Here is a 53869-nt window from a genome sequence, read left to right as displayed (position 1 = left end):
ACGGCACAACCAGCGCATAACCCATGCCGACGCCATCATCGGCGAGCGCGTCAGGAAGCTGCACAGCGGGGCCGAGCCGCCGCGCGTGCACCGCATGATCGAACGGCCAACGGACTGGTCCGTGACGATTGCTCCGCCCAAGGAGATGCTCGACCTTCACTGACGGTCGAGGCGAAACGCCGGGGTCAGCCGGCCCGCTCCGCATTTACCGGACAGCAAGGTCCGCGCGCTATGACTGCACCATGACTATGCGGTGAAGCGGGGGGCTTCGCGTGGCGGTTCAGAATTCCGATCGAGCTTCCGGCCTGCAAGCGAGCTGGCTGCGTACCGGCTACGCCCAATATCCGGTGGTCTGCACCTGGATCGTGCTGGCGCTGCTGTGCACGTTTCTGTGGTGGATGGGCGCCAACCTCAATGGCGATGTCGACGATCTCCTTAAGCTGCATGAAATCCGGTTCCTCGTCGAAACGGGAAATATCTACGACAGAACGCTTCCGAACATTCTCCAGCCCGAGCCGTTCGTCACCCACTGGCCGTGGATCGTCGACCTGCCCTATGCGCTGGTCACCTGGCTGCTGAGGCCTTTCATCGGCCTGGAGCAGGCGCTGTCGGTCGCGAGCTTCGCCGTTCCTCTCGCGATGCTCCTGCCGGCGCTGTACTTCTTCTACCACATACTGGCAGCCATCGGTTTCCAGACCCCCGCCGCCGCGCTGCCCCTGGCCGTCCTCTTTGCGGTTCGCAGCTTTTTCGAGTTCGAACCGGGCCGCATCGACTACCATAATCTCGAGATGCTGCTGCTTCTGGCGGCGGTCGCGCTGCTGATGTCGGAGCGCCGCAGTGCTGCCGCAGCCAATGGCGCGATAGCGGCGCTCGCTCTGGCGATAAGCACGGAATTTGCAGCCTTCTTTGCCCTCGTAATGGCTGTCTATGCATATGATTTCATCTTTTCGGCACGTGACGGCGCGATGCGTCTGGCGTCGTTCGGCGCGACGCTGAGCGCAGGCGCGGTCGTCCTCTTCTTCGCAATCGTGCCGTTCGGAACCTATGCCGTCGCCCGCTGCGACAGCTACTCCGCGCCCCATCTGCTTGCTCTGGCCTGCGCCGGCGGTTCATTCATCGTGTTGCCGCTGCTATTACGAGAGCGCGGCGGGTGGATGCTGCGCGCGGGCCTGCTGGCGGGTCTCGGGGCGGCGAGCCTCGTCGTCACGATCGGGCTGTTTCCGCAATGCCTCAATGGACCCTATGCGGTGCTCAGCGACTATGCCCGCGACAACTGGCTCAACTGGATCGGACAGGAGAAATCGCTGCTGACGCGGCGCAATTTCGTCCTTTCCAGCGGCATTGCCAGCATACTCATTTTCTTCATCGGCGCGCTGGCCCCAGTCATGATCGTCGGGGTGGGGAAGGTACGCGACCGTTCGCTGATCATTCTCGCGCTCTTTTCCATCCTGGCCGTCATCCAGTCTGTCGTGTGGTTCCGATACTTCCGCTACGTCCCGCTATTTGCCGGCCTGGGCCTGCCGCTGGTCTTTGCCGCCTTCTTCCCGATGCGCCTGAAAATAGAGACCTATATGACGGTGCGGAACTACGCCGCGCCATCTCAGAAATATCTCCTGCTGGCGCCGGGGCTGGTTTTGTCCCTGGCCCTGCTGCTGTTCCATCTGACGGTAAAACCAGCCGAACCGGATGCGCCGGCTGCACAACTGGCCGATAGCTGCGATCTCATTGCTACCCCGAAATTCGACTGGCCGGCACAGTCGCACGTCCTCTCCTCCCCGCTCGTGGGGATACATCTGCTTTCGCCGAGCCCGAATCTTTCGATCGTCGCCATACCCTTCCACAATTCCGGTCCCGGCATCGAGCGCGCCTACCGCTTTCTCGATCCGCAAACAGAGAATCCCCGGGCAATTGTCGATGAGGCAAAGGCAACGCACGTCGCAATCTGCGCCTGGCGCGGAAAGCCCCTTGCATGGCTGGAGAACGGCTATTCCTTCGCCTCGGCGCTGATCGAAGGCCGTCCACCGGAGTGGCTGAGCGAATGCGCGACGGACCCATCCTCGCCGCTGCGCATCTATCGTTACGTCGGCGCCGATGGCAGCGAGCCCGCCTGCCCGACCATCTCGGTTGAACGGTAGCGGATCAGGCCACTGTGATCTCGATCAGATAGGGCTTTTTCGTTGCCCGCGCCCGCTTCATCGCGACAGCAAGACCGGACAGATCACCAAGCCTTTCGGCAGCGATGCCGTAGGCTTCGGCAAGGCGGCAGAAATCCGGTGGGGCCGGCGACACGCCGACGGGCTCGACGCCGACATCGCGCATCGAGGTTTCGATTTCGCGGTAGCCGCGATTGTTCCAGATGACGAAGATCACTACCGCGTTGGCATCCAATGCCGCCCCCAGTTCCGACAGCGTGAACTGGAAGCCGCCGTCGCCTGACAGGCAGACGACGGGCACGTCCGGCAGGGCAAGTGCAGCGCCGATCGCTGCCGGCGGGCCATAGCCGAGCGCGCCGAAGCCGGTTGCCGCATTGAACCAGCCGGCGGGGCGGTCGTGGTCATAGTAGAGATTGGCGGCGTAGACCGGCTGGGTGGAATCGCCGACGATGATCGAGCCGGGCAGCGCATCGCGAATGGTTTCCACCACCTCGACCTGCCCGCGCATATCCGCGCCGATCTCCTGCCACGCGGCGTCCCGCGCCTCAGTGGCGCGGGCGGCGCCCGATGCCCTGTCGCGGTCGTTGCGTCTGTCGGCCTTGATGAGGCCGACTAGCGCTTCGAGCGCCAAGGCGCTGTCGGCCCTGATATCGATCGTTGCGGGCCGGCGGCCAAGCTGCGCTTCGTCGATATCGATGCGCACCAGATTGGCGGGGAGCAAGAAGCCGCCGTCGCCATACATGTCGTAGTCGGTCGGGCCGAATTCGGTGCCGACGGCGACGACGAGATCGGCATCCGCCATCAACGCGCGGATGGCTTTCAGGCTCGGGCTGGCCGGCACGCCGAGCGGATGCTTGTGCAGCAGCCCGCGCGCATTGGCCGTGGTGACGACCGGCGCGTCGAGCAGTTCGGCCAGTTTCAGGAGTTGCGTTCCGGCAGTCTTTGCGCCGCCGCCGGCGAGGATCAGCGGGCGCTTCGCCGTGGTGGCCAATCTGGCCGCTTCCACCATGGCGCTCGTCTCGGTGCGCGGCGCGGTGATACCGATGGGCCGGGCCGAAAGGCTCCCGGCGGGCAGCACCATCACATTGGTTGGAATCTCGATGTGAACCGGACCAGGTCGACCGGTCGCAAACAGTTCGAAGGCGCGCGCCAGAACATCCGGCAACTCGCTTGCATCTGTGATCCGGTGTGAAAACAGCGCCAGTTTTTCCATCATGCCGCGCTGGTCCGGCATTTCGTGGAGATAACCGAGGCCCTTGCCGAGTGTCGGCGTCGCGTTGACCCCGGAGATGACCAGCATGGGGATGGAATCTGCCCGCGCCTGCCCCATGGCGGTGATGGTGTTGGTCAGCCCCGGCCCGGTGATGACGAAGGCGACGCCCGGCTTGCCGGTGACGCGGGCATAGCCATCGGCCATGAAGCCCGCGCCCTGCTCGTGGCGCGGCGTGATGTGGCGGATGCTGGAGCCGGCAAGCCCGCGATAAAGCTCGACCGTGTGGACGCCCGGAATGCCGAAGACCGTGTCGACACCATGTGCCTCGAGCAGCGAAATCAGCGCCTCGCCTACGGTGGTCATACCGCTTCTCCTCCGCGTAGATCCAGGCCGAGCAGCGCCTCGACCGTCGTGATGCCGATTTCGGCCAGTTCGCGGTTCTCGAACATATCGGCCGCCAGGCAGCCCTCGATCCACAAGCCGTCGATGATGCCGTTGATGGCGATGGCGTGACGCCGCAACGCGCCGGCGTCGGCATTCCGCCCCGCAGCCTTGAGGACCTCGGCCACCAGCGCTTCCACCTCGTCGCGAAAGCCAAGATAGCCTTCGCGATGGGCTATCGAAAGCGCCGGATCGGAGACGGCCCGGCCAATGAATCCGGCCCAGAGCGAGAAGACCCGCGCATCGACTACCGGCGGGGCGAGATTGGCCTCGACAAAGGCGGCAAGCCGGCGCCGTGGCCCTGCGCCTTCAAGGCTCAGCGCTGCCTTCGCCTGCTCGGTCATGCGCCCGACAATGGTCGCATAGGCAGCCTGCAGCAGCTCTTCCTTGCCGGGGAAATAGTGACGGATCAGCCCGCCGGTCACGCCGGCGCGCAGGGCGATGGCGCGTACCGTAGCGCCTTGCAGCCCGCGTTCGGCAACGCAATCCAGCGTCGCCTCGATCAGATCCTGGCGCCGCCGCTCTTCGCCCTCGCGGCGAAACTTGCGACGCCCGGGCGTATTCATTGGCGCAGGATCGGGCGCGTCAGGCAGGTCGGCCCGCCCTCGCAGGCGATGCACAGCGCATCGGCCTCGAAGGTTTTGACCACGCAGCCGGCGGCTTCCATCGCAGCCTTGGTCTTCGGGAAGCCAGCAACCGCGATCACCTCGCGCGGGCTGGTCGGCAGCACATTGAGGCTCAGCCCGTTCGAGGCATGAAACTCGTCGGCATCGCCATGGACGAGCGTGATGCCGCGCGCCTTCAGTAATTGATAGAACGCCGCCGGCAGAAGCGGCGCGTAGACCAGCGCCAGATCGTCGGCCAGCGGGCTGATCACCGACATCAGATGCAGGCAGGCTTCCTCGCCGTGCCAGAGCGGCAGGTCATAGCCATAGACCTCGATGCCGTGCGGCGACAGCATATTGGCCAGCTGCTGGATGCCGGACTGGTTGGTGCGAACGCCGCGGCCGACGGCAAGCGTCCTGGCGTCGACCCAGACGCAATCGCCACCCTCGACCTGACCCGGCGCCTCGATGCGCCCGAGAATCGGAATGCCGAGACGGGTGTATGTCTGCTCATGAAGCGCCGGCTCGGCGTTGCGCAGTGCCTTGCCCATGGAAAGGATGATCGCGCCATGGTCACTCATCAGCGACGGGTCGTGGGTGAAGACCGAGTCCGACAGGCCGTCGTCGCGGTCCTCGATCCATTCGACGGCAGCACCCGAGGCAGCCACCAGATCAGCAAGGGCGGCATGCTGGACCGCTGCCTTTGCGGGATCAAAACCCGGGCCGTAATGCCAGGCAGCGCGCTCTGCACCACGCATGGCATTGGCAGCCGAGCGCATCAACACGCGCCGGAGCGGCGCCGCCATGGACTGAGAGCCGAAAGCGTTCACGAAGGCCTCTTTGCGCTGAAAAATGACAATTGGACTGGCGTTCGAGTATTTATACACTTGCATAACAAGGCCGCAAGTGCCGTAATGGGCGGGATTGACGGGCCTGCTCGATCGGGTCCATGCTGACGTGGAACATGGTTGCGTGACGCGATGACGGGTAGCGGGGCAAGCGTACGAGCGAAGGTGAAACGTCCCTCAAAGGGTCGTGGATGAGCGCCGCCGGCGCATCACTCACGACACGGAAGACGGCATCGGACGGTGCCGCCGAAGCCATCCACATCGAAAACCTGCACAAGAAATTCGGCCAGCTTCACGTCCTGAAGGGCGTGTCGATGTCGGCGCGCGACGGAGATGTCGTGGCCATCATCGGCGGCAGCGGCTCGGGCAAGTCGACGCTTCTGCGCTGCATCAACTGCCTGGAAAACCCGACCAGCGGCATCATCCGCGTCAATGGCGAGGAAATCCGTCTCAAGGCCGACAGCCACGGCAATACCGTGCCGGCTGACCGCCGCCAGATCGAGCGCATCCGCTCCAAGCTCGGCATGGTGTTCCAGAGCTTCAATTTGTGGAGCCATATGACGCTGATCGAAAACGTCATCGAGGTTCCGGTGCATGTGCTCGGCGTCAAGCGCGAGGAAGCGATCGCCACTGCAGAAAAGCTGCTGGCGCGCGTCGGGCTTGCCGAGAAGCGCGACGTCTATCCGGCCTTCCTGTCGGGCGGCCAGCAGCAGCGCGGCGCGATTGCCCGCGCGCTCGCCATCCAGCCGCGCGTGATGCTGTTCGACGAGCCGACTTCGGCGCTCGACCCCGAACTGGTGGGCGAAGTGCTGCGCGTGATCGGCGATCTGGCGCATGAGGGACGCACCATGATCCTCGTCACTCACGAGATGAAGTTCGCCCGCGAAGTCGCGAGCCACGTCATCTACCTCTACAACGGACTGGTCGAGGAGGAAGGCCCGCCGGAACAAATCTTCGGCGCGCCCAAATCCGAACGGCTCAAACAATTCATCCGCAACATTGGCTGAAGGCGGAATGGAACAAGGGAACACTCAGCTCAACGAAAATGGGAGTCTCAGATGATCAAAAGTCTCAAACTGGCTGTCGCCGCCCTGGCGCTCGGCCTGTCCGGCGCGGTGGGCGCAAGCGCTGAACCGCTGAAGGTGGGCATCGCCGCCGAGCCCTATCCGCCCTTCGCCTCGCCTGATGCTTCCGGCAAATGGGATGGCTGGGAAGTGCAGGTCGCCGAGGCGCTGTGCGCCGAAGCCAAGCTCGAATGCGTGATCACGCCGATCTCCTGGGACGGCATCATTCCGGCGCTGACGACGAAGAAGATCGACATGATCGCAGCCTCCATGTCGATCACCGCCGAGCGCGAAAAGACGATCGCCTTCTCCGACAAATACTACAATACGCCCACCGGCATCATCGGTCCGAAGAGCGAGACATTCGATGCTTCGCCCGAGGGGCTGAAAGGCAAGATCATCGGCGTGCAGGTGTCGACCGTGCATGAGGTCTACGCCAAGAAGCATTTCGGCCCGACGGCAGCCGAGATCAAGATCTACCAGACGCAGGACGAGGCCAATGCCGATCTGGCAGCCGGCCGCATCGATGCGGTTCAGGCCGATTCCATCGCGCTGAACGACTTCCTGAAAACCGATCAGGGCAAGGAATGCTGCGACATGAAGGGCACGGTGGCAGACGACCTCGAAGTGCTCGGACCGGGCGTCGGTGTCGGCCTGCGCAAGGAAGACACCGAGTTGAAGGAGAAGATCAACGCCGCGATCAAGGGCATCCGCGCCAACGGCAAGTATGACGAGATTGCAAAGAAATACTTCGATTTCAACATCTACGGCGAGTAAGCGATCGATCGGGCCGTGAGCCTCGACCACCTCTTCTCCCCGCTTCTCCAGCTTGGAGCAATCGAACTCCTGTCTCCAGCCCCACCGGGCTGGGGCGGGAACCTGCTGCGCGGTCTGGCCAACTCCGTCCAGATCGCGCTCGGTGCTTTCGGGCTCGGCCTGCTGATCGGCACGGCAGGCGCCTATGGCAAGCTGTATGGCGGGCCGATCATCCGCGACCTGATGGAAGTCTACACGACCGTCGTGCGCGCCGTGCCGGAGCTGGTGCTGATCCTGCTGCTCTATTACGCCGGCGCCGATCTCATAAATCGCGCGCTGGAAGGGCTCGGCTATGCCCGCATCGACATCAACGGGCTTGTCGCCGGCATCGCCGTGCTCGGCTTCGTGCAGGGCGCCTATGCGACCGAAGTGCTGCGCGGGGCGATCCTCTCCGTTCCACAAGGCCAGATCGAGGCGGCGCGCGCCTATGGCATGTCGCCCGCACTGCTGATGCGGCGCATCACCCTGCCAGCGATGCTGCCCTTCGCCATTCCGGGCCTTGCCAATCTATGGCTGATCGCGACCAAGGACACCGCCCTTCTGGCCGTCGTCGGCTTCAACGAATTGACGCTGGAGACGCGGCAGGCGGCGGGCACGACCAAGGCCTATTTCACCTTCTTCCTCGCGGCTGGCGTGCTTTACCTGCTGCTGACGCTGTTTTCCAACGTCATCATTGCGCGCATAGAGCGATGGTCGCGGCGCGGCATGCCCTCGATCGCGGAGGGGCGCTGATGTCGATCGATCTCGTCAACACGACGCGAACGCAGCGCGCGCTGGGCTGGCTGCAGCCACACCGCATCGGCCTGATCGCGGTTGGGGCGGCGCTGTTCGGCTCAGCCGTCTATTTCATGCGCTGGGACTGGATTCCCAACTATTACGACCTGGCCCTGCAAGGCATCTGGCGAACGATCTGGATCATGCTTGTCACCGCCGTGCTCGGTTTCCTGCTGGCGGTTCCGCTCGGCGTTGCGCAGGCGGTCGGCCCGTGGTGGCTGGCCTGGCCGGCCAATGCCTTCTGCACCGTCATCCGGGGCACGCCGTTGCTGCTGCAGCTCTGGCTGCTCTATTACGGGCTGGGGTCGCTGTTTCCGCAGTTTCCGGCAATTCGCCAATCCTGGCTGTGGCCCTATCTGCGGCAGGCATGGCCCTATGCCGTTTTGGCTCTGACGCTCTCGACTGGCGGCTATGTCGGTGAGGTAATGCGCGGCGCGTTTGCCGGCGTGCCGCACGGCCAACTCGAGGCGGCGCGCGCCTATGGCATGCGGCGCTGGAAAATTTTCTGGCGCATCTGGTTTCCGCAGGCGGTGCAGCGCGCACTGCCGACGCTCGGCGGGGAAAGCGTGCTGCTCTTGAAGGCCACGCCGCTGGTGGCAACGATCACCGTTGTGGACATCTATGCGGTTGCCTCGCGGGTGCGGCAGGACACCTATATCGTCTATGAACCGCTGTTGCTTCTGGCGCTGATCTATCTTTGCATTACCGGGATAATCGTGTTCATTTTCCGCCGGCTGGAAGCACGAATACCGACGCGGGTAGGATAGACATGGCGAAAACGATCACACTCAGCCTCGAACAGGGGCTGCGGCTTTGCGAGGATGCAGCGCGTCGCGCCGGTGCTCGCTCGGAGACAGCCGCCGCGCTGGCCCGATCCGTGGTCGATGCCGAGGCCGAGGGACAGCCGTCGGTCGGTCTTGCTCACTTCGTCGATTATCTCGAGGCGCTGGAGGCCGGGCGGATCGATGGCAAGGCGCTGCCAGAAGTCACGCGGCCTACCGGCGCGGTCATCGCTTCGGACGCCAAGGGCGGTTCGGCGCATCTGGGCTTCGATGTCGCCTTCGACGATCTCGTGAAGACTGCGCGCGATTTCGGCGTGGCGATCTTCTCGCAGAAGAATGCCTTCACCGCCGGCGCGCTCGGCTATTTCGTCAGGCGGCTGGCGGAGAAAGGGCTGGTCGGCCTTGCCGCGACCAACGGCCCGGCGCTGCTCGCCGGCTCGGGTTCGACCAAACCGGTCTATTGCACCAACCCGCTGGCCTTCGCGGCTCCCATCGAAGACGGCCCGCCGCTGATCATCGACCAGGCCTCCAGCGCCACCGCCTTCGTCAACATCCGCAAGGCAGCGCATGAGGGCAAAAGCATTCCCGAAGGCTGGGCGATCGACGCTGAGGGCCGGCCGACGACGGACGCGAAGGCTGCGGTGAAGGGCGCGCTGCTGGCCTATGGCGGCGGGCGCGGCGCAAACATCGCGCTCATGGTCGAGGTGCTGGCCGCCGGCCTTTCCGGCGCGAACTGGTCGCTCGACGCCCCGCATTTCACCTCGGGCTCGCAGACGCCGGGCGCAGGTCTGTTCGTGCTGGCAATCGAGCCCAAGCTTATCGATCCCACGTTTTCGACGCGCATGGCCAGCCAGACGGAACGGCTTTCCGGCGAGTATGGCGTGCATATTCCGGGACCGGCCAAGAGCATCGCCCGCAAGAAGGCCGAGCGCGAGGGCATCTCTATACCCAAACCGCTCTACGATCGCATCGCCGGCTGATTTGCCGAACGATGGCTTCAGGCATATCGTTCTTCTCCCCAGCGGGAGCGCGCCATGAGGACTCTGTCTCCAGCAATTGTCCTGCCTATCATGATGGTGCTGGCGATGCCTGTCTCGGCAGACCCGCTTTCCGATCTGCTCGCCAAGGGCAAGGGCAGCGCCTGCTACGAGCGGGTCTACGACAAGGCGCATCTGGCACAGCATCCGATGCAGGCAACGCAGGCGGTACTTCTGTCGCTGCGCGAATTCAGCGACGGCAATGGCGCGATCATACGCATCCGCATCAGCAGCAAAAGCGGGACGCACTATATCGTCGGCGGCTGCGACTGGCAGGAACGCGCCAATCTCGACATCCAGGACAAGCCGCTGATCGAGGCTTTCAGGGGCCCGAGCGGCCTTGACTGCCACGCCATGACGAGTGCCGATGGCTCGTCGGCGGAAGAAGGCGGCGACTTTCCGGTCGATCTGAGGGATGGCAAGGCGATAATGCTCTACTTTCCCGACAGCCTCGCGGGGTGGCGATCCTACGACAGGAGCCAACCAGCCGAATTTCGCGATTTCTCAAGCGAAGACAGGGTTTTCCGGCTGGACAAGGTCAAGGCCGGCCTGTGCAGCGAAATGGATGCGAGATTGCCCGGCTGGAATTGAGCAGAAGCCGTTGCTGACATGAAAAACCCCGCACGAAGCGGGGTTTTTCGGGATACTTACCCAAGCTCAGTGGCGGGCAAGCCAGTCATCGATATCCTTCTCGGCAGCATCGGAAGCCGTGCCGTAGCGCTCCTGAAGGCGGCCGGCGAGTTCCTTGCGCTTGCCTTCGATGACGTCGAGATCGTCATTCGTCAGCTTGCCCCACTGCTGCTGGACCTTGCCCTTGAACTGTTCCCAATTTCCTTCGACCTGATTCCAATTCATCAGAATCTCCTTGTTTTTGTTTGATTTTGTGGCGGCGAAAACGCCATCCACCCAGTCAACGGAGAAAGCGGCAGCCGGTTCCCGAAAATAAACTTGACTCCTTTATTCAACTATTTCTCAATCCTTGTTGATTTGACCGTGATCGACGGTCTGACATGTTTGTGCACCGCAACACAGGAGACGACCTTGACCGACACGACGACGAACAACGCCGCCGGCACCCGACTGATCATTCCGGCCCTGCGCGGCCTCTATGCCAGCCTGCATGATGGTGCCGAGACGCTGCTGCGCGTCGTTGCCGGGCTTGCGCTGGTCACCCACGGCGCCGGCAAGATCGTCAACCCGTTTGGTGCCATCGAAATGGTCGAGGGATTGGGCTTCTATCCCGGCGCCTTCTGGTCACCGCTTCTGTCGGCCACCGAATTCTTCGGCGGCATCCTGCTGGCGCTCGGCCTGTTGACCCGCCCGGCAGCCGCAGCGACGACCTTCGTTCTGCTGGTCACGGTCTGGTTCCACTGGATCACCATGGGCCAGGGCTATTCGGGCGCGGAAAAGTCGATCCTCTGGGCCGCGATCCTGTTCTTCTTCCTCATCCGCGGCGGCAACCGCCATTCGGTGGACGCCAAGCTCGGCCGCCAGTTCTAAGATTTTTTCATAATGCTGATACAGTCCCCGTCGGAGCGATCCGGCGGGGTTTTTGCTATTCGGGATCAGGGCTTGGGATGCGGCAGAAAAGTCGCGCGCTTCGCTCTTTGCCTTTGCGCCAAAACGGACTAAGAAACGACCGTAACGACGCGGAGCCAGTCATGACAGAAATCCTGCAAACCCCGAAACTCGTGACCGTTTTCGGCGGGTCCGGTTTTGTCGGCCGCCATGTGGTTCGGGCGCTGGCCAAGCGCGGCTACCGCGTGCGCGTCGCCTGCCGCCGGCCGGAGCTTGCCGGACATCTCCAGCCGCTCGGCAATGTTGGCCAGATCCAGGTGGTTCAGGCCAATCTGCGCGTGCGCTGGTCGATCGACCGGGCCGTGCAGGGATCGGACCATGTCATCAATCTCGTCGGCATCCTCGCCGAATCCGGCCGACAGAAATTCGCCACCGTCCAGGAATTCGGTGCGCGCGCCGTCGCCGAAGCCGCGCGCTCGATCGGCGCCGGCCTGACCCATATGTCGGCGCTCGGTGCCGACGCGGCCTCTCCTTCCAGCTATGCCCGCACCAAGGCGCTCGGCGAAAAGGCCGTCATGGAGACGATTGGCAATGCCGTCATCTTCCGCCCGTCGATCATGTTCGGTCCGGAGGATGGGTTCTTCAACCGCTTCGCAGCCATGGCGCGGATTTCGCCGGTGCTGCCGCTGATCGGAGCGGAGACGCGTTTCCAGCCCGCCTATGTCGGCGATGTCGCGGAAGCGATCGCACGGTCGGTGGACGGCAAGGTCGAGGGCGGCAAGGTCTACGAACTCGGCGGGCCGAATGTGCTGACCTTCAAGGAGTGCATGGAGGAAATGCTGGACGTGGTCGACCGCGAGCGCATCCTCGTGCCGATGCCGTGGTGGCTGGCTAAGCTGCAGGGCGCAATCCTCGGCGCGCTGCCGGGCAAGTTCAAGCTGCTGACAACCGACCAGGTGATATTGCTTCAGCACGACAACGTCGTCTCGACCGCGGCGGAAAACGAGGCGCGTACCTTTGCCGGCCTCGGCATCGCGCCGCAATCGACGGCCTCGATACTGCCGACCTATCTCTGGAGCTATCGCGCGGCCGGGCAGTTCTCCCGCAAGACCGAAGTTCAGTCGTAACGATCCAGGCCGAACAGCGCCTCGCTGCTTCGGCCCGACTGGCTAGAGATAGCCTGCCACCACTGGCGGGCGCTCCCAATGGTCCGCTCGACCGTCCTGATACTCGACGGGTGCGGCGGCCAGTTCCTCATCGGTGGCATCATCCAGGCAGGCGACATTGACGGCGTGAAATTCGCCGCCAAGCGCTTCCATATGACCGCGTCCGAATGTCTTCACCCCGCATGTGCTGCAGAAGAAATGATGGATGGGCTGTCCTGACGGATTTTTCGATCCATCGCTGAAAGTATAGTCGGACAGCGCATCGACGCCCTGAACGAGCCGGAAATTGCCGCCGGTGGCGATGGCCTTCCAGAAGCGGGCTTTACGGCAGACAGAGCAGTTGCATTTGCTGGTGCCGTCGGCCAGGTCGATATCGCATTCGAAGCGGACAGCGCCGCAATGGCAGCTGCCGTGATAGGTCTTTTTCATTGAACTATCTCCGAATTCAGGCGCAGCAGGCATGCGCGGCGGGACGATCCTCGTATTCGTCGTGTAGCCGCACCCAATCCATGGTGCCCTTTTCGTTGCGGCCCTTCGGCGTCAGGTCGAGATAGTTGTGGGCGCCCAGAAGCACGTCCACGCCGCGGGCATAGGTCGAGTAGGTGTGAAACACCTCGTCGCCGTTGCGATAGAAGACGCTCAGGCCGTGCAGATCGTCATGCGCGAGCGAGGTGGTGCCGTAGTTGTAGCCGACATTGCCGCTGGCAACCTGCTCCTTGGTGAAGGAGACGCCATAGTCGAAGTTGAAGCTGCTGCCGGCGGATGAAGCCCAGCGGAATTTCCAGCCCATGCGCTTGCGCACCGCTTCGATGCGCGACAGCGGAACGCGCGACACGGCGACGAACGATAGATCGTTGTGCTCGAAATGCGTTCGGGCGGCATCGACATGGTCCGAGACGAAGGCGCAGCCTTCGCAGATATGGTCCGAGCCCGGCGTCAGCATGAAATGATAGACGACGAGCTGGTTGCGCCCTTCGAACAGATCGGCGAGCGAGACCTGCCCCGACGGCGTGTCGAAGCGATAGTCCTTCTCCACCTTGACCCACGGCAGTGCGCGGCGCTCCGCTGCCACTTCGTCGTGCAGCCGGGTCAGTTCCTTTTCGCGGGCGAGATGCGCCTTGCGGGCCGCGAGCCATTCCTCGCGGGAGACGGTCTTGTGCACTTGCATGGTCATGCTCCTCTACAGCAACCCGGCGTGATCGCCGACCGACAGGTAGGCCGCCAGACGATCCAGGCACTGACCCCAACCCTCGTTGTGGGAATCGCGGTTTTCGACCGTATCGAAAGGTGCCTGATGGAAGGTCAGCTTCGTCTTGCCGCCCTGGTCGGCGAAGGTGACGGTGATTATCGTTTCCAGCCCGCGCTCGCCATCCGTCTCCCAGGCGAAGGTGAAGACGATGCGCTCCGCCTCGACGATTTCCTGGTAGACGCCGGCCATGATGTGGTCGTTGCCTTCCGGCGAGCGGATGGTTGCGCGATAGGCACCACCAGGGCGGAAATCCATGGCGATGGAGGGTGCGGTAAAATCCTTCGGACCCCACCAGCGAAAGAGATGTTCCGGCGTCGTCCACACGCGGTAGACCAGGCTGCGGGGCGCATCGAAAACACGGGTGATGAGAAGCTCGTGGCCGGGCTTTTCCTTCAAGCTAGTTGCTTGTGTCATTTCCCTCTCCCTTCTGGATTGTCTGCAGATAAGCATCAAGCCGGTCGAAACTGCCCTCCCAGAACCGGCGGTATTCTTCGACCCAGCCGGCAATGTCCTGCAACGGCCCGGCCTCGAGCCGGCAGGGGCGCCACTGCGCCTCACGGCCGCGCGCAATGAGCCCTGCCCGCTCCAGCACCTTCAGATGCTTGGAGACGGCAGGCAGGCTCATCTGAAACGGCTCGGCAAGCTCCGTCACCGAGGTTTCGCCGAGCGCCAGGCGGGCAAGGATGGCGCGCCGTGTCGGATCGGCGAGGGCTGCGAAAGTGGTGCTGAGGCGGTCGGTGGTCATTTCTAGAATAAACCAATCATTTAATTAACCCAAAGGTTAATTAAATCGCGCAGCACATACTGTCAAGCAGTGGCCGTCAAATCCTCGGCCGCATCGCGGTCAGTCGATATCCTGAAACGGGTTTGTTCAGCCGGGCTTCACTGCTACCGGCACCGGGCGATAGATGATCATCGGCGGTCCCCACATGTCGAAATCCGTGCTGCGCCGGAGGGCTGCGCGGCGATCGAGATCGAGCCTTTGCAGGCACTCTGCAAAGGCGTCATTGCGCTTGGTGAAGCCGTAGGAACGGCATTTTTCCTCGTCCGCCGCCCGCCGCTGTTCGGGCGTCATCGTCGTGCAGCCGCCAACGAGCGCTGCCAGAGTCACCGCCAATACCATTCTGTGCCACATGACGAATCCTCCTCGGTATAAACTGGAGGAGAATTGTAGACTTAATTGCGGCGGAATATAGCGCTAGCCGCGCCCTCTCATTGGGCCTGTACGGGCGTCTTGTGGCGCCTGTTTACCGATGCCGGACGGCCCGCAAGCGAAAGCGCAGTCTCGCGCTTTTCGCGTGTCGCTACCACCTTGCCCTTGGCGATGACGCAGAGCCGCTCGGCGCGCAGGCGCAGCGCCTCGACCGGGTTGCCGGCATCGAGCACGACGAGGCTCGCCGTCTTGCCGACTTCGATGCCGTAATCGTCCAGCCCCATGATCTCGGCATTGGTCTTTGTCACCATGTCGAAGCATTGGCGCATATCGGCGGGGCTGGTCATCTGCGCCACATGCAGGCCCATGAAGGCGACATCGAGCATATCGGCGGTGCCGAGCGGATACCACGGGTCGAGCACGCAATCCTGGCCGAAGCCAACCTTGATGCCGGCCTTCAGCATTTCGGGCACGCGCGTCATGCCGCGGCGCTTGGGATAGGTGTCGTGGCGACCCTGGATGACGATGTTGATGAGCGGGTTCGGGCAGGCCGACACGCCGGCCTCGGCGATCAGCGGAAGCAGCTTTGAGACGTAATAATTGTCCATCGAATGCATTGAGGTGAGATGCGAGCCATTGACCCTGCCCTGCAATCCGAGGCGCTGCGCTTCATAGGCGAGCTGCTCGATGTGACGCGACATCGGATCGTCGGTCTCGTCGCAATGCATGTCGACCATCAGGCCGCGTTTGGCCGCGATCTCGCAAAGCTCCGTCACGGAGCGGGTACCGTCGGCCATGGTGCGCTCGAAATGCGGGATGCCGCCGACAACCTCCACGCCCATGTCGAGCGCGCGGATTGTATTTTCACGCGCCGTGGGCGAGCGGTAGAAGCCGTCCTGCGGGAAGGCGACGAGTTGCAGATCGATATAGGGCGCGACCTCCTTCTTGACCTCCAGCAGGGCTTCCACGGCCAGCAGCCGGTCGTCGCAGGTATCGACATGGGTGCGGATGGCGAGCAGACCCATGGAGACGGCCCAGTCGCAATAATCGAGCGCGCGCTGCTTGACCGCCTCATGCGTCAGCAGCGGCTTGAGCTCGCCCCACAGCGCGATGCCCTCCAGCAGCGTGCCGGAAGCATTGATTCGCGGAAGCCCATAGGACAGCGTCGCATCCATATGGAAATGCGGATCAACGAAGGGCGGTGAGATCAGATTGCCACGGGCATCGATCGCGGTGCCAGCGGTGACGTTCAGCTCATGCTCAATGGCAGCGATCTTGCCGTCCTTGATGCCAAGATCAGCGACCACGCCGCTTGGAAGAATGCCGCCTTTGACAAGAATGTCGAAACTCATCTTTCGCCTTTCTGGTAGGGAATCATCAGCGCCTTGGGATAGGTGGCGCGGCGCGCCACCAGTATCAGCGCCAGGATGGACAGCGCATAGGGCATCATCAGGAAAACCTGATAGGGCACGACGCCGCCGGAAAGCTGCTGCAGCCGGACCTGGTATGCGTCGAAGGCGGCAAACAGGATGGCGCCGAGCAGCGCCTTGCCCGGCCGCCACGAGCCGAACACCACAAGCGCGATGCAGATCCAGCCGCGGCCGTTGATCATTTCGAAGAAGAATGAGTTGAAGGCCGACATGGTGAGGAACGCCCCGCCGACCGCCATCAGCGCGCTGCCGACCATGACCGCGCCCATGCGGATGCCGGTGACGCTGATGCCCTGCGCCTCCACAGCCGACGGGTTTTCGCCGGCCGCCCGCACCGCCAGGCCTATCGGCGTGCGGTAGAGCACCCAGGCGACGATGGCGACAGTTGCGAAGGCCAGATAGGTCAGCGGCGTCTGCGAAAACAGCGCCTCGCCGAGGATCGGTATTTTCGACAGGCCGGGGATCGGTAGCGGCTGGAACGGTTCGATCTTGGGCGGCGTCGTCACCTGCGGCAGGGCCAGGCGGTAGGTGAAATAGGTGAGGCTCGTCGCGAGCAGCGTGATGCCGATGCCGACCACATGCTGCGACAGGCCGAGCGGCACGGTGAGCGTGGCATGAAGCAGGCCGAAGGCAGCGCCAGCAAGGGCGGCGATAAGCACGCCGGTCCACAGATCGCCGCCCGAATAGACGGTGAACCATCCGGCGAAGGCGCCGACGGTCATGATGCCTTCGATGCCGAGATTGAGCACGCCCGCGCGCTCGCAGATCAGCTCGCCCATGGTGGCGAAGATCAGCGGCGAGGCGATGCGGATGGCGGCGACCCAGAATGAGGCGGTGAAGAGGATTTCGAGGGCGTCGGTCATGGAGCGATGTCTCCCCACCTGCCCTCTGGCCCGAGCGGGGTTATACCCCCACCCCTAACCCCTCCCCACAAGGGGGAGGGGGACGATTTCGTCGCCTTGCCCACCAAGAACGTTGAAGACTGGGGCCGGATGTTCGTGCAGCAAAGTTCCCCTCCCCCTTGTGGGGAGGGGTTAGGGGTGGGGGTCTCTAAAGCGTGCATTCTATTCACCGCCACCTCACCCGGAACCGCGTCAGCAGGATCGCCGTGACCATGGTCAGCAGCGCGGTCGCGACCATCACCTGGGCGATGTAGCTCGGCACGCCGGCGGTGCGGCTCATGGCGTCGGCGCCGACGAAGATGCCGGCAACGAAGATGGCCGAGGCGATGACGCCGAGTGGGTTTAGCATCGCGAGCATGGCAACGACGATGCCCGAATAGCCATAGCCGGGCGAGAGATCGAGGGTGAGATTGCCCTTCAAGCCGGACACTTCCGAGAAGCCGGCAAGGGCGGCCAGCCCCCCGGACAGAAGTGCCGTCTTCATCAGCACGCGGTTGACGGGGATGCCGGCGAAGGAGGCCGCTTCCGGATTGTGGCCGACGGCGCGCATCTCGTAGCCCAGCACCGTCTTCTTCATGATGATCCAGGCGATGATCGCCGCCACCACGGCGATGACGAAGCCATAATGCAGGCGCTTGCCCTGGATGATGCGCGGTAGCTGCGCCTCGGCGATGACCTTGGAAGATTGCGGCCAGCCAAGGCCCATCGGGTCCTTCAGCACGCCTTCGAGCAGCATGGAGACGAACAATAATACGATGAAATTGAGCAGCAGCGTCGTCACCACCTCGTCGACGCCGAAGCGGGTTTTCAGCACGGCCGGGCCAAGCAGCAGAAGCGCGCCGGCAGCCATGCTGGCGATCATGATGATGGGGATGAGCAGATAGGACGGCAGCGGCAGCGCGCCGGTACCCAACACCACGGTTACGACGCCGCCGATATAGAGCTGCGCTTCGGCACCGATGTTCCAGAGCTTGGCACGGAAGGCGACGGCGACGGCCAGACCGGTGAAGATCAGCGGCGTGGCCCGCGTCAGCGTTTCCAGCAGGGCGAATTGCGAGCCGGCCGCGCCCTTGGCCACGAGATAGAACACCGAAAAAGGCGACGCACCGGCGGCAAGCACAAGCAGCGAGGTTATGATCAACGTCACGATGACCGCGCCGACGGGAAACAGCAGCGTGACGCCCAGCGACGGTGCGGGTTTGGGTTCAAGCCGCATGTCGAGCTCCGGCTTTCCCTCCCCCTTGAGGGGAGGGTGGCCGCGAAGCGGTCGGGTGGGGTCGTCCGCGCAGTGCTCGACGTTCCTTTGCGTCGAGCACTGCCTTGACCGCCCTCCTCTGGCTGCTTTGCAGCCATCTCTCCCTCGAGGGGGGAGAAAGCGTCGCGCTGTGGATGCCCGCTATCACGCTGCCTGCCCCTCTTCGCCATGTCCCGCCATCAGCTCCCCCAACTCGCGGATCGTCCGCTCGCCGCGTTTCGATGGCGAGGACAGCCGGCCCTTGGACATCACCAGAATGCGGTCCGACAGCGCCAGCACCTCCTCCAGATCCTCGGAGATCAACAGGATCGCAGCCCCCCTCTCCCGCGCCTCAAGCAACCGACGATGGACGAAGGCGACCGCGCCGACATCGAGCCCGCGTGTCGGCTGGTTAGCGAGGATGACCGCCGGATCGGGATCGAGCGCGCGGCCGAGAATGAGTTTTTGCATGTTGCCGCCGGAGAGCAGCCGGATGCGCGCATCGGGCGAAGGGCATTTGACGTCGTAGTCGCGGATGATCTCTTCGGCGAAATTTTTGGCCGCCTTCCAGTCCAGAAAGCCGCGCCGGCTGAAGCGCGCAGTGGCGTAGCGCTCGGCGATGACATTTTCGGTGACGCTCATGTCGCCGATCGTGCCGACAGCGTGGCGATCCTCGGGGATGCGGGCGACGCCTCCGCCAAGGGCCGCGCGCGGCGACCAGTCGCGCATCGACGCGCCCTGAACGACCACCTCGCCCGAGGCTGGTTTCAGTACACCGGCAATGAGGGCGGCGAGCGTCGCCTGCCCGTTGCCGGAAACGCCGGCAAGACCGGTGATCTCGCCGGCACGAAGCTCAAGCGACAGGCCGTCGAGCCGATGCGAAGAACCCTGCCCGGCCACTGAGACATTTTTCAACTCGAGCGCGACGGGGCCGATCTTCGGCTCAGCCACTTTCGGGCTGGCGACCTCCTGCCCGACCATAAGCGATGCAAGTTCGCTACGGCTGGTCTCGGTCGTCACGCGCTCGCCGGCGAGTTTGCCCGACCGCAGCACCAGCACGCGGTCGCTGACGGCCATCACCTCATGCAGCTTGTGCGAGATGAAGATGATCGAAAGCCCCTGCGCGACGAGAAGCTTGAGCGTGCGGAACAGCGCGTCGGTCTCGGCCGGTGTCAGCACCGCCGTCGGCTCGTCGAGGATGAGGATGCGCGCGTCGCGGTAAAGCGCCTTCAGGATTTCGACGCGCTGCCGCTCGCCGACCGAAAGCGTGGAGACCGTCGCATCGGCGTTCACCGCGAGGCCGAAATCGTTTGCGAGTTTCGCGATGCGCTTTCGCGCCGCCGCGCGGTCGAGGCGCAGCTTCCAGGCGCTTTGCGTGCCGAGCGCGATGTTTTCCAGAACGGTCATGTTTTCGGCCAGCGTAAAATGCTGATGCACCATGCCGACGCCGGCATCGAGCGCGGCGCGCGGATCGCCGGGCGGAAGCTGCCTGCCAAAGACCTCGACCGCGCCTTCGTCGGCGACATAGTGGCCGAACAGGATGTTCATCAGCGTCGTCTTGCCGGCGCCGTTCTCGCCAAGTAGCGCGATGACCTCACCGCGATTCAGGTCAAAGGAGATGCCATTGTTGGCGACCAGCGGGCCGAAACGCTTGCTGATGCCGGCCAGGCGCAGGACGGGGGCGGCCTTCCCTCCCCCTTGAGGGGAGGGTGGCGGCGAAGCCGCCGGGTGGGGTTGGTGCGGCAGGGCTCGGCGTCCTCTTCTGCATGACTTGTTCAAGTGAAGGTCGAGCATTTTTGCTACGACCCCACCCGACCCGCTCCGCGGGCCACCCTCCCCTCAAGGGGGAGGGATAGTTGCGCTAGCTCGACTTCGGTTCGTTGTCGTTGACCTCGACGGTAACCGACCCGTCCTTGATCGCCTTTTCCTTTTCGGCGACCTTTGCCATCACCTCGGCCGGCACCTTGCCTTCGAAAGTGCCGAGCGGGGCAAGCGAGCAGCCGCCGGCCTTCATGAAGGAGTAGACGCCGTAGTCATCGGCCTTGAAGGACCCCGCCTTCACCTCGGCGATCGCCTTGTCGAGCGTCGGCTCGAAATGCCAGAGTGCGGAGGCAACCACGGTCTCGGGATAATCGGCCTGCGTGTCGATGACATTGCCGACCGCCAGAACCTTCTTCTCCTTGGCCGCGTCCGACACGCCGAAACGCTCGGCGTAAAGCAGGTCCGCGCCGCCATCGATCTGAGCGAAGGCGGTTTCCTTGGCCTTGGGCGGATCGAACCACGAGCCGATGAAGGCGACCTGGAACTTGGTGTCGGGCGCGCTTTCCTTCACGCCGGCCATGAAGGCGTTCATCAGCCGGTTGACTTCGGGAATGGGATAGCCGCCGACCATGCCGATGTTCTTCGACTTGGTCATGGCGCCGGCGATGATGCCGGAGAGATAGGACGCATCCTGGATGTAGTTGTCGAACACCGAAAAATTCGGCAGGGCGGCGTCGGGCTTGAAGCTCGACCCCATCAGGAAGGCAACGTCGGGATAATCCTTGGCAACGCTGCGGGCGGCTTCCTCGACGCCGAAGACCTCGCCGAGGATAAGCTTGTGGCCGGCCTCGGCATATTCGCGCATGACGCGCTCATAGTCGTTGTTGGAGGTGTTTTCCGAATAGACATATTCGATGTCGCCACGTTCCTTGGCAGCGTTGGCCGCCTTGTGGATGCGGCTGACCCATTGCTGCTCGACAGGCACGGTGTAGACCGCCGCGACCTTGATCGGGTCAGCCGCGAGCAGCCGCGTCGGCAGGCCGGCGACAGTGGCAAGGGCTGCAGTTGCGCCTGCGGCCTTCAGCACCGAACGGCGCGAGAGAGACGAAAAATCGATTCCATTTTTGGGCATTTTTGACCACCTCTGGCTGTTACGGGCTCAAGCCAAGTCCCGGCCCGTTTTTTATCATTTGGTCAACGGTATTCGAATTTCCGAAACCCGGCAATCGCTCGAAAAAGCCTTTCGCCAATGGTCAACAAGATCCGATGTATCGGCATATTGCGGTCAGTATTTTTGGATTTTCCGCGGTCGGCGCCTATATCAGTAATAATATTCGCCGCGCCGGCATAAAAAGTCTCGGCAGTACGTCATGTACAGCCCTCTCCTTTTGCGCCGGATCGGTATTGCAGAGGTACTTATGTTCGCCGGCGTGATATCCATCAGTTTCTGCGAATGCCGATGCAACGGCGCAGACCCTGAAACGACACCCGGAAAGGACCAAGAAGAACATGGCAAAAAAGCCGAACTACGACCAGGAGCGCAGGGATCGCGATCGGATAAAGGCGGCCAAGAAGGCTGAGAAGGCCGAAAAGGCCAAGGCAGCGAAGACGGAACGCAAACCGGACGATGCGAACGAGGCGGAGGCCAAGTAGACGCGCTGCCGGAAATACAATCACTTAGCGAGGTAAGCGCTTCGCATCGACCGAGTCAGGAGTACGATCATGAAGCTTCACGCAGCTGAACAGAAAATCGCCAAGACCGACACCGCCGCACGCCAGATCATGAGTGCGGAACTGGTCGCTCGGGAAAAGAAAACCGCGCGCCTGAAAGTGCTTCGACTCCAAAAGGAAGAAGCCGCACGCGTCGAGGAGGCAAACAACCCAGCCCCGGTGAAGCGCGCGCCTCGCAAGAAGGCTCTGCCGAAAACCGCTTAAAGCAATGCCGCGCAAAAGCGTGCAGCGGTTTTGCGATAACGACATGCGTAAAAACAAAGACTTAAAGCGCAAACGAACTTGAAAGATCGCGATGCGCTTTAAGCCACCGGTGCCTTGTCGCTCACCAGCACGTCCGCCTCGCGGGCGGCGGCGATGAAGGCCCGCCTGGCTGCCATGACCGGCTTGTCGCCGGCCTGGGCATCATGACAAGCCTGAAGCGCCGCACGGTGCTTCGGGCTTTTCTTTCCGGGCCAGCTGTTGAGAAGAAAATCAGACGCTTCGCGCGTGGTTTTCAGTATCAGTTGGTTGCCGGCGGCACCTTGTCTTACGGTAACCGGAACTTCAAATCGATCGCTTTGCATCCCTGCTCTTACGCCTTTGGTCTTGCGAAAGCGAGCACTTAGATGGCCGGGCTCTCGTACGGCGTCCTTTGCGGGGCAAATTCGATGCGCGGCGCCGAAGAAAACCGTTGAACGTTTCTTAACCCTTCCCGCAAACGCCCTGTAATCATAGCAAGACGGCATAAAGGAATGCCTGATATTGGCATGATTCTGGCAAGGATTTTAGCCAGTGTCCCGTTTCGCAACGAGGACGCGGCCGAACGCAACAACCCCTTGCCCGGAACATGGTCATGATCGCTATCGCTACCGCGAAACTCTCCCGCCGCTCGCTGATCCAGGCACTTCTCGCCTTGCCGGCCTTCGCCCTCATCCGCAAACTTCCCGTTCCAGCCCCCGATCCCGACGAAATCGTCGAGGTGAATGGCTGGATCGTTCGGCGGAGCGACCTTGCATGATCTTCGACAGTTACGAGGCGTTTCGCGCGGCAACCTTCACGCCCAAGGTCTGCATCATGGGCTCGGGCCCGGCAGGCATAACGATTGCCCGCAAACTCGGCGCTGCCGGCATTCCGGTGGTGATCTTCGAGGCCGGCTCGAACGAGTGGACGGAGGAGTCGCAGGACTTCTATCGCGGCACGACCGTCGGCGACCCCTATTTCGATCTCGACGTGACGCGGCTGCGTTATCTCGGCGGCTGCTCCAACCATTGGGCCGGCTGGTGCCGGGTGCTCGACGCCCATGATTTCACGCCCAAGGCCTGGGCGCCCGATACGGGCTGGCCGATCAGGCGCACCGATATCGAGCCCTATCTGAAGGAAGTGCACGACATTCTCGACCTCGTCGAGTTCCGTCCGGATGCGCCGATTTCGGACGACATCAGCTGGGTGCAGCTCATCAAGAGCCCGGCGGTACGCTTCGCCGAGAAGTTTTACGGCGACCTCGACAAGAGCCAGAACATTGCCGTGGTGCTGAATACCTATGTTCGCGAACTGGTCGGCGACGGCAAGCGCGTGACCGGCGCACATATCTGGTCCAACGGCGCGGACGCCGGACAATTCTCGGCCGACTATTACGTCCCTTGCACGGGCGGGCTGGAAAACTCCCGGCTGCTGCTGTGGTCCAACGAGCGCTCGAATGGCGGCGTCGTGCCGAATGCCACCGCACTCGGCCGCTACTGGATGGAGCATCCGCAGTTCGAAGGCGGCAATGCCATCCTTGCCGACTACGACGAATTCGAAGTCGACGGCGCCAACGAAGCCTTCTTCTCGCCAACGCCGGCGGCGATGGAACGCAAACAGATCATGAATTTCGGCATCAGGCTGATCGAGATGCCCTATCCCGGCGTCAAACGCCTGATCGCCGACCTTGCCTGCGTCGCACCCGACACCGCCGAATGGGCGGCCTATCAGCTCAGTCTCAATCTCCGCTGTGCCGCCCAGCTTTATGTCGGCTGGGAGCAGGCGCCAGATTTTTCCAACCACGTCGCCCTGTCGAAGACCGCTACCGACCATACCGGCGTGCCGCGCATTGAGCTCAACTGGAAGAAGCGCGAGATAGAGCGCCGCACGATTCTGGAAGGGTTGAAGCTGTTCGGCGAAACGATGGTCGCAAAGAATCTCGGCCGCGTGCGGCTGGCCGATTGGCTGGTCAAGGGCGAGGACTACCCCACTGACCAGGAGCTTGCCGGCCACCATCATATGGGCGGCACCCGCATGAGCGACGACCCGGCCAAGGGTATCGTCGACGGCGACTGCAAGGTCCACGGCATGGACAATCTCTATGTCGGCGGCTCGTCGGTGTTCGCGACGTCGGGGCAATGCAATCCCACGACGACGATCGTCTGCCTGGCCGCCCGGCTGGGCGACCATCTCAGTCACAAGATCGTCTGAACGGCGACCGTCGATCAGACCGTCGCGGGATCGAGCGGCGGCTCATCCTTGCGGCGCGCGATGATCGCGGCCAGATCCTCGTTCTGGAACGCGTCGCGCAGCGCCTCGAAGGACGGCAGCACGAAATAAGCGCGCTGGAACTTGTCGATCTCGTAAGCGGTGCGCATCACCGTTTCGAGGTCGAACGGCACATGATGCGCATCCGGGCTTTCCACCGCGAACTGCAATTCGCTGAACGATGACATCAGGCCGGCGCCGAACGCCTTCAGCGGTTGGCCGGGCTCCTGCATCAGGCTGTACTCGGCGGTGTACCAGTAGAGCCGCGAGATCATGTCGTTGCCGCCCAGCGCAATGAGTTCGCTGGCCTTCGCGCCGTAAAGCTGCATGAAGTCGGCAAAGGCCGGCTGGGACAGCGCGGGCACATGGCCGAAGAAATCATGGAACATGTCGGGCTCGACGATGTAATCGAGTTCGTCCTTGGTGCGCAGCCAGTTGGTGACCGGGAAACGCCGGTTGGTCAGGTGAACGAAGAAAGGTTCGGCGGGAATGAGTCCCGGCACCGCGACGAGCTCCCAGCCGGTGAGCTTGCGCAGTTTCTTGCTGACCTCATCGAAATCCGGAATCTTGTCGACCAGACCGAGCGCCTCGACGCCATCAAGATAGGAGCGGTGCGCCAGCTTTTGCGTCAGCCTGGTCTGGCGGTCGCAGAGTGTACGCCAGACTTCCTGCTCGCTGTCTGTGTAATCGTAGTCCTGGCTGACGGTAAAATCGGAGCGGCAGACCGAATAGTCGCCACGCAACCCTTGAGCCGCGCATTCACGGGCATAGGTTTCGACGCTGATGTTCATGAGCAAATCCTCCACATGGACGAAGGATAACGCGGGAGGTCGAGCGATTTTTGCTTCAATGTTCACGCGATCGAGGAATTTGAGGTATATTGCACCATAAACTCGGAAATTGGAGTGGATATGCCTCAATTCGACGATTACGAGATCAAGATGCTCGATATCCTCCAGCGCGACGGGCGCAAGCCGGTATCGGAACTGGCGCAGGAAATCGGCCTCTCGACCACGCCCTGTGCGCGGCGCTTCGATGCGCTTCAGGAAGCTGGCGTTATCAAGGGTTTCGGTGCAGTCATCAGCCGGCGCGCGGTGGGGCTGACGGTGGAGGTTTTCATCCAGGTTCGGCTGACCAGCCACAGCGACGAATCGCCCGAACGCTTCATCGCCGCCGTGCAGCGCATGGACGAGGTGTCGGCCTGCTGGACGATGACCGGCGACCACGATTTCCTGCTGCATGTCATGGTGCCGACGGTCGACGAACTCAACCATTTCGTCATGCACCGCTTGATGCGGCTTTCAGGCGTGCGCGACGTTCACACGCAACTGGTGCTGCAGAACATCAAAGGCCCGGGGCACGTGCCGCTCGGGCATCTGCGGGGGTGATGCTGATCAAGCCGCTTCGACTTTTGGACCGGGGCGCGTCTGATCGCCTTTGCCCGCGAGCAATCCCTCGACGGAAATGTCTTCGTCGAGTTCTTCCCAATGCAGGCCACGGCTGCTGATGGTGACCTCTTCGCGTTGCGACGGAGAGGCGCGAAGAAGCCTTGGGAACCATGCGAGCGGAACACTCAAAGTGCGGCCATCAGACAGGTCGACCCACATGCTGTCCTGATCAAAGCGAACGCTGGTTGCCTTCACCAAAGAAATCATCCCACACTCTCGTTATCTCTTCGCGCCGCTGCTCAATGATCTCGGTCAGTTCCCGCAAAGTGCGCGCGTTGAAACCATCATTGTATTCTACCAGAACATCGGGCCAGAGCCAAAACTTGGCATCTACGCTGTCCTTCAACACGTGGATGTGCACGGGTTCTCGTGGATCGCCTTCATTGGAATAGAAGAGAAAACGGAAGCCCTTGTAACGAAATACGACCGGCATCCAGTGGTTTCCTTGTCAAGGAACGATCAGCGTTCCGGCACCATGCTCCGTGAACAGCTCCAGCAGCACCGAATGCGGCGTCTTGCCGTTGAGGATGACGACGCCTTCGACGCCGCGCTCGATGGCCTCGATGCAGGTCTCGACCTTGGGGATCATGCCGCCGGAAATCGTGCCGTCCTTGATCAGCGCCTTGGCCTGGGCGACGGTCAATTCGTCGATGAGGTTCTTGTCCTTGTCGAGAACGCCGGGCACGTCCGTCAGGAACAGCAGGCGCGAGGCGCCGAGCGCGCCGGCGATGGCGCCGGCAAATGTGTCGGCGTTGATGTTGTAGGTGTGGCCGTCACGGCCCGGAGCCACCGGCGCCAGCACAGGGATCATCTCCGAGCGGGCCAGCAGGTCGAGCAGCGTGCGGTCGACCTCGACCGGTTCGCCGACGAAGCCGAGATCAAGCACGCGCTCGATATTGCTGTCGGGGTCCTTGACCGTCTTGTGGGCTTTTTCGGCAAAGACCATGTTGCCGTCCTTGCCGCACAGGCCGATGGCCCATTCGCCCTCGGCATTGATGAGCGCGACGATCTCCTTGTTGATGGAGCCGGCCAGCACCATCTCGACGATCTCGACGGTCTTTTCGTCGGTGACGCGCAGACCGCCCTCGAATTTGGATTCGATGCCCATCCTGGCCAGCATCGCCGCAATCTGCGGGCCGCCGCCGTGGACGACGATGGGGTTGACGCCGGACTGCTTCAGAAGCGCGATGTCGCGGGCGAAAGCCTGGCCAAGCTTGGCATCGCCCATGGCGTGGCCGCCATATTTCACCACGACGGTCTTGTTCTCGTAACGCTGCATATAGGGCAGAGCAGCCGATAGGAGATGCGCCTGCTCGGCAGCCGTGGCAGCTTTTTCCGTCGATGTCATGAGATGTCCCCGTCGGATGGAAATCGGCGGTTACTTAGCGGCAAAGGAGATTCGGAGCAATCGGTGGAAGCGAGAAAGCTGCGCTGGGGCTTCGCCGATCGCTGATGTTTCCAATGTTCACGACGCTGTGCACGGCACCTCGTCCTTCCCGCCTTAAATAAAGCCTAAACCGAAGCCTGTTTCATTCGGTAATGCGACATGCAAATGACAACGGCCCTCTTTCGAACCCTTCCAGCCTGGATGACCCGGCGCCAGTGAAGGACTCGATCCACTCAGCTTCGACTGCAGAACCCGCGCCGGATATCGACATGGCGTTGCTGGACCGGCTCCAGCGCTCCGCCTTCGATTACTTCATCGAATATTCGAACCCCGCAAACGGGCTCGTTGCCGATGCCACCAGCCCCGGATCGCCGTGCAGCATTGCGGCCGTCGGTTTCGGGCTCTCGTGCTATCCCGTCGCCGTCAACCGCAACTGGATATCGCGAGACGAGGCAATCACGAGAATCCTGGCCACGCTACGGTTCTTCGAGCAATCGGAGCAGAGCCGGCACGTTCACGCGACCGGCTACAAGGGTTTCTACTATCATTTCCTCGATATGCAGACAGGACAGCGGGTCTGGAACTGCGAGCTTTCCGTCATCGACACGGCAATACTCGTTGCCGGCATGCTGACGGCCGCGAGCTTCTTCGACGGCTCCGATCCTCGCGAAGAGGAAATACGCGCAAGTACCGCGCGCCTCTACAACCGCGTCGACTGGCGATGGTCGCAGGGAAAGGACGGGTTCGTCCGCCTGGGCTGGAAGCCGAAGGGCGGGTTCCTGCGCTTCAGCTGGAAGGGCTACAGCGAAGCCTTGCTGTTCCTTGTCCTCGGGCTAGGCTCCCCAACATTTCCCCTGCGCGAGGACGCGTATCGGCAATGGCTGGAGAGCTGCGACTGGCTCGATACGAAAGACGGCGGATATCTCTATGCCGGGCCGCTTTTCATCCACCTCTTCCCGCAGGCCTGGATCGATCTTCGCGGTCTCGCAGACACTTTCTCGGCCCAGCGCGGCATCGACTATTTCGAGAACACGCGACGGGCGATCGCTGAGCACCGGCGCTACGCGATACGCAACCCCAGGAGGTTCACGGGCTATGGCGAACACCTCTGGGGACTGACCGCCTGCGAGGGACCGAGACGACGGCTGGTGCTCAGGAACGGCGAGCGGCAGGGCTTGATGGGCTATATAGCGCGCGGTGCGCCGTCGGGCCCGGACGATGGAACCGTTGCCCCCTGGTCCGGCCTCGCATGCCTGCCCTTTTCACCCCATGCGGGCTTCGACAACCTGACCCACATTCTCTCGCATTACCCCCGGCTGCTAAAGCATGGCCGCCTGCCGGACAGTTTCAACCCGAGCGTTCGCACCACCCATCCCGAGGGTTGGATATCGCCGCGCAGCGTCGGGCTGGATCAGGGGCTTATCGTGATGATGGTGGAGAATTTCAGAACCGGGCTGGTCTGGGACCTCATGCGCAAAAGCGAACCCGTGAGACGCGGGCTCGCCGCTAGCGGTTTCAGCGGCGGGTGGCTGGATCGAGTGTGACTACGCCGTTGCCGGCTTGAAGTTCAGGGCGACGCCATTGAGGCAATGGCGCTTGCCGGTCGGCTGCGGACCATCGTCGAAGATGTGGCCGAAATGACCGCCGCAGCGGCGGCAATGAACCTCGGTGCGGGTCATGAAAAGCGTGTTGTCTGTCTTGGTGCCTATCGCATCAGGCAGTGACTGCCAGAAGCTCGGCCAGCCGGTGCCGGAATCATACTTGTTCTCGGATGAATAGGCGGCCAGATCGCAGCCCGCGCAGTGGAAGATGCCCTTGCGCTTCTCATGGTCCAGAGGGCTCGAGCCGGGCCGTTCGGTGTCTTCCTGGCGCAGCACGGCGAATTGCTCCGCCGACAGGAGCTTGCGCCATTCATCGTCGGTCTTGGTAACCTCAAAGGTCTCGGCGATGGCATCCGTGGGCCTGCCCATGCGCCACAACGCCGTCGTGCCGGCCAGCAATGCGGCGGCTCCGGCACCTGCCAACAGAAAATCGCGGCGATTCATTTGGACTTCTCCTCTTGCACGCAAACTATGTCACGCCCGGCATCACGCGCCAATCAACTCCGATTGAGACTGATACGAAAACGCCCCGCATCATGGGCGCGCTTGAAGCGGCGATGCGGGGCGTATCCGATTGCGCCGGGTCGCAGGAGCCCTATAGCTTCCCGGCGCAATCTAGGCCTGAGACGGCCTTCGAAACAGCGAGCCGCCCATTACATCTTGGGCAGCAGCACCTTGTCTATGACGTGGATCACACCATTCGACTGCTTGACGTCGGCGATGGTGACATTGGCGGTGTTGCCATTCTCGTCCGTGACGGTGACCTTGCCGCCTTCGTCCTTCAGCGTCAGTTCGCAGCCGCCGGCGGTCTTGGCCTTGTGAGAGCCGCCGTCATCCTTGACCATTTTCATGACCACGTCGGACGTCGCATTGGCGGCGATGACGTGGCAGGTCAGGATCTTGGTCAGCTTCTCCTTGTTCTCCGGCTTGATGAGCTCTTCGACCGTGCCCTTGGGCAGCGCGTCGAAAGCTTCGTTGGTCGGAGCAAAAACCGTGAACGGACCCTTGCCCTGCAAGGTCTCGACCAGGCCGGCAGCCTTGACGGCGGCAACGAGCGTGGTGTGATCCTTCGAGTTTACCGCGTTCTCGACAATGTTCTTGTCTTCGAACATGGCCGCACCGCCGACCTTCGGGTTTTCGGCATAGGCGACCGTGGCGAGAGCGGAGAGCGCGACTGCGCCGGCGAGAATGGTGGAGGTGAATCTACGCATTTTGTAACTCCCTGGGTTATTCCACATTCGGTGGATGCAAGGAGTTACGGGGATGAAAAGAGTAAGTTTCGGCACTTGCGAAAAAAGATTTATTTCTTTCCGGAATTCATAAAATATCTCGCACCAATTCACGCCCTATATTTCCACCTATAATTAGAGTTACCTAATTATAGATTCGCTTATACTTCACGATAGAGTGATATCGCCAAGAAGAGCTTTGCTTAAATATTCTTCAGATCGCCCGCCGCGACCACCGGCCCGGTCGGCTGGCCCGTCGGCGAACCGCCAGACGGCTCAAGACTGACGGCCAGAACCGCGCCTGTGGCGAGCTTCTTTTGAAGCTCGGGCGAGATCTTCAGATGAATGGTCGATCCGACCGGGATGACGCCCATGGAGACCGGCGCATTTGTTCCCTCGATCATCCAAAGCTCGAAATCGCGGCCCGCTGCGCGTTCGCCCGATACGTGCGACAGACCCACGTCGCCTTGAGCGGCATCATAGACGGCGAGGTAACGCACATCGCTGCCATCCGCAGCCAGCGAGGCGACGAGGCGCGTCTCAGGCACAGGAGCCGGCGGATTGATGTAGGGCACGGCGATATAGATCGCGAGCGCCGCGATGGCGGCGGCAGCCAAGCCACGCCAGAAGGCGAGGCTTGACCACATGCCGGCTTGCCGCGCGGCCTGGGATTGCGCGGCCCCGGAGAACAGCCGCCGATCGACGGCGGGCTTCACGGACGCCGGCGCCTCGATTTCTGGATAGGCTTCGGCAAGCGGGGACAGGTGAACCTCCCAGCGATCGACGAGACGCGCGAACTCAGGCTCGCCGTCGATGCGGCGGGCTGCTCCCTGCCTTTCATCGTTCGGCAGAACGCCAAGAACGTATTCGGCAGCGATCATGTCGTCGCCGCCACGTTCCGGTTCGTTGTTGTCCGCCAGCGTCATCGCTCGAGGCATTCCCTCAGTTTAAGCAGGCTGCGGCGCAGCCAGGTTCGCATCGTGTTCAGCGGTACGCTGTAGCGCGCCGCCAGTTCGGCATAGCTTTCGCCCTTGAGATAGGCGCCCCGGACGGCCGCCGCCCGGTCCTTTTCCAGTTCTTCGAGACAGTGGTGGATGCGCTCGTTTTCGCCGCCAGCCACCGCCGCCGCCTCTGGCCCGGGCGCCGGATCGGCCACGTCGAGCGCGGCGTCGATATCGACGGCAGGCTGGCGTCGCGCCCGGATGCGATCGATCGCGTGATTACGCGCAACCGCCACCAGCCACGATATCGGGCTCAAATCCGAGACCGCAAAGCGATCGGCCTTCGTCCATATCTTGACGAAAACCTCCTGCAACGCTTCCTCGGCTTCTGCGCGATCGTTCAAGACACGCAGGCAGACGCCGAAAAGTTTCGCGCTCGTCTGCCGATACAGCAGGTCGAACGCCGCCCGGTCTTTCATCGAAGTCCGGACGATCAGCTTTGTGATGTCTTGTGGCGTCATCGAAGCCAAACTAGGGCTTTGCAGTTGATTTGCAACGGCACAGACGCTGTTTCCGCGCCGGCGCGCAGGACAGCAATTTCAGCGCTGCTTCATCAGTTGCGGCAGCTCTTTCAGGAACATGTCCCGCACCTTCGGGCCTTTCGGAGAGTCTGCGCTGTCCGCGCCCACCTGCATGCGCGCGAAGACGACCTTACGGCCGTCCTTTTGCGCCCAGCCAACAAACCAGCCCAGAGGCTTGTTCCTGTTCGCCTTGCCTGCATCATCGCCGAGCCTGCCGCTGCCGGTCTTGCCGTGGACGGTCCAGCCGTCCTGCGAAGCGAAACTCGGTATGACAGCCTGTGTCATGTCATTGGCCTTGCCTGAGACCGGCAGTTTGCCGGCAAGAAAGCTGCGCACGAACTGCGCCTGTTCGTCCGGCGAAATTTTCAGCGACGACTTCAGCCAGGAATGCGTCAGGCCATTGTTCTTGCCGGCATCGCCGGAGACATCCATGTTGCCGTAGCCGAGCTTTTTGACGTAGGCGGCGAATTTCTCCTTGCCCAGCCGTCGCGTGATTTCACGCGAAAACCAGAGAACGGAATCCTTCTCCCATATCGTCGGGTCGACGGTCTTCCGGTCGCGCTTCACCGCATCGAATTCGGGCTTGTAGTCCCAGGCAGGCGTGTGTTCGCCCTCAAGTATTCCGGCGTCGTAGCCGATCAGCGCCAAGGGAAATTTGAAGGTCGAGAACGGGTTGAGACGCTTGTCGCAAACACCTTCGCGATAAACGACATCCCCCGAGGCGGCATCCAGTATCACCGTGCATTCGGGGGCTTTTTTCTGCGAGGCAGCCGCGGCTGGAAAGGTGAGGCCGGCCGCAAAGGCAAGCAAAAGCGCGGGCATCCTGAGTTTGTCGATCATCATTCGAAATCCGTTCGGCTGGGTGCAGTGCAGGGCCGCACGGAACCGCTAACTGGTTACCGATGTGTTGACGCCGCGTCGCTTTGAACATCTATTTTCGCTTGACCTCAACTGCACTTGAGGTCCTACAAACCCATTCGACCTATCGGGAAAATCCCGAACCAGGGAGAACAATGATGCAAGAAACAGTTCAGAACGACGCTCTCGGCCCCGTCGTCTTCATCAACATCTTCACCGTGAAACCGGGCAGGCTCGACGATTTCATCGCGATCCAGAAGGCCAATCTCGACGGATCGGCAGGCGTCGTCAAAGGCTGGCGCGGCAGCCGTCTGCATCGCGCCACGGACGGCCGGACCGCGATCATGATGAGCGCCTTCGACACGATCGGCGACCACAAGCGCGTGCACGAAACCAGCCGGTTTGCCGAACACGTCCAGAAGGTCAGACCGCTGATCGAAAGCGCGGGACCGGGTTATTACCAGGTCGTCCACGAAGTCGGGCAGATATAGGCGGCGTGACGCGCGGCAAGCCGCCAACATCGCCCGGTCTTCCCTTTCCTCCGCGAGCGGCCGCGGGCGCGTAATTTGCAAGGACTGTCCTGTTCGTTGTAGCCATTCTGATCGCTTGATCCTGGAGGAGACGCAGCATGGACCGATTCACCGGCGGTTGCCTGTGCGGCAGCGTCCGACTTGTGGCGTTGGGTAAGCCTTACCGGGTCGGCATTTGTCACTGCCTCGACTGCCGCAAGCATCATGGTGCGCTTTTTTATGCTGCCGCGATATTCCCTCAGGAGGCGGTGACGATCGATGGCGAAACACGCGACTACGCCGGGCGGTTTTTCTGTCCCCGCTGCGGCTCATCCGTTTTCGCACGCAGCGGGGACGAAATCGAAGTGCACCTGGGCGCCCTGGATGCCCCCGACCAACTGATGCCAACCTACGAAAGCTGGACCGCCCGTCGCGAGTCCTGGCTGCCGCCGTTTCCGCGCATGAGACGATATGAGCGTGATCGTGAGGCGAAGGGTCGCTTTGAGGAGTAGGCGGCAAGAATGGTGCGACGGCGGTCGTTCGCGGTTTTCGCCGCAGCCGCCTTCCATCGCAACCCGGCCACGGGCGACCCAGAAGGTTCCTCCGGTTTTAGCTTGTAGCGCCCGATATCGACACGATGGGATCGGCAGCTTTCGACCCATTTGCCGTACACCTCAGCTGGAAGAAACGACACAAGCTGCCATTCGGCCAGCAAAAGCTATTTGGCAAGCAGCCAGCGCGAAGCGGTTGATGCAGCCTCGCATGCAGATGGCTGGCGAGGCTAGCGAAGGTCGAGAATGCGTATGGCGTTGGGGCTGGGGAGACCAGAGCTGAAGCCTATCCGCTTGAGTTGCGTCTTTGACCGCAAATATAGAGATTTGGTATTATCGACTTGATCCTCTACCGACCATCCCCGCCAACGTGACCCGTCCGGGGCCGCCGTGGTCTGAATGTCAGTGATTGACCACATAGGCGGCTTGTAACTGGGTCTTCCTGGTGCGGTAACGTACGGCATGGAACACGATGAATAATCGTCTTCTAGGACAACCACGCTAGCCGGATGCCAAACCCCGTCTCGAGGGCGCATTTCATAGACCCACGCATCACCATCGCGGTGAACTTTGAATTCGTACGGCTCAACAGCAGGTGTGCGTTGCGTAGAGGCGCCACCGAGGCTATCGCCTATACGGGTCGGCCAATCTCGGTCCTTCAGGGTAACGTAGAGGCGAGTGGCCAAGGCGCTTGGAATGATTGAACGGTCCATTGGAGCGGGAAAGATGCCAATCAACGGGAAGTTGCTACCTCGTGTTCGCAATGCCCGATCTAGGGCATAGGCAATCTCTTCCAGACACGGCTCGCTTCGCAGACTATTTTCAGTGACGAGAATTGCCCATCCATCTAAGTGCGGATTTTCGATCCCACCAGCGATTTGATCCCACAAACGTTTCCCGGCCAGGAGTTGTGTGCGATCCAGCCGCACTGACACGCCTCGACCTTCCAGGCGCTGGACAACGAAATCGACGTCTTGGTTCTCATTGTCTTTCCACGCATAGGTCAGCCAGAGATTCGGCATCAGGTAACTCCGTCTTTGATCGTTAAGTCAGTTTATAGACGACAGTGGTAAGAAGCTGCCAGTCTGCAACCCACCCCTTTGCAGTCATTTTAGTTCTGTTTTTACGACCACCAAGAACAGCCGTTTGAGAGGCCACGCCGCCCCCTCACTCGGGCAGCCCCGCCTTGCGAAACCCATCCACGAAATGCTCGAGCGTCTTCGCGTCGCGGAAGGGCTCCGTCGCGGCCCAGTGGCGGGTCGTGAAATCCGGGTTGCTGACGAGGAACAGTTCGGCCTCTGCGCGCGCCTCGTCGAACCGGCCGAGCTGGGCAAGGCTTGCCGCCAGAAAGCGGCGTGAGCTTGTGTGGTAGGTCTCGTCCCGGTGCAGGGTCTCTACAGCGGCTTCGTATTGTCGGTGCGCATATTGCGCCTGGCCGAGCGTCAGATAATACCAGCTTGCCGGAAACGGGTTCAGCCGGAACGCCTTGGCGATATGCTCGAGGCCGTCCTCGATCCGCCCGGCCAGGACCGCGATATCGGACAATGCCGCCCAGGCGTCGGCCTCGTTCGGGTCGAGTGCGATCGCACGCTCGAACTCCGCGTCCGCCTCGGCGAAGCTGCGCTCATAGGCAAGCAGGTAAGCCAGGACCCAGCGGCAGCCGGCATCGTCGGGATCGATCGCGACGGCCTTGCGCGCCAGTTCCAGGGCAACGCTACGGTCGGCTTCCGTTGGTCCCCCGGAATGCACCCATCCCATCCAGTGGTTCATGGCGAGCCAGCGATAGGCCTCGGCATATTCCGGATCGAGCGAGACCGCGCGCGTCAGCATCAGATGCGCTTCCCGCGCGCTCTGCGGCGTGTCGTCCATCAGCCGACGTGCCCGCACGCAGAGATCGTAAGCCTCCAGATTTTCGGGCCGCTTGCGCGGTGGCGGTGCGCGCAGGCGGCCAAGCAACGCCTCCACGATCTTGGCCGTCACCTCGTCCTGAACGGCAAAGATATCTTCCAGGCTGCGATCGAAGCGTTCCGCCCACAGATGATCGCCACTGACCGCGTCGACCAGCTGGGCGTTGATGCGCACGCGGCCCCCGGCGCGTCTGGCACTTCCTTCCAGCACGTAGCGCACGCCAAGATCCTCGGCGATCGCGCGCACGGCAAGCGCCTTTCCCTTATAGGCAAAGGCCGAGTTGCGCGCGATGACGAACAGGCCGGAGATCCTGGACAGGTCGGTGATCAGGTCTTCGGTCAAGCCATCCGCGAAGACGCCCTGCTCGGGATCGTTGCTGAGATTAAGGAAAGGCAGCACGGCTATCGATGGTTTGTCGGGCAGCGGCGAAGGTTTTCGCTTCGCGTCCATGAGCTGCTCGACGGCACCCGAGAAGCGGTAGCCGACACGCGGAACCGTGACGATCCATTCACCGCCGTCGGCGGTAGAACCAAGCAGCTTTCGCAGCTGCGCGATCTGGACGGTGAGGTTGCCTTCCTCGACGGCCGTGCCCGGCCACGCCGCATCCATCAACTCGGCCTTGCCGAGGATTTCACCCGGCCGCCCTACGAGTGCGGCAAGCAGCTTCAGGGCGCGGTACCCAACGGCAACGGGAACATCGTCCCGAAGGAGCGTTCCCGCACCCGGATCAAGCACGAACGGACCAAAGGCAAAGCGCGATCCCTGCATGCGTCGCATCTTTAGCCCGTTTGGACATTTTTGCGAACTGCTGGAGAGCCTGCGCTTTTCCTATCCTGCTCGACCCATTTCAATTCGAGCGATGGGGCCAGAAGCGCCGCCCCACTAATCAAGCACGACCACCGCCTCCACCTCGAATAGCATGGGGTCGATTGCGAGCTTCGGCACGGGGATCAATGTCTGGGCCGGCAGCGCCTCGCCGAACATTTCCTTGACGTTCTCGGTCAGCACCCCAAGCTTGGACATATCGTGATCGACCACGAAGACTGCGAGCTTGGCGACCTGATCCGGCTTGGCACCGAGCGCATCGAGGGCGGTGCGCAAATTTGCGTAGGCCTGTTTAACCTGGACCGCGAAGTCGGGCGACAAGGCTCCCGTGCCGTCTTGGCCGCCCTGTCCGGAGATGTAGGCCACCCGGGCTCCGCTGGGCACGATTACCGCCGTGCTGTAGCCATTCGGCGAAGGGTCATAGAGGTTTGGTGGATTGACGATGGCCAGCTTGAGATCATTCGCAGTCGCCGCAGTGGAAATTCCCATGGTCATGATGATTAGCCCTCCGACAAGCAGATGCTTGATTGCGCGTGACATGTTTTTCTCTTGGCTCTGCGGACTGCGAGCAACGTCCCCTCGCGGCCGGCATGATTGAACTTTTAGCCCATCGCCCATAGGACATCGTGCGATGTACGAGTCATCCTATGGTACGTCGTACGAGTCAAGCGTTCAAGATCGACATTCCTGACGTTGCCTGCCAAAATCGACGTTCTGAACAGCGGGGAAGACGAATGGCAGCCAAACGCGGCGGCGCCCAGGGCAAACGATCTCAACGGAAAAGCGAGCGGCTGCAGCCCGTGCAGGAGCAGCGCGGTGAACCGCCGCTTTCGCGCGAACGCATCGTGGCCACCGCGGTAGACCTGCTGGATGCTCAAGGGCTCGACGGAATGACGATGCGTCGGCTAGCCGATCGCCTCGGCTCGGGCGTGATGAGCCTGTATTGGCACGTCGACAACAAAGAGGACGTCTTCGATCTGGCGCTCGACTCGGTGCTCGAATATCGCGGACAGCCGCAAACGGCCGAGCCTCAAGACTGGCGCCAGGAAGTCGTTCATATGCTCGATGACTGGCGCGCCAGCATGCTGCGCCATCCCTGGTCGGTATCGCTGTTGCCGCGCCGGGCGCTTGGCCCGAACATCCTCGGTCTCCTGGAACTGCTGGGCAAGACCTTGTCCAAAGCCGGTGTAGCGGACGCAGATATGAACGCCGCGATATGGTCGCTCTGGAATTATGTGATGGGCGCCACCATCACCCGGGCGAGCTTCGACGTCTCGGACGACGACAGGGCCGCCGCGCAGCAGCGCCTTACACGTCGCAGCGAACTCTACCCGACGATCGAACGCTCGCGCCTGCTGTTGGATAACGATTGGGACGGTGCTTTCCGGAAAGGCCTCGGCTTCCTGCTCGATGGCCTCTCTCCAAAGCCGGGGCTCAAACCTGCCGAGCGATAGCGCCGATCGCGTTGACGAGAAGGCGCGCGGCGGTTAGGGCCGACAGGCCGTCAATGTCGGCGGGCGGATAGAGCTCGACTAGATCGAATCCTGCGATCCTGGCCCGCCTGCCGAGGCCCGCGATCAGGTCGATAACCTGTGTGTAGGTGAGGCCGCCGGGCGTACGCGCCGCCACGCCCGGCATGATGCCGGGATCGAGGCCGTCGCAGTCGAGGGTGATGACGACGCGGGCTCCTTGCGGAATATGCCGCAGAGCGGTGTCGATGCCCTCGGCATGAACCTCGCGGGCGGTGACGAAGCGGCTGCCATAGCGCTGCGCCGCTTCAATCTCGGCGAGGCGCGCGCTGCCGACACTGCGCAGGCCGACCTGCACCATGCCGGCGACATGCGGCATCTCGCTCGCCCGCCGCATCGGGTTCGAATAGCCGTAACGCTCGCCATTCACCTCGTCGCGCCAGTCGATATGGGCGTCGATCTGCAGGATCCAGACGGGACCGTGCTCGGCAAAGCCGGCGAGGAAGGGAATGACCACCGAATCATCGCCGCCGATGAGGATCGGCACCGCCGGCAAGGCCAGGACCTCGCGCGTCTTCGCCTCGATCCGGGCCCGGTTGCCGGCATTGTCATGCATGGTGGTCGCGATGTCGCCGGTGTCGATGCAGCAGGCCGGCTTGCCGTCGAACAGCGGACCGCCGAGATCGAAATCCCAGTGCTCGACCAGCGCGGCATCCGCCTGGCTCGCAGCGCGGATGGCGTCGGCGGCCAACTCATAGCCGTTGCTGTCCTCGCCGGGATAGGTGCTGCCGTGAGCGGCTCCGAAGATCACCGCACGGGGAATTCGGTCATCGGCGAGGCGATCAGGAAAGCCGAGAAAGGAAGGTGAGCTGGTCATTTCTTGATGGTCTTGATGATTGAGGGGCGGGATGGAGGGCCTTCGCGGCAGGGGTGAAATCCTGCGCCCAGCCTATGAAGTCGCAAGATTAGCCCGTTTGGAAGTTTTTGGAACTATTTGGGCGCGCTTAATTACGGCGCTGTTCGCATCCTGCAGAATTCAGCCTCTTTCAGGTCAAGGGCTCCGGCCCTCAACCCTAGGAGGTTGCCATGAACGATACATTTGCGTCCGCCCCGCGAAGCATCATCGCGACCTGGAGCGAGCGGATACGCTTTCGCTGGAACCTCGAGAAAATGGCGAAGGCCAATCCCCATTTGATCGAGGATATCGGCCTGACGAGACGGCAGGCCGAGGCAGAGATCGCCAAGCGCTTCTGGCAAGCATAGGCGAATGCCGCAATGAAAGCCCGTCGCCAGTTTCTACTTGCCGCTGTGGTTCGCCGGGATGGCCTGCGAGACCGGCTCGCCGTTCAGCCGCCGCGAACGGCGAGCGCGATCGCCTCGCGCAGTTCCTCCATGCCGTCGCCCTTTTCCGAAGAGGTGGCGATGACGGTGGGAAAGGCAGCCGCACGCTTGCGGATCTTTTCCAGCGTCTCGGTGATCAGACGCGGCACGCCGGCCGCCTTGATCTTGTCGGTCTTGGTCAAAACGATCTGGTAGGAGACGGCGGCCTTGTCGAGAAGGGTCAGCACGTCCTCGTCATTCTTCTTGATGCCATGGCGCGCATCGATCAGCACATAGACGCGCTTCAGCGTGACCCGCCCCTTGAGATAGTCGAAGACCAGCTTGGTCCATTCGTCGACCTGATCCTTCGGCGCCTTGGCATAGCCGTAGCCCGGCATGTCGACCAGCGCCATCGGCGGCAGATCGTCGCCCACCCCCGAAAAGCCGTCCGGCACGAAATAGTTGAGCTCCTGCGTACGCCCGGGCGTGTTGGACGTGCGCGCAAGGCCCTTCTGCCCGACCAGCCCGTTGATCAGCGAAGACTTGCCGACATTGGAGCGCCCGGCAAAGGCGATCTCGGGCGGACCTTCCGGCGGCAGGAACTTCATCGACGGGACGCCGCGGATGAAAATCCATGTGTTGGTGAAGAGGCTGCTCGCCACCGGCAGGCTCGACTTTGTGTATTCGCTCAATTCGCTTGCTCCAGCCGGGAAATGTCGGCGCCGCGTATGGCATCAAGGTTACGCGTCACCTTGTCAACCGGCCAATCCCACCAGGCCACCCTCAGCAGGCGATCGACGGTCCTTCTGTCGAAGCGCGTCTTGACGACTTTGGCCGGATTGCCGGCGACGATGGAGTATGGTGGCACGTCATGGGTGACGACTGCACGCGCGGCAACGATCGAGCCATCTCCGATGGTGACGCCCGGCATGATCAGCGCCTCCATGGCGATCCAGACATCATTGCCGATCACCGTGTCGCCGCGCACTTCCTTCGACCACGTGGCGGGGTCGAACCCCTCCTCCCAGCCGTGACCGAAGATGTTGAACGGATAGGTCGAAAAGCCGGACATGGCATGGTTGGCGCCGTTCATGATGAATCTCGCGCCTTCAGCGATTGCGCAGTACTTCCCGATAATCAGCTTGTCGCCGATGAAGGGGTAGTGATGCAGCACGCATTTCTCGACGAAGCGGTCGGGACCGTCCGGATCGTCGTAATAGGTGAAGTCGCCGATCTCGACGTTTTCGGCCTCGATGAGGGCCTTGAGGAAGCCGACGCGCGGGTGAAGCGGCATCGGGTGTTTGATGGATGGATTGGGACCAGTCATGGCAAGTTCCGTCGAGATGGGTTCGCAAGGGATGAAATGATGCGATCCGCTCCGGCGCATTTGACGCCTGACGAAAACGGATCTCGCTTAACCGACCATCGAAACAACTCCTGTTGGTGACCTGTTTAGCCGGGAGACCCCGGTGCGTCCACAATGAATTGCCGATCGCTGCAGGAACGGCATTTATGCGACCGCTGTTGCTTCTGGAGAATTTCGGCTACTTTCAGCGGCAAGTGCGCGGAAAATTCCATGCTCGCAATATCTTCAATAGCAGTTGCGCTCATCGTCGCCGGTCTTGTCATCGTCATTCTGACCGACATACGAACGGACGGCGCAGTGACCTGGATCGGTACGCTCCGGGAATGGCAAACCATGCTCGGAACGCTGATAGGCTTTGCGACGGCAGCGGGCATTCTGGCGCTAAGCACGGCTTTTCAACAGGAAACGACGGCGCAGCGAAATGCCGAGGCAACCGTCCATGCCGGCCACGCGCTCGCTGTTGAAGCCAGAAGCATGAACGACGTGCTTCAGAGGGTACGACAAACCGCGGCAACCTTTCACGCCGTCAGCGGCGATGCCGCGGCGGTCGGCTCAGCCGGCTGCTCCGGCGTCATCGAGGAACTGGACAATGCCTTCGTGCGGTCCACGCCGATCTACGATTCGATAGCACCCAAGCTGGCGGATTTCGGCGATCCCAACCTTGCTCTTTTCGTGAATTTCTACGCGACCCATTCCGGCATCCTCCGCGATGCCGACTACTACGTCAGCAAGGGATGCCCGCCTACCAGACCCGAGGTCGCCACGCAGTTCATGAAACGGCTGGATGACGCCAACGACTACTATCAGCGGATCGCCAAGATCTACGGCATTAATTGAGCGGTTCAAGGGACAGCAATCCCTTGATCCCACGAAACAAAAAAGCCCCGGACATGCCGGGGCTTTTTTCGATCGGGGGTCCCGCTATTCAGCGGGCGACGGTTTCTTCTTGAACAAGGCCACGAGGTTGTCCCAGAGCTCGATCTTGGCACCCTGGCGCTTCATGATGATGCCCTGCTGCAGGATCGACAGCGAGTTGTTCCACGCCCAGTAGATGACGAGGCCCGCCGGGAACGATGCCAGCATGAAGGTGAAGATCACCGGCATCCAGGTGAAGATCATCGCCTGCGTCGGGTCCGGCGGCGTCGGGTTCATGCGCATCTGCAGGAACATGGTGACGCCCATGATAAGCGGCCATACGCCGATGTGCAGGTACTGCGGCACCATGAACGGCAGCAGGCCGAACAGGTTGAACAGCGAGGTCGGATCGGGCGCGGCCAGATCCTGGATCCAGCCGAAGAAGGGCGCATGGCGCATTTCGATGGTGATGTAGAGCACCTTGTAGAGCGCGAAGAAGACCGGAATCTGGATCAGCACCGGCCAACAGCCGGCCAGCGGATTGATCTTCTCCGTCTTGTACAGCTCCATCATCGCCTGCTGCTGCTTCATCTTGTCATCCGCGTATTTCTCGCGGATTTCCAGCATCTTGGGCTGCACCATCTTCATGTTCGCCATGGACTTGTAGGACTTGTTGGCGAGCGGGAAGAAGATGGCCTTGACGATAACGGTGGTGGCGAGGATCGACAGGCCGAAATTGCCGAGCAGCTTGTAGAGCGTGTCGATCAGCCAGAACATCGGCTTGGTGATGAAATAGAACCAGCCCCAGTCAATCAGGAGATTGAACTGGCGGATGTTGCGGTCCTTCTCATAGCCATTGATCTTGGCCACTTCCTTGGCGCCGGCGAAGACCATGGTTTCGACGGTTGCCGACTGGCCGGCATCGACGGTCAACGGGTCAGTCATGTAGTCGGACTGATAGCGCGGGCGGCCTTCGCTGAAATAGCTGAAGCGCGGCTGAAACGCCTGCTTCTCGGAAGGCACCATGGCCACGGCCCAGTATTTGTCGGTGATGCCGAGCCAGCCATCATTCGACTTGCCGGGAACGACCTGCTTGTCCTTCTCGATCGCCGAATATTTGATCTCGTGCAGACCGTCTTCGCCGGTCACGCCGATCAGGCCTTCATGCAGCACGTAGACGCTGGCCGTGGTCGGCTTGTCGAAGCGAATGACGCGGCCGTAGTTGGAGAGCGTCACCGGTGCCTGACCAGCATTCGAGACCGTGTCGGAGACCGTGAACATATAGTCGGAATCGACGCTGATCGTGCGCTTGAACGTCAGGCCCTTGTCGTTGGTGTAGGTCAGCGTGACGGGCGATGTCGGGGTCAGCGTAGCGCCGGCGTCGGCGGTCCAGACCGTATCGGGACCGGGCACAGCGCCCGTTGCCTCGTTGCCGACGAAGCCGATCTCGGCGTAGTAGCCGTTCGGCAATGCGGCCGGATTGAGCAGATCGATCTCGGGCGAGCTGTTGTCGACCGTCAGGTGATAATCTTTCAGGAGAAGATCGTCGATGCGTGCGCCGGTAAGATTGATCGAGCCGGCAAGGCTCGGCGTATCGATCTTGACGCGCTGCGAGGAACCAACGGTCTGGTCGCGGCTCACCGAGGTGGCACCGTCGACGCCCGGAATAGCGGGAACCGCGCCCGGCGTAGCAGGCACGTCAGCGCCCGTAGCGCCCTGACCGGCCGGCTGCTGGGCCTTCTTTTCGGCCTCGACGCGCTGGGCTTCGATCTGTGCGGTCTGACGCTCGCGCTCGATGCGCGGGTTCATGTAGAACACCTGCCACAGGGTCAGGATCAGCACCGAAAGCGCGATCGTGATGAAGAAATTCCGGTTGTTTTCCATCGAAAACCCTTAACGCGTTCCGCGAATTCGTCGTTTGAGCTCGGCAGCAAGCTCATCGAAAGGAGCCGTCAGGATATCTTCCCGCCCGACGATCACATAGTCCTTGCCAGGCTGCATGTCACCTGCGGCATGGACGCGAACCGCCTCCTTGAGGCGGCGGCGGATGCGATTGCGAACAACCGCATTTCCGACCTTCTTGGTGACCGTGAAGCCGACTCGCGGTGCTTCCGTCACGCCGCGATCGAGGACTTCCATGAGGAAAAGCCGCCCGCGGCGCTTTTCACCACGCCGGACGGCAAGAAATTCAGCTCGCTTGCGAAGCCGCAGCGGAGGCAGAAATTCTGACTTGCCGTTATCCGGCAACGGTCTCTTCTCTTCTTCTTATGCGGACAGCCGCTTGCGGCCGCGGTTGCGGCGAGCTGCGACGACGCCGCGACCACCCTTGGTGGCCATGCGCGCACGGAAACCGTGCCGACGCTTACGGACGAGTTTAGATGGCTGATAGGTACGCTTCATTTGTTTTAATACCGCGGTGTGCGGCCCTTCTTGTATCTGTCACTCATGTAACAGGAGCTGTGCCGGGCTTATCTTGGCGCAATGCAAATTGCGCCGGACGAAGGGCCCGAGCGTGTGCGGGCTTATAGAAAGAAGGTTTCGCTGAGTCAATCGCCGGATTTGCGGCTGCCGCCGCACCGTAAAAAGCGTCACGGCGGGGTGAGCATTTCGTGAAACGCGATCAACAGACGGTGAGTTTATACGAGAACTGCTTGCTTCGGCGGCTTTTGTCTATCAACTGAACCCAGGCGGACCGGCCTCTTGCCGCGGTAACCCGCGCAGGATGATGATGGAAGCGAGACGGTGAACCAAAAGGCTGCCGGAGCCAATATAAGTGGAAACTGCGATGGCGGCATGCCCGAGCCGGGCCGCTGGCATTTTGTTCCGCTCGCAATCGTCGCTGCAGGCCTCGTGCTCGGCTACGCACTGGGCTGGCACCAATATCTTTCGCTCGACTATCTGGCCCAGAGCCGGCAGGCCCTGAAAGCCTTCGTGGCGGCCAACCCTGTCATCGCGCCGCTCGGCTTCGTGGTCCTCTATACACTTGCCGTCGCCTTCTCCTTTCCGGCCGCTTCCGTCCTGACGATCTTCGGCGGCTTCCTGTTCGGCTGGCTGTTTGGCGGCGTGCTCGCCATTGTCGGCGCGACAGTGGGCGCCACAATCATCTTCATGGCAGCGCGCACCTTCTGCTCCGGCTATGTAAGAGAGCGTGTCGGCAGCGTGGCAACCAAACTCTCGCGCGGCTTCGAAAAGAATGCCTTTGCCTATCTCCTCGTGCTGCGGATAGCGCCGTTCGTGCCGTTCTTCATCGTCAACATCGCCCCGGCGCTGTTCAAGGTGCGCCTGCGCACCTACATCGTCGCAACCTTCATAGGCATCATGCCGGGCGCATTCGCCTATGCCTGGCTCGGGCAGGGCTGCGACAGCGTGCTCATCGCGGCCAGGAACGCCGGCCAGCAGGCAACCATACGCGACCTGGTCACACCGCAGATCACCATCGCCTTCGTGGCCCTTGCGCTTGTCGCGGCGCTTGCTGCCGTCGTAAAGAAGGTATGGATATCACGCATGCCGTGACTCGCGGCAGCCGGAATTCGATCGGCATCCGCCTTTCTGCCCTGCTTTCACAAGGGACCTCATGACGCAAACGCTTACCCCGGACATCTGTGTGATCGGCGCCGGGTCGGGCGGTCTGTCGGTCGCCGCGGCAGCCGCTGCGTTCGGCGTCCATGTCGTGCTGATCGAGAAGGGCAAGATGGGCGGCGACTGCCTGAACTATGGCTGCGTGCCTTCCAAGGCACTGATCGCGGCTGCAAAACAGGCCCATGCTATGCGCAACGGCGCCGGGTTCGGCATCGCTCCGGTTGAGCCGGAAATCGACTTCGAGGCGGTGCATCGACATATCCACGAGGTGATCGCATCGATCGCTCCCAATGATTCCGTCGGACGGTTCGCCGCACTCGGCGTCCATGTGATCCAGGCGGAAGCCCGCTTCAGGGATGCCCGGACGGTCATTGCCGGTGATGTCGAAATCCGCGCCCGGCGCTTCGTCGTAGCCACAGGCTCTTCGCCGCTGATCCCGCCGATACCGGGGCTCGATTCCACAGATTATGTCACCAACGAGACGATATTCGACCTGACGCAGCGCCCCGGCCATCTGGTCATCATCGGCGGCGGCCCGATCGGCATGGAATTGGCGCAGGCCTACCGCCGGCTTGGTTCGGACGTGACGGTCATCGAGGCGGAGCGCGCGCTCGGCAAGGAAGACCCCGAGGTTTCGGCCGTCGCGCTCGCGCATATCCGCGCCGAAGGCGTCGATATCCGCGAAGGTGCGAAGGTCACGCGCGTCGAAAGCCTTGGTGAAGCCGGTGTGCGCTTGTTCCTGGAGACTGCTGCCGGCGCGAAAAAGATCGAAGGCTCGCATGTTCTGCTGGCGGCAGGACGCTCGGCCAATGTCGCCGGGCTCGACCTCGACAAGGCGGGCATCCTCTTCGACCAGAAGGGCATCAAGGTCGACGACACGCTGCGCAGCAGCAACCGCCGTGTCTATGCCGTGGGCGATGTCGCGGGCTCGCTGCAATTCACCCATGTCGCCAACTACCATGCCGGGCTGGTGATACGGGCCATGCTGTTCCGGCTCTCGGCGCGTGAGAACCTCGACATCATTCCGCGCGTCACCTTCACCGACCCGGAAATCGCCCATGTCGGCCTTTCCGAAGCCGAAGCCGCCAAAAAGCAAAAGACCATTCGCGTGCTGCGCTGGCCCTATGCCGAAAACGATCGCGCCCAGGCGGAGCGAAAGACGCATGGCCATATCAAGCTGGTGACCGATGGCAGAGGCAAAATCCTTGGCGTCTCGATCGTCGGTTCTGGTGCCGGCGAAATGATAAATTTCTGGTCGCTGGCGCTGTCGAAGAAGCTGGGCGTTCGCGACATCGCCGGCTTTGTCGCGCCTTATCCCACCATGGGCGAAATTGGCAAACGCGCCGCAATCACCTACTTTACTCCCGCCACGCGCAAGAAGCTGGTTCGGCGCCTGATCGCCTTTCTACGGTATTTCGGCTAGACAGGCGGCGAATCGAGAGTTTGAGACAGGTCGGATGGCAGACAAAACCGTTGGCGATGCCGATGAAAGCCCCGGCATGAAAACGGGACGCTCCGTGCCCCTTTCGCGCGGGCTGTCGACCAAGCTGCTCGTGCTGACCATCATTTTCGTGCTGATCGCGGAAGTGCTGATCTTCCTGCCGTCGATCGCCAATTTCCGCCTGCGCTGGCTGGAAGAACGGCTCGGCACCGCCGCCGCCGTTTCCATCGTGCTCGTTCAGACCGACCCCTCCGACCTGTCGCGCGAGGTGCAGCAGGACGTGTTGAGATCGATCGGCGCCAAGGCGATCGCGGTGCGCGATGGCGGTGTGTCGCGCCTTCTCGTCGTCGCGAAAATGCCGCCGCAGGTGGACGAGCATATCGACCTTGCCAATACCGGCCCGATGGAAGCGATGAACAGCGCGCTGAGCACGCTGTTTACAGGCGGCGACCGCATGCTGCGCGTGTTCGGTCCCGTCGGCGACAGCGAGAAGGAATTCGAGCTGATCATTCCGGACTACAAGCTGCGCAAGGCGATGCTGGTCTATTCGCGCAACGTCGCCTTCCTGTCGCTGCTGATCTCGCTGTTTACCGCAACGCTTGTCTTCTATGCGATCGACCGGATCATGATCCGCCCGATCCGCGCCATGACGCAATCCATGCTGGCCTTTTCGCAGGCGCCTGACGATCCAAGCCGCATCATCGAACCGGAAGACCGCGGCGACGAGATTGGCGTTGCCGAGCGCAAGCTTTCGGACATGCAGCAGCGCCTGCAAAAGACACTCAACGAACAGCGGCATCTCGCCGACCTTGGCCTCGCGGTCTCGAAGATCAACCACGACATGCGCAACATACTGGCCTCGGCACAACTGATGTCGGACCGGCTCGGGATGGTCCGGGACCCCACCGTTCAATCCCTCGTTCCCAAGCTGGTGCGCGCACTGGACCGCGCCGTCTCCTATTCGGAAGGCGTGCTGACCTATGGCCGCACGCAGGAAGCGCCGCCGTCGCGCCGGCGCCTGCGGCTGCGGCAGACCGTCGAGGACGTTCAGGGCCTGCTCGGCATCGACCCCGAGGGCGAGATCGAGTTCATCAACGACGTCGAGCCGAATTTCGAAGTGGATGCCGATTCGGAACAGCTGGTGCGCGTGCTCACCAATCTGTGCCGCAACTCCATCCAGGCGATGGCTTCGGACACCGAGGGCGCCATCGTCCGGCGGCTCTCCATCTCTGCCGACCGCACCGGCAGCGTCAGCCGCATCCTGGTGACCGATACCGGCCCCGGCCTGCCGCAAAAGGCGCGCGAGAACCTTTTCGCCGCCTTCCGCGGCTCGGCGCGCAGCGGCGGCACCGGCCTTGGGCTGGCGATCGCCCACGAACTGGTGCGGGCCCATGGCGGCGCGCTCGACCTCGTCGAAAGCGTCGGCGGTCGCACGGTGTTCTCCGTCACCATACCCGACCAGCCCGTCCGCCTCGACGAAGCCCGCCATCACCTGCGCCGGCCGGCCTGAGACTAGGCGGCACGGACCGGCCACTAGTGCCGGCGCAACGTCGATACGACAGCATGTCGGATGCGCGCAGGCTGTGGACCGATTTCAACGACGAAAAAAGTTTGCCGGCACCCGCTTGCTTTTCATTCCTTCAATCGCTAGGTAGCACTTCTCATCGCGGTGGGGACAAAATCCCTGCCAGCGGCGATCGTGTGAAACACGGTCGATTGCGCGCCCGTAGCTCAGCTGGATAGAGCACCAGACTACGAATCTGGGGGTCAGAGGTTCGAATCCTTTCGGGCGCGCCAATTTTCTCAAACTTGACCGTTTGCCGCGCCGCTAAAATCAGAATTAGCACGCCGAATTTCTATAGTTAGCTGCTGGCCCGCCTGAGGCCAACTGCGTAAAGCGCGCCGCCTCCCCTGGCTCCAACCTACTGTTCCGCATTCTTGCTTGACTCATTCATATCTCGGCGGTTATTGGTTTCAATCAATATCCCATGAGTTATGAATTGCGATGACGCAGCCCCACGATGTCCTTTTCAGAACGCTTGCCGACCCGACGCGGCGGGCCATCTTCGAGCGGCTGTGTCGCGACGGAGCCCAGACGGTCGTCGCGCTGACGGCTCAGGCCGGGGTCTCGCAACCTGCCGTATCGAAGCATCTCGGGGTTCTGAAGCGAGCCGGGCTGGTGCATGACCGCCACGAAGGCCGCCAGACGCATTACAGCGCGCAGCTCGGCGCCCTGGCTCCGTTGATCGACTGGACAAACCAGATGGGCGGGTTTTGGCAAAGCCGGTTCGACGACCTCGAAGACCTGCTCAAAAGGATGGATCAATGAGTAATACAGCGACCGAAACCCTCTCCGTCATTGTCGAACGGGAGGTGCCTTTTGCACCGGAAAAGATCTGGCGCGCGCTCACCCAGCCGCACCTCATCGAGGAGTGGCTGATGAAGAACGATTTCAAGCCGGTCCTGGATCACCGTTTCAATCTCAGCGCGGACTGGGGCAGCGTGGATTGTCGAGTACAGACAGTCGAGCCGAACAGGAAGCTGTCCTACACCTGGGAGACCAAGGATCTCGAAAGTGTCGTAACGTGGTCTCTCATCCCGACGAGCACGGGGACACGCCTACGCATGGAGCAGACTGGCTTCCGGCCGGATCAGCAGCCTTACTACCGGGGCGCCACGGTCGGCTGGCAAAGGTTCTTTGCGGCCCTGGAGCAGGTCCTGGCACGGCCGGATTGAAGCGCACTCCCAAGCTTCGTTCATGTGAAAAGGAGGATCTCATGAAGTGGAATTTTTGGATTAGGCAGTTCCATCGCTGGACGTCGATCATCTTTACGGTGATCGTCGCCGCCATCTTCATCACATTGGGCGTGGGGAAGGAGCCCGTCCAGTGGGTGTATTTCCTGCCGTTGTTCCCGCTTGCCTTGCTCGTGTTCACCGGGCTGTATTTGTTCGCGCTGCCCTATGCCGCCAGGTGGCGCAACGAGCAAAGCACCACCAGTGAGGCGTGAATATAATGGCCGATGAAAAGCCCCCCACAGCGCAGAAACCGCCCGCCAGGCCGCGAAAACCCGCACCAAAGCCGGAGCCCGGCAAGGTCGTGCTTCTCTCGGGCGGCAACCCGCAGATCGCCAAGGGATATGGCGACGCCCCGGTGCAGGCCTATATCGCGGCCATGCCGGGCTGGAAAAGCGACCTCGGCCGCCGCCTCGACGCGCTCATCGAACGCACCGTCCCCGGCGTGAGCAAGGCCGTCAAATGGAACTCGCCCTTCTACGGCGTCGAGAGCGGAAGCTGGTTTCTGAGCTTTCACTGCATGACCAAGTACATCAAGGTTGCCTTCTTCAAGGGCGCGTCCCTGCATCCTCTCCCGCCCGGCACCTCCAAGCAGAAGGACGTGCGCTATCTCGACATCCACGAGGACGATCCGTTCGATGAGGCCCAGTTTGCCGACTGGGTGAAACAGGCCAGCCAATTGCCGGGCGAACGAATGTGAGCAGGAGGTGGCAAGGCGCGAGCGCAGCGTGAGCCAGTGACGTTCCGCCCAAGTCGACCGCTGTCCAAAAAAAATTGAGGACCCGTGTCGGATTGACGAAACCCCGTTCGTCCTTGGAGCATAGACCGGCAATCAGCTACAAGGATAAGCGACATGCCCAGCACTGTACGTTTGCATCGCGTTCTGGCAACCAGCCCGGAAAAAGTCTATCGCGCATTCCTCGAGGGAGATGCGCTCGCGAAATGGCTTCCGCCCAACGGCTTCACCTGCACGGTTCATCATCTGGAAGCAAAAGTCGGCGGCACCTTCAGGATGTCGTTCCGCAACTTCACAACGGGCGATAGCCATGCGTTCGGTGGCGAATATCTCGAACTCGTTGCGGGCGAACGCGTGCGTTATACGGACAAATTCGACGATCCCAACCTGCCGGGCGAGATGGAGGTGACGGTGACGTTGAAGAAAGTATCGGTCGGAACTGAGCTGGACATCACGCAGGCGGGCATCCCGGACCTCATTCCAGCCGAAGCCTGTTATCTCGGTTGGCAGGAGTCATTGCGAAACCTGGCACGGCTCGTCGAGCCGGAAATCAAACAATAGAGCACAACCTCGAAAGGTCGCTGAAATCGATCAGCGCCACTCCTGATCCGTGCAGTCAGGAGTGGCCACAACAGCGAGCAAGCCGCCCCCTGCCCCACTACCGTTTTCGGTGATGAAGTCGATGCCACTCCTGCGACCATAGCGTCTGCGGCCAGGCCGAGACGCTACGGCCGCAGCTATCGGATCGGCGACGAGAGGAGAACACCATGACCCTTCCAATGCTCCCCACCATTACCGCCTTTGAACGGTCGCCCGACCGTGGCAAGGGCCTTGCGCGTGACATGCGCGTTCGCTGGGCGCTTGAAGAAGTGGGCCAGCCCTATGACGTTCGTCTTGTTTCGTTCGCCGGGATGAACGAGCCCGCACATCGCGCGCTTCATCCTTTCGGGCAGATTCCGACCTATGAAGAAGGCGGGCTTGCTCTGTTCGAGTCCGGGGCGATCGTGTTCCATATCGCGGAGCGCCACGCGGGCCTGCTGCCAGACGATGCGAATGCCCGGGCGCGCGCGATCACATGGATGTTTGCCGCGCTCAGCACGGTGGAACCGCCGATCGTTGATCTGCAGATCGCCAAGCTCGTGGAGCACGACAAGCCGTGGTCCGAGCAGCGCCTGCCTCTCGTCAAGAATCGCATCCGGGAGCGGCTGGGCGAACTTTCCGACCGCCTTGGCGATGCCGAATGGCTCGATGGTGCGTTCAGCGCCGGCGACCTGATGATGGTGCATGTGCTGCTCAGGCTGCGCGGATCGGGCACACTCGACGAATACCCGACCCTCTCCGCCTATGTCGCCCGAGGCGAGGCGCGGCCCGCCTACAGGCGCGCTTTCGATGCTCAATTGGCGGTTTTCACCGCCGGATCGACGGGCTGACAAGCCTTCTTCGGCTCACCCGCTCATGGTGCCTGCACGGGAGAAGGCTGCCCGGCGGTTGACCAGAAAGAGGACGAGGTCCGTCTCCCGGGTCGCCGTCACCTCCGGCGCGAACTCATCGGCACCAATGGTCAACGCCACATGCGTTTCGGCTTGCTTGTCTCCGACCGAGACCGCGCCACGGAACACATACAGCCAGCGATCGAACCCCGGCATCGTCGGCAGGTCGATGCTTTCCCCCGCCGACAAATGGGTGTCGTAGAGGTACACGGCCTGGCGGACGAAGCTCGGTGCCGCCGAGCCCACAGGTCCCGCCAGCAGCCGCCAGCGATCTGTGCTCTCGGTTTCGTCGAGGCCGACGAACTGGACCCCTGGCTCCATATTGGCAGCTTCGGGCCGCACGAATATCTGCAGCATTTCGATCGGATCATCCCCGATCACCGCTTCTTCATGCGAGAAGCCGGCACCGGCATTCATCACCATCACACGATTGGGCGAGATGACCTCGCTGCGACCGGCGGAATCCGTGTGCTGCATGCGGCCTGAGCGCAGATAGCTGATGATCTCGTCGTTACGATGCTCGTGCATCCTGACGACCAGGCCAGGCTGCAACCGCGCATGGTCAATGAGGCCGAGCCCGCCGAAACCACCATCGTCTGGCCGTCCCAACGCAGCACCGGGGTGGATGCGGCGGAGTTTGAAGGGGCCGTGGTCCCTTACCAGATGGGTGTCAGGCGAGACGAATTTCACCGCCTCTTTGGTCGCTGTTTCTATAGTCATCTTCTTTACTCCGTAACTGCGTGCGAGCCCGCTCTTGAAACGGTCTTGCGGATCAGATCGGCGACGAATTCGGGCCTCTCTTCAGGCACCCAATGGCCGCAATTTTCAACGATCCCGGCATCGACTTTCTCGGCGACCAGCTTGGCGGCGTTGCCCGAGTAGTCGGCCATCACCATTGCCCCGCCATAGGATGCGACGGGAATGGTAAGCTTTTGCGCGCTGAGTTCCTTGAGCTGCTCACCGATCTCGGGGATCGCGTGATACTGCATCAGGCTCGCGCGCAATGCGCCGACCCCGCTATAGGCGCGGATGTAGTCCGCGGCCTCGTTGGGCGTGATCGCATTGGGATTGAAGGCGAAGTCCCGGTAGAAATGGTTCAGATAGGCCGGGATATCACTCCCGATCATCTTGGTGGCCATATCCACATCCTGATGAAATTTCAGATGCCAGAACAACGTCGCCAAATCGGGTACCTCATCGCTGACGATGCCCCAAAGGGGCGCTTCGATCAGGGTGAGGGACTTGCAGCGATCGCGGTACTTTGCGGCGAAGGCGTAAGCCACCGGCCCGCCGAGATCATGGCCGACGAGATGGACGCGCCCGACACCGAAATGCTGAATGAGCGCCAGGATATCGTCGGCCTGGGTCAAAGCATCGTAGCCTGTCATAGGCTTGAAACTGTCCCCACAACCGCGAAGATCAGGCACGATAAGCCGGTAGTCGCCATCGAGCAGGGCGCTGACGCGGTCCCACTCCCGGCTTGTCTGCGGCCAGCCATGCAGAAGCACGATCGTTTCATCGCCATGGCCGGACGACAAGGCATGCAAGAAGCCGCCCTCGACGGGAACGCGGTGACTGGTGCTGCTCATCACAAAGTTCTCCGCAACACAGCGTTTCGGCGGTCACAACATACATCGGTCATGGAATCTGATCCTTTTCGGTGGTTGCATTTGGCGCGCCGGGCGCGCCTTGGCGCAGGTCAGTCAATCGGCGGGCCGACGAATTCGACGCTGTATTTCGCAGCGATCTCGTTCACCCGGTCCATGTCGTTCTGCGGCGACAGCCCCTCTTTTGCGACTTCGCGGAAGAAGCCTTCGCCGTGCCCCGGCGACAGCATGATGAGCACGCGGGACAGGCCGGGGCCGATGCCCTTGAAGGCGTGGCGCGCGCCGGGCGGGATCAATGCGGTTGTCCCCACCTCGGCCACGGCTTCCGTGCCGTCACAGTGGAACTTCACCGACCCGGACAGCACCGTGAACATTTCGTACTCGGTATGGTGTATGTGCAAAGGGGGGCCTGCCCCTTCCTCGATTTCCTCTTCGAACACGCAGAAGGAACCGCCCGTATCTTCGGGCGTGATCCGGAAATGGCGTTTGAAACCAAAGACGCTGTTGGGCTCGCCGGAGGCGATGGCATTGACGATCGGAAAATGTTTCTGGGTCATGTTCTTCCAATTCCTTGATCGATGGTGGGGTTCACAGGCGCATGTTCTTCAACGCCCCGGTGACGATCCACCGTTCGGCGTCTCCTGCATCATACGCCGCGTCAATCACGCCGCGCGGTTACGCGTGGACAGGGGGCAGGACCTCGGTGAAGAGCAACTGGATGAGCTGCTGGCCCTTGGGCGAACCCCAGTTCTGGGCGAGTTCGGCGATCATGGTGTTGGTTGCGGTCAAAATGACGCCGGCGTCCTGCATGCGGCGGCGCGACATGTCCTCGGACAGTTCGTATGGCGATCCCGAAGCGTCCATGACGGCCTGAACATTATAGCCTTCGCCGACCGCGTCGATCGCCGGGAACACCAGGCAGACGTCGGTGGTCACACCGGCCATGATCAGGTTCTTGCGGCCCGTCGCCTCGACAGCCGCCTTGAAGTTGGCGTCGGTCCAGGCATT

The 53869-nt window shown here is 62.0% G+C and carries 66 protein-coding genes, 1 tRNA gene and 1 pseudogene (1 of these 68 cut by a window edge); 31 read left to right on the top strand and 37 right to left on the bottom strand.

Translation table 11 applies throughout. The annotated features are described in order from the left end of the window. Nucleotides 1-163, top strand: the final stretch of a protein-coding gene (locus BM413_RS20370; RefSeq protein WP_091916602.1) for an MFS transporter. It extends 1484 nt beyond the left edge of the window; 163 of the gene's 1647 nt are visible here — the last part of the coding sequence; its start codon lies beyond the left edge, outside the window; it ends in the stop codon at nt 161-163. A 109-nt stretch (nt 164-272) separates the two neighbouring features. Then, a complete protein-coding gene (locus BM413_RS20365) occupies nt 273-2135 on the top strand; it encodes a hypothetical protein (protein WP_091916385.1) in 1863 nt (620 codons plus the stop codon). Between the two features lie 4 nt (nt 2136-2139). Here the strand turns inward: BM413_RS20365 and BM413_RS20360 are convergent, their stop codons facing one another. Genes BM413_RS20360 through BM413_RS20350 form a run of 3 tightly spaced genes read right to left on the bottom strand, consistent with a single transcriptional unit; the run spans nt 2140 to nt 5242 of the window. Then, nucleotides 2140-3729, bottom strand: coding sequence for a 5-guanidino-2-oxopentanoate decarboxylase (locus tag BM413_RS20360; RefSeq protein ID WP_091916384.1), 1590 nt, complete (start codon nt 3727-3729; stop codon nt 2140-2142). After that, nucleotides 3726-4373 carry a TetR family transcriptional regulator C-terminal domain-containing protein gene (locus BM413_RS20355; RefSeq protein ID WP_175544376.1) on the bottom strand — a complete coding sequence of 216 codons (648 nt, stop codon included), beginning with the start codon at nt 4371-4373 and terminating at the stop codon, nt 3726-3728. The genes BM413_RS20360 and BM413_RS20355 overlap by 4 nt, the downstream gene beginning before the upstream one ends. Further along, the gene (locus BM413_RS20350; protein ID WP_091916598.1) at nt 4370-5242 is read right to left on the bottom strand and encodes a dimethylarginine dimethylaminohydrolase family protein; all 873 of its coding nucleotides are present in this window, start codon (nt 5240-5242) and stop codon (nt 4370-4372) included. The genes BM413_RS20355 and BM413_RS20350 overlap by 4 nt, the downstream gene beginning before the upstream one ends. Nucleotides 5243-5451: 209 nt before the next feature. Here BM413_RS20350 and BM413_RS20345 point away from each other — a divergent pair, with 209 nt between their 5' ends. The 6 genes from BM413_RS20345 (at nt 5452) to BM413_RS20320 (ending at nt 10324) form a co-directional block, all read left to right on the top strand. Further along, nucleotides 5452-6267: an ABC transporter ATP-binding protein gene (locus BM413_RS20345; protein ID WP_091916383.1), complete on the top strand. Its 816-nt coding sequence runs from the start codon at nt 5452-5454 to the stop codon at nt 6265-6267. Nucleotides 6268-6318: 51 nt separating this feature from the next. After that, nucleotides 6319-7101: a transporter substrate-binding domain-containing protein gene (locus BM413_RS20340; protein WP_091916382.1), complete on the top strand. Its 783-nt coding sequence runs from the start codon at nt 6319-6321 to the stop codon at nt 7099-7101. A gap of 105 nt (nt 7102-7206) precedes the next feature. Next, nucleotides 7207-7872: an ABC transporter permease gene (locus tag BM413_RS20335; protein ID WP_197716922.1), complete on the top strand. Its 666-nt coding sequence runs from the start codon at nt 7207-7209 to the stop codon at nt 7870-7872. Continuing rightward, nucleotides 7872-8681, top strand: a complete 810-nt coding sequence (locus BM413_RS20330; RefSeq protein WP_091916596.1) for an ABC transporter permease — start codon at nt 7872-7874, stop codon at nt 8679-8681. The genes BM413_RS20335 and BM413_RS20330 overlap by 1 nt, the downstream gene beginning before the upstream one ends. 2 nt (nt 8682-8683) lie before the next feature. Continuing rightward, nucleotides 8684-9676 (top strand): Ldh family oxidoreductase, encoded by a 993-nt coding sequence (locus BM413_RS20325; protein ID WP_091916381.1) that lies wholly within the window; start codon nt 8684-8686, stop codon nt 9674-9676. Between the two features lie 54 nt (nt 9677-9730). After that, complete coding sequence (locus BM413_RS20320; RefSeq protein ID WP_139238622.1) at nt 9731-10324, top strand: hypothetical protein; 594 nt, start codon at nt 9731-9733, stop codon at nt 10322-10324. Nucleotides 10325-10390: 66 nt separating this feature from the next. On the opposite strand, the gene BM413_RS20315 is transcribed toward BM413_RS20320, so the two are convergent. Further along, nucleotides 10391-10588 (bottom strand): CsbD family protein, encoded by a 198-nt coding sequence (locus BM413_RS20315; RefSeq protein WP_091916592.1) that lies wholly within the window; start codon nt 10586-10588, stop codon nt 10391-10393. 186 nt (nt 10589-10774) lie between these two features. Here BM413_RS20315 and BM413_RS20310 point away from each other — a divergent pair, with 186 nt between their 5' ends. Next, nucleotides 10775-11233 carry a DoxX family protein gene (locus tag BM413_RS20310; protein WP_091916379.1) on the top strand — a complete coding sequence of 153 codons (459 nt, stop codon included), beginning with the start codon at nt 10775-10777 and terminating at the stop codon, nt 11231-11233. A 161-nt stretch (nt 11234-11394) separates the two neighbouring features. Next, nucleotides 11395-12378: a complex I NDUFA9 subunit family protein gene (locus BM413_RS20305; RefSeq protein ID WP_091916378.1), complete on the top strand. Its 984-nt coding sequence runs from the start codon at nt 11395-11397 to the stop codon at nt 12376-12378. 42 nt (nt 12379-12420) lie between these two features. Here BM413_RS20305 and BM413_RS20300 read toward each other — a convergent pair whose 3' ends face one another. The 10 genes from BM413_RS20300 to BM413_RS20255 form a co-directional block, all read right to left on the bottom strand. Then, nucleotides 12421-12846: a GFA family protein gene (locus tag BM413_RS20300; RefSeq protein WP_091916373.1), complete on the bottom strand. Its 426-nt coding sequence runs from the start codon at nt 12844-12846 to the stop codon at nt 12421-12423. A gap of 16 nt (nt 12847-12862) precedes the next feature. After that, nucleotides 12863-13585 carry a DUF899 domain-containing protein gene (locus BM413_RS20295; protein WP_210188946.1) on the bottom strand — a complete coding sequence of 241 codons (723 nt, stop codon included), beginning with the start codon at nt 13583-13585 and terminating at the stop codon, nt 12863-12865. Between the two features lie 12 nt (nt 13586-13597). After that, nucleotides 13598-14080, bottom strand: a complete 483-nt coding sequence (locus BM413_RS20290; RefSeq protein WP_091916371.1) for an SRPBCC domain-containing protein — start codon at nt 14078-14080, stop codon at nt 13598-13600. Further along, complete coding sequence (locus BM413_RS20285; RefSeq protein WP_091916370.1) at nt 14064-14411, bottom strand: ArsR/SmtB family transcription factor; 348 nt, start codon at nt 14409-14411, stop codon at nt 14064-14066. The genes BM413_RS20290 and BM413_RS20285 overlap by 17 nt, the downstream gene beginning before the upstream one ends. A gap of 126 nt (nt 14412-14537) precedes the next feature. Continuing rightward, the gene (locus BM413_RS20280; protein WP_091916369.1) at nt 14538-14801 is read right to left on the bottom strand and encodes a hypothetical protein; all 264 of its coding nucleotides are present in this window, start codon (nt 14799-14801) and stop codon (nt 14538-14540) included. Nucleotides 14802-14878: 77 nt separating this feature from the next. Beyond that, the gene (locus tag BM413_RS20275; RefSeq protein WP_091916368.1) at nt 14879-16171 is read right to left on the bottom strand and encodes an amidohydrolase family protein; all 1293 of its coding nucleotides are present in this window, start codon (nt 16169-16171) and stop codon (nt 14879-14881) included. After that, a complete protein-coding gene (locus BM413_RS20270) occupies nt 16168-17112 on the bottom strand; it encodes an ABC transporter permease (RefSeq protein WP_091916367.1) in 945 nt (314 codons plus the stop codon). Before BM413_RS20270 ends, BM413_RS20275 begins: the two co-directional genes overlap by 4 nt. A 205-nt stretch (nt 17113-17317) precedes the next feature. Beyond that, nucleotides 17318-18367: an ABC transporter permease gene (locus BM413_RS20265; RefSeq protein WP_091916366.1), complete on the bottom strand. Its 1050-nt coding sequence runs from the start codon at nt 18365-18367 to the stop codon at nt 17318-17320. Nucleotides 18368-18550: 183 nt separating this feature from the next. Then, nucleotides 18551-20179 carry an ABC transporter ATP-binding protein gene (locus BM413_RS20260; RefSeq protein ID WP_091916365.1) on the bottom strand — a complete coding sequence of 543 codons (1629 nt, stop codon included), beginning with the start codon at nt 20177-20179 and terminating at the stop codon, nt 18551-18553. Nucleotides 20180-20246: 67 nt separating this feature from the next. Beyond that, nucleotides 20247-21278, bottom strand: coding sequence for a BMP family protein (locus BM413_RS20255; protein WP_091916364.1), 1032 nt, complete (start codon nt 21276-21278; stop codon nt 20247-20249). Nucleotides 21279-21655: 377 nt separating this feature from the next. Here BM413_RS20255 and BM413_RS33185 point away from each other — a divergent pair, with 377 nt between their 5' ends. Continuing rightward, the gene (locus tag BM413_RS33185; RefSeq protein ID WP_091916363.1) at nt 21656-21799 is read left to right on the top strand and encodes a hypothetical protein; all 144 of its coding nucleotides are present in this window, start codon (nt 21656-21658) and stop codon (nt 21797-21799) included. Between the two features lie 69 nt (nt 21800-21868). Then, nucleotides 21869-22081 carry a hypothetical protein gene (locus tag BM413_RS20245; protein WP_091916361.1) on the top strand — a complete coding sequence of 71 codons (213 nt, stop codon included), beginning with the start codon at nt 21869-21871 and terminating at the stop codon, nt 22079-22081. A 98-nt stretch (nt 22082-22179) separates the two neighbouring features. Here the strand turns inward: BM413_RS20245 and BM413_RS33655 are convergent, their stop codons facing one another. Then, a complete protein-coding gene (locus BM413_RS33655) occupies nt 22180-22605 on the bottom strand; it encodes a DUF982 domain-containing protein (protein ID WP_244537943.1) in 426 nt (141 codons plus the stop codon). Nucleotides 22606-22712: 107 nt separating this feature from the next. Here BM413_RS33655 and BM413_RS33180 point away from each other — a divergent pair, with 107 nt between their 5' ends. Together BM413_RS33180 and BM413_RS20230 are read left to right on the top strand one after the other, a co-directional pair. Then, nucleotides 22713-22877 (top strand): hypothetical protein, encoded by a 165-nt coding sequence (locus tag BM413_RS33180; protein ID WP_091916358.1) that lies wholly within the window; start codon nt 22713-22715, stop codon nt 22875-22877. Continuing rightward, nucleotides 22874-24310: a GMC oxidoreductase gene (locus tag BM413_RS20230; RefSeq protein WP_091916357.1), complete on the top strand. Its 1437-nt coding sequence runs from the start codon at nt 22874-22876 to the stop codon at nt 24308-24310. Before BM413_RS33180 ends, BM413_RS20230 begins: the two co-directional genes overlap by 4 nt. 14 nt (nt 24311-24324) lie before the next feature. On the opposite strand, the gene phhA is transcribed toward BM413_RS20230, so the two are convergent. Beyond that, nucleotides 24325-25158 (bottom strand): phenylalanine 4-monooxygenase, encoded by an 834-nt coding sequence (phhA, locus tag BM413_RS20225; protein ID WP_091916356.1) that lies wholly within the window; start codon nt 25156-25158, stop codon nt 24325-24327. 120 nt (nt 25159-25278) lie between these two features. Here phhA and BM413_RS20220 point away from each other — a divergent pair, with 120 nt between their 5' ends. Further along, complete coding sequence (locus tag BM413_RS20220; protein ID WP_091916355.1) at nt 25279-25755, top strand: Lrp/AsnC family transcriptional regulator; 477 nt, start codon at nt 25279-25281, stop codon at nt 25753-25755. A 6-nt stretch (nt 25756-25761) separates the two neighbouring features. On the opposite strand, the gene BM413_RS20215 is transcribed toward BM413_RS20220, so the two are convergent. Genes BM413_RS20215 through argB form a run of 3 tightly spaced genes read right to left on the bottom strand, consistent with a single transcriptional unit; the run spans nt 25762 to nt 27163 of the window. Further along, a complete protein-coding gene (locus BM413_RS20215; protein ID WP_244537947.1) occupies nt 25762-25974 on the bottom strand; it encodes a DUF2442 domain-containing protein in 213 nt (70 codons plus the stop codon). Nucleotides 25975-25984: 10 nt separating this feature from the next. Continuing rightward, nucleotides 25985-26248: a DUF4160 domain-containing protein gene (locus BM413_RS20210; protein ID WP_091916353.1), complete on the bottom strand. Its 264-nt coding sequence runs from the start codon at nt 26246-26248 to the stop codon at nt 25985-25987. Nucleotides 26249-26263: 15 nt separating this feature from the next. Further along, nucleotides 26264-27163 (bottom strand): acetylglutamate kinase, encoded by a 900-nt coding sequence (gene argB, locus BM413_RS20205; RefSeq protein ID WP_091916349.1) that lies wholly within the window; start codon nt 27161-27163, stop codon nt 26264-26266. 308 nt (nt 27164-27471) lie between these two features. Here argB and BM413_RS20200 point away from each other — a divergent pair, with 308 nt between their 5' ends. Beyond that, a complete protein-coding gene (locus BM413_RS20200) occupies nt 27472-28746 on the top strand; it encodes a glucoamylase family protein (protein WP_244537942.1) in 1275 nt (424 codons plus the stop codon). Here BM413_RS20200 and msrB read toward each other — a convergent pair whose 3' ends face one another. The 5 genes and pseudogenes from msrB to blaOXA all read right to left on the bottom strand — a co-directional run. Next, on the bottom strand, nt 28747-29247 hold the full coding sequence (gene msrB, locus BM413_RS20195; protein ID WP_091916340.1) for a peptide-methionine (R)-S-oxide reductase MsrB: 501 nt from the start codon (nt 29245-29247) through the stop codon (nt 28747-28749). A 209-nt stretch (nt 29248-29456) separates the two neighbouring features. Beyond that, nucleotides 29457-30014, bottom strand: coding sequence for a fasciclin domain-containing protein (locus tag BM413_RS20190; RefSeq protein WP_091916336.1), 558 nt, complete (start codon nt 30012-30014; stop codon nt 29457-29459). A 221-nt stretch (nt 30015-30235) separates the two neighbouring features. Continuing rightward, nucleotides 30236-30958, bottom strand: coding sequence for an anti-sigma factor (locus tag BM413_RS20185; RefSeq protein WP_091916335.1), 723 nt, complete (start codon nt 30956-30958; stop codon nt 30236-30238). Continuing rightward, the gene (locus BM413_RS20180; protein ID WP_091916334.1) at nt 30955-31494 is read right to left on the bottom strand and encodes a sigma-70 family RNA polymerase sigma factor; all 540 of its coding nucleotides are present in this window, start codon (nt 31492-31494) and stop codon (nt 30955-30957) included. Before BM413_RS20180 ends, BM413_RS20185 begins: the two co-directional genes overlap by 4 nt. A 78-nt stretch (nt 31495-31572) precedes the next feature. Further along, nucleotides 31573-32301, bottom strand: a pseudogene (gene blaOXA / locus BM413_RS20175) (class D beta-lactamase); the annotation flags it as partial. A gap of 269 nt (nt 32302-32570) precedes the next feature. On the opposite strand from blaOXA, the gene BM413_RS20170 reads away from it, so the two are divergent. Further along, nucleotides 32571-32903 (top strand): antibiotic biosynthesis monooxygenase family protein, encoded by a 333-nt coding sequence (locus tag BM413_RS20170; protein ID WP_210188945.1) that lies wholly within the window; start codon nt 32571-32573, stop codon nt 32901-32903. 137 nt (nt 32904-33040) lie between these two features. Further along, entirely contained in the window at nt 33041-33433 is a 393-nt protein-coding gene (locus BM413_RS20165; protein ID WP_091916331.1) for a GFA family protein, read from the top strand. Nucleotides 33434-33702: 269 nt separating this feature from the next. On the opposite strand, the gene BM413_RS20160 is transcribed toward BM413_RS20165, so the two are convergent. The 3 genes from BM413_RS20160 to BM413_RS20150 all read right to left on the bottom strand — a co-directional run bounded on the left by BM413_RS20160 (nt 33703) and on the right by BM413_RS20150 (nt 36745). Continuing rightward, complete coding sequence (locus BM413_RS20160; protein ID WP_091916330.1) at nt 33703-34494, bottom strand: toll/interleukin-1 receptor domain-containing protein; 792 nt, start codon at nt 34492-34494, stop codon at nt 33703-33705. A gap of 145 nt (nt 34495-34639) precedes the next feature. Further along, nucleotides 34640-36157: a winged helix-turn-helix domain-containing tetratricopeptide repeat protein gene (locus tag BM413_RS20155; RefSeq protein WP_175544375.1), complete on the bottom strand. Its 1518-nt coding sequence runs from the start codon at nt 36155-36157 to the stop codon at nt 34640-34642. 105 nt (nt 36158-36262) lie between these two features. Continuing rightward, nucleotides 36263-36745, bottom strand: a complete 483-nt coding sequence (locus tag BM413_RS20150) for a RidA family protein (RefSeq protein WP_091916328.1) — start codon at nt 36743-36745, stop codon at nt 36263-36265. Nucleotides 36746-36939: 194 nt separating this feature from the next. Between BM413_RS20150 and BM413_RS20145 the strand changes: the two genes are divergently transcribed. Next, nucleotides 36940-37659, top strand: a complete 720-nt coding sequence (locus tag BM413_RS20145) for a TetR/AcrR family transcriptional regulator (RefSeq protein WP_091916327.1) — start codon at nt 36940-36942, stop codon at nt 37657-37659. Here the strand turns inward: BM413_RS20145 and BM413_RS20140 are convergent. After that, entirely contained in the window at nt 37640-38551 is a 912-nt protein-coding gene (locus tag BM413_RS20140; protein ID WP_091916326.1) for an agmatinase, read from the bottom strand. The two genes, BM413_RS20145 and BM413_RS20140, sit on opposite strands and share 20 nt — an antisense overlap. Before the next feature lie 209 nt (nt 38552-38760). Between BM413_RS20140 and BM413_RS32635 the strand changes: the two genes are divergently transcribed. Next, nucleotides 38761-38937 carry a DUF1127 domain-containing protein gene (locus tag BM413_RS32635; protein ID WP_139238621.1) on the top strand — a complete coding sequence of 59 codons (177 nt, stop codon included), beginning with the start codon at nt 38761-38763 and terminating at the stop codon, nt 38935-38937. An 83-nt stretch (nt 38938-39020) separates the two neighbouring features. On the opposite strand, the gene yihA is transcribed toward BM413_RS32635, so the two are convergent. Both yihA and BM413_RS20130 read right to left on the bottom strand, forming a co-directional pair. Further along, nucleotides 39021-39686, bottom strand: a complete 666-nt coding sequence (gene yihA / locus BM413_RS20135) for a ribosome biogenesis GTP-binding protein YihA/YsxC (protein ID WP_162931519.1) — start codon at nt 39684-39686, stop codon at nt 39021-39023. Then, entirely contained in the window at nt 39683-40321 is a 639-nt protein-coding gene (locus BM413_RS20130; protein ID WP_091916590.1) for a CatB-related O-acetyltransferase, read from the bottom strand. Before BM413_RS20130 ends, yihA begins: the two co-directional genes overlap by 4 nt. Before the next feature lie 249 nt (nt 40322-40570). On the opposite strand from BM413_RS20130, the gene BM413_RS20125 reads away from it, so the two are divergent. Then, nucleotides 40571-41197 (top strand): hypothetical protein, encoded by a 627-nt coding sequence (locus BM413_RS20125; protein ID WP_091916325.1) that lies wholly within the window; start codon nt 40571-40573, stop codon nt 41195-41197. A gap of 84 nt (nt 41198-41281) precedes the next feature. On the opposite strand, the gene yidC is transcribed toward BM413_RS20125, so the two are convergent. The 3 genes from yidC to rpmH are packed head-to-tail and all read right to left on the bottom strand — an operon-like array spanning nt 41282 to nt 43615. Beyond that, on the bottom strand, nt 41282-43099 hold the full coding sequence (gene yidC, locus BM413_RS20120; RefSeq protein ID WP_091916324.1) for a membrane protein insertase YidC: 1818 nt from the start codon (nt 43097-43099) through the stop codon (nt 41282-41284). A 9-nt stretch (nt 43100-43108) separates the two neighbouring features. Then, nucleotides 43109-43462, bottom strand: coding sequence for a ribonuclease P protein component (gene rnpA / locus BM413_RS20115; RefSeq protein ID WP_091916323.1), 354 nt, complete (start codon nt 43460-43462; stop codon nt 43109-43111). An 18-nt stretch (nt 43463-43480) separates the two neighbouring features. Then, entirely contained in the window at nt 43481-43615 is a 135-nt protein-coding gene (rpmH, locus tag BM413_RS20110; RefSeq protein WP_008833937.1) for a 50S ribosomal protein L34, read from the bottom strand. A gap of 342 nt (nt 43616-43957) precedes the next feature. Between rpmH and BM413_RS20105 the strand changes: the two genes are divergently transcribed. The 10 genes from BM413_RS20105 to BM413_RS20060 all read left to right on the top strand — a co-directional run bounded on the left by BM413_RS20105 (nt 43958) and on the right by BM413_RS20060 (nt 51194). Then, a complete protein-coding gene (locus tag BM413_RS20105) occupies nt 43958-44728 on the top strand; it encodes a TVP38/TMEM64 family protein (RefSeq protein WP_244537941.1) in 771 nt (256 codons plus the stop codon). Between the two features lie 61 nt (nt 44729-44789). Next, nucleotides 44790-46217: a dihydrolipoyl dehydrogenase family protein gene (locus tag BM413_RS20100; protein WP_091916321.1), complete on the top strand. Its 1428-nt coding sequence runs from the start codon at nt 44790-44792 to the stop codon at nt 46215-46217. 34 nt (nt 46218-46251) lie between these two features. Then, nucleotides 46252-47745 carry a sensor histidine kinase gene (locus BM413_RS20095; RefSeq protein WP_091916312.1) on the top strand — a complete coding sequence of 498 codons (1494 nt, stop codon included), beginning with the start codon at nt 46252-46254 and terminating at the stop codon, nt 47743-47745. A gap of 210 nt (nt 47746-47955) precedes the next feature. Continuing rightward, a tRNA-Arg gene (locus BM413_RS20090) sits at nt 47956-48032 on the top strand. Between the two features lie 208 nt (nt 48033-48240). Further along, nucleotides 48241-48564, top strand: a complete 324-nt coding sequence (locus BM413_RS20085; RefSeq protein ID WP_091916311.1) for an ArsR/SmtB family transcription factor — start codon at nt 48241-48243, stop codon at nt 48562-48564. Further along, nucleotides 48561-48971 (top strand): SRPBCC family protein, encoded by a 411-nt coding sequence (locus BM413_RS20080; protein ID WP_091916310.1) that lies wholly within the window; start codon nt 48561-48563, stop codon nt 48969-48971. Before BM413_RS20085 ends, BM413_RS20080 begins: the two co-directional genes overlap by 4 nt. Before the next feature lie 41 nt (nt 48972-49012). Continuing rightward, nucleotides 49013-49243, top strand: coding sequence for a hypothetical protein (locus tag BM413_RS20075; protein WP_091916309.1), 231 nt, complete (start codon nt 49013-49015; stop codon nt 49241-49243). Nucleotides 49244-49248: 5 nt separating this feature from the next. Continuing rightward, complete coding sequence (locus tag BM413_RS20070) at nt 49249-49728, top strand: DUF1801 domain-containing protein (RefSeq protein ID WP_091916308.1); 480 nt, start codon at nt 49249-49251, stop codon at nt 49726-49728. A gap of 153 nt (nt 49729-49881) precedes the next feature. Further along, entirely contained in the window at nt 49882-50325 is a 444-nt protein-coding gene (locus BM413_RS20065) for an SRPBCC family protein (RefSeq protein ID WP_091916307.1), read from the top strand. 218 nt (nt 50326-50543) lie between these two features. After that, the gene (locus BM413_RS20060) at nt 50544-51194 is read left to right on the top strand and encodes a glutathione S-transferase family protein (RefSeq protein WP_091916586.1); all 651 of its coding nucleotides are present in this window, start codon (nt 50544-50546) and stop codon (nt 51192-51194) included. 15 nt (nt 51195-51209) lie between these two features. Here the strand turns inward: BM413_RS20060 and BM413_RS20055 are convergent, their stop codons facing one another. The 4 genes from BM413_RS20055 to BM413_RS20040 all read right to left on the bottom strand — a co-directional run. Next, nucleotides 51210-51974, bottom strand: a complete 765-nt coding sequence (locus BM413_RS20055; RefSeq protein ID WP_091916306.1) for a pirin family protein — start codon at nt 51972-51974, stop codon at nt 51210-51212. Between the two features lie 5 nt (nt 51975-51979). Beyond that, nucleotides 51980-52843, bottom strand: a complete 864-nt coding sequence (locus BM413_RS20050) for an alpha/beta fold hydrolase (RefSeq protein ID WP_091916302.1) — start codon at nt 52841-52843, stop codon at nt 51980-51982. A 110-nt stretch (nt 52844-52953) separates the two neighbouring features. Continuing rightward, entirely contained in the window at nt 52954-53418 is a 465-nt protein-coding gene (locus BM413_RS20045; RefSeq protein ID WP_091916300.1) for a cupin domain-containing protein, read from the bottom strand. Between the two features lie 118 nt (nt 53419-53536). Beyond that, nucleotides 53537-53869 (bottom strand): isochorismatase family protein (locus BM413_RS20040; RefSeq protein ID WP_139238597.1); only part of this gene is annotated, 333 nt, incomplete at its 5' end.

Origin of the sequence: Mesorhizobium sp. YR577, assembly GCF_900116595.1 — a bacterium.
Lineage (GTDB): Bacteria > Pseudomonadota > Alphaproteobacteria > Rhizobiales > Rhizobiaceae > Mesorhizobium_M.
The sequence above is the reverse complement of the archived record's forward strand: the minus strand, read 5'-3'. Positions and strand labels throughout refer to the sequence as shown.

Bases quoted from the DNA above. Each gene is read 5' to 3' on its own strand.
- BM413_RS20100 (WP_091916321.1), top strand. From the start codon at position 44,790: ATGACGCAAACGCTTACCCCGGACATCTGTGTGATCGGCGCCGGGTCG.
- BM413_RS20130 (WP_091916590.1), bottom strand. From the start codon at position 40,321: ATGACTGGTCCCAATCCATCCATCAAACACCCGATGCCGCTTCACCCG.
- BM413_RS20325 (WP_091916381.1), top strand. From the start codon at position 8,684: ATGGCGAAAACGATCACACTCAGCCTCGAACAGGGGCTGCGGCTTTGC.
- BM413_RS20220 (WP_091916355.1), top strand. From the start codon at position 25,279: ATGCCTCAATTCGACGATTACGAGATCAAGATGCTCGATATCCTCCAG.
- rpmH (WP_008833937.1), bottom strand. From the start codon at position 43,615: ATGAAGCGTACCTATCAGCCATCTAAACTCGTCCGTAAGCGTCGGCAC.
- BM413_RS20095 (WP_091916312.1), top strand. From the start codon at position 46,252: ATGGCAGACAAAACCGTTGGCGATGCCGATGAAAGCCCCGGCATGAAA.
- BM413_RS20050 (WP_091916302.1), bottom strand. From the start codon at position 52,843: ATGAGCAGCACCAGTCACCGCGTTCCCGTCGAGGGCGGCTTCTTGCAT.
- BM413_RS20155 (WP_175544375.1), bottom strand. From the start codon at position 36,157: ATGCGACGCATGCAGGGATCGCGCTTTGCCTTTGGTCCGTTCGTGCTT.
- BM413_RS20345 (WP_091916383.1), top strand. From the start codon at position 5,452: ATGAGCGCCGCCGGCGCATCACTCACGACACGGAAGACGGCATCGGAC.
- BM413_RS20150 (WP_091916328.1), bottom strand. From the start codon at position 36,745: ATGTCACGCGCAATCAAGCATCTGCTTGTCGGAGGGCTAATCATCATG.
- BM413_RS20170 (WP_210188945.1), top strand. From the start codon at position 32,571: ATGCAAGAAACAGTTCAGAACGACGCTCTCGGCCCCGTCGTCTTCATC.
- BM413_RS33180 (WP_091916358.1), top strand. From the start codon at position 22,713: ATGATCGCTATCGCTACCGCGAAACTCTCCCGCCGCTCGCTGATCCAG.
- BM413_RS20210 (WP_091916353.1), bottom strand. From the start codon at position 26,248: ATGCCGGTCGTATTTCGTTACAAGGGCTTCCGTTTTCTCTTCTATTCC.
- BM413_RS20060 (WP_091916586.1), top strand. From the start codon at position 50,544: ATGCTCCCCACCATTACCGCCTTTGAACGGTCGCCCGACCGTGGCAAG.
- BM413_RS20295 (WP_210188946.1), bottom strand. From the start codon at position 13,585: ATGCAAGTGCACAAGACCGTCTCCCGCGAGGAATGGCTCGCGGCCCGC.
- BM413_RS20355 (WP_175544376.1), bottom strand. From the start codon at position 4,373: ATGAATACGCCCGGGCGTCGCAAGTTTCGCCGCGAGGGCGAAGAGCGG.
- BM413_RS20075 (WP_091916309.1), top strand. From the start codon at position 49,013: ATGAAGTGGAATTTTTGGATTAGGCAGTTCCATCGCTGGACGTCGATC.
- BM413_RS20085 (WP_091916311.1), top strand. From the start codon at position 48,241: ATGACGCAGCCCCACGATGTCCTTTTCAGAACGCTTGCCGACCCGACG.
- BM413_RS20185 (WP_091916335.1), bottom strand. From the start codon at position 30,958: ATGACGCTGGCGGACAACAACGAACCGGAACGTGGCGGCGACGACATG.
- BM413_RS33655 (WP_244537943.1), bottom strand. From the start codon at position 22,605: ATGCCGTCTTGCTATGATTACAGGGCGTTTGCGGGAAGGGTTAAGAAA.
- BM413_RS20245 (WP_091916361.1), top strand. From the start codon at position 21,869: ATGAAGCTTCACGCAGCTGAACAGAAAATCGCCAAGACCGACACCGCC.
- BM413_RS20230 (WP_091916357.1), top strand. From the start codon at position 22,874: ATGATCTTCGACAGTTACGAGGCGTTTCGCGCGGCAACCTTCACGCCC.
- BM413_RS20160 (WP_091916330.1), bottom strand. From the start codon at position 34,494: ATGCCGAATCTCTGGCTGACCTATGCGTGGAAAGACAATGAGAACCAA.
- yidC (WP_091916324.1), bottom strand. From the start codon at position 43,099: ATGGAAAACAACCGGAATTTCTTCATCACGATCGCGCTTTCGGTGCTG.
- BM413_RS32635 (WP_139238621.1), top strand. From the start codon at position 38,761: ATGAACGATACATTTGCGTCCGCCCCGCGAAGCATCATCGCGACCTGG.
- BM413_RS20330 (WP_091916596.1), top strand. From the start codon at position 7,872: ATGTCGATCGATCTCGTCAACACGACGCGAACGCAGCGCGCGCTGGGC.
- BM413_RS20190 (WP_091916336.1), bottom strand. From the start codon at position 30,014: ATGCGTAGATTCACCTCCACCATTCTCGCCGGCGCAGTCGCGCTCTCC.
- BM413_RS20270 (WP_091916367.1), bottom strand. From the start codon at position 17,112: ATGACCGACGCCCTCGAAATCCTCTTCACCGCCTCATTCTGGGTCGCC.
- BM413_RS20140 (WP_091916326.1), bottom strand. From the start codon at position 38,551: ATGACCAGCTCACCTTCCTTTCTCGGCTTTCCTGATCGCCTCGCCGAT.
- BM413_RS20285 (WP_091916370.1), bottom strand. From the start codon at position 14,411: ATGACCACCGACCGCCTCAGCACCACTTTCGCAGCCCTCGCCGATCCG.
- BM413_RS20360 (WP_091916384.1), bottom strand. From the start codon at position 3,729: ATGACCACCGTAGGCGAGGCGCTGATTTCGCTGCTCGAGGCACATGGT.
- BM413_RS33185 (WP_091916363.1), top strand. From the start codon at position 21,656: ATGGCAAAAAAGCCGAACTACGACCAGGAGCGCAGGGATCGCGATCGG.
- BM413_RS20145 (WP_091916327.1), top strand. From the start codon at position 36,940: ATGGCAGCCAAACGCGGCGGCGCCCAGGGCAAACGATCTCAACGGAAA.
- BM413_RS20215 (WP_244537947.1), bottom strand. From the start codon at position 25,974: ATGTGGGTCGACCTGTCTGATGGCCGCACTTTGAGTGTTCCGCTCGCA.
- phhA (WP_091916356.1), bottom strand. From the start codon at position 25,158: ATGAACATCAGCGTCGAAACCTATGCCCGTGAATGCGCGGCTCAAGGG.
- BM413_RS20125 (WP_091916325.1), top strand. From the start codon at position 40,571: ATGCTCGCAATATCTTCAATAGCAGTTGCGCTCATCGTCGCCGGTCTT.
- msrB (WP_091916340.1), bottom strand. From the start codon at position 29,247: ATGAATCGCCGCGATTTTCTGTTGGCAGGTGCCGGAGCCGCCGCATTG.
- BM413_RS20290 (WP_091916371.1), bottom strand. From the start codon at position 14,080: ATGACACAAGCAACTAGCTTGAAGGAAAAGCCCGGCCACGAGCTTCTC.
- argB (WP_091916349.1), bottom strand. From the start codon at position 27,163: ATGACATCGACGGAAAAAGCTGCCACGGCTGCCGAGCAGGCGCATCTC.
- BM413_RS20065 (WP_091916307.1), top strand. From the start codon at position 49,882: ATGCCCAGCACTGTACGTTTGCATCGCGTTCTGGCAACCAGCCCGGAA.
- BM413_RS20255 (WP_091916364.1), bottom strand. From the start codon at position 21,278: ATGCCCAAAAATGGAATCGATTTTTCGTCTCTCTCGCGCCGTTCGGTG.
- BM413_RS20275 (WP_091916368.1), bottom strand. From the start codon at position 16,171: ATGAGTTTCGACATTCTTGTCAAAGGCGGCATTCTTCCAAGCGGCGTG.
- BM413_RS20070 (WP_091916308.1), top strand. From the start codon at position 49,249: ATGGCCGATGAAAAGCCCCCCACAGCGCAGAAACCGCCCGCCAGGCCG.
- BM413_RS20265 (WP_091916366.1), bottom strand. From the start codon at position 18,367: ATGCGGCTTGAACCCAAACCCGCACCGTCGCTGGGCGTCACGCTGCTG.
- BM413_RS20300 (WP_091916373.1), bottom strand. From the start codon at position 12,846: ATGAAAAAGACCTATCACGGCAGCTGCCATTGCGGCGCTGTCCGCTTC.
- BM413_RS20260 (WP_091916365.1), bottom strand. From the start codon at position 20,179: ATGCTCGACCTTCACTTGAACAAGTCATGCAGAAGAGGACGCCGAGCC.
- BM413_RS20340 (WP_091916382.1), top strand. From the start codon at position 6,319: ATGATCAAAAGTCTCAAACTGGCTGTCGCCGCCCTGGCGCTCGGCCTG.
- BM413_RS20315 (WP_091916592.1), bottom strand. From the start codon at position 10,588: ATGAATTGGAATCAGGTCGAAGGAAATTGGGAACAGTTCAAGGGCAAG.
- BM413_RS20280 (WP_091916369.1), bottom strand. From the start codon at position 14,801: ATGTGGCACAGAATGGTATTGGCGGTGACTCTGGCAGCGCTCGTTGGC.
- BM413_RS20055 (WP_091916306.1), bottom strand. From the start codon at position 51,974: ATGACTATAGAAACAGCGACCAAAGAGGCGGTGAAATTCGTCTCGCCT.
- BM413_RS20080 (WP_091916310.1), top strand. From the start codon at position 48,561: ATGAGTAATACAGCGACCGAAACCCTCTCCGTCATTGTCGAACGGGAG.
- BM413_RS20165 (WP_091916331.1), top strand. From the start codon at position 33,041: ATGGACCGATTCACCGGCGGTTGCCTGTGCGGCAGCGTCCGACTTGTG.
- BM413_RS20200 (WP_244537942.1), top strand. From the start codon at position 27,472: ATGGCGTTGCTGGACCGGCTCCAGCGCTCCGCCTTCGATTACTTCATC.
- BM413_RS20045 (WP_091916300.1), bottom strand. From the start codon at position 53,418: ATGACCCAGAAACATTTTCCGATCGTCAATGCCATCGCCTCCGGCGAG.
- BM413_RS20305 (WP_091916378.1), top strand. From the start codon at position 11,395: ATGACAGAAATCCTGCAAACCCCGAAACTCGTGACCGTTTTCGGCGGG.
- BM413_RS20180 (WP_091916334.1), bottom strand. From the start codon at position 31,494: ATGACGCCACAAGACATCACAAAGCTGATCGTCCGGACTTCGATGAAA.
- BM413_RS20320 (WP_139238622.1), top strand. From the start codon at position 9,731: ATGAGGACTCTGTCTCCAGCAATTGTCCTGCCTATCATGATGGTGCTG.